Annotated in this window: 47 protein-coding genes and 1 riboswitch (1 of these 48 only partly in view); of the genes, 29 read left to right on the forward strand and 18 right to left on the reverse strand. The window is 34.5% G+C overall.

What is annotated here, in order from left to right:
- Window positions 1-49: 49 nt before the first annotated feature.
- The 4 genes from ACP7AT_RS11465 to ACP7AT_RS11480 all read right to left on the reverse strand — a co-directional run bounded on the left by ACP7AT_RS11465 (window position 50) and on the right by ACP7AT_RS11480 (window position 4,693).
- Entirely contained in the window at window positions 50-475 is a 426-nt protein-coding gene (locus ACP7AT_RS11465; RefSeq protein ID WP_426064454.1) for an OsmC family protein, read from the reverse strand.
- 194 nt (window positions 476-669) lie between these two features.
- Window positions 670-3,084, reverse strand: coding sequence for a bifunctional aspartate kinase/homoserine dehydrogenase I (gene thrA / locus ACP7AT_RS11470; protein ID WP_426064455.1), 2,415 nt, complete (start codon window positions 3,082-3,084; stop codon window positions 670-672).
- Window positions 3,085-3,102: 18 nt separating this feature from the next.
- Window positions 3,103-4,065: an alpha/beta fold hydrolase gene (locus ACP7AT_RS11475; protein ID WP_426064456.1), complete on the reverse strand. Its 963-nt coding sequence runs from the start codon at window positions 4,063-4,065 to the stop codon at window positions 3,103-3,105.
- A 78-nt stretch (window positions 4,066-4,143) separates the two neighbouring features.
- Window positions 4,144-4,251: riboswitch (SAM riboswitch) on the reverse strand.
- Window positions 4,252-4,483: 232 nt separating this feature from the next.
- Complete coding sequence (locus ACP7AT_RS11480) at window positions 4,484-4,693, reverse strand: hypothetical protein (RefSeq protein WP_426064457.1); 210 nt, start codon at window positions 4,691-4,693, stop codon at window positions 4,484-4,486.
- 750 nt (window positions 4,694-5,443) lie between these two features.
- On the opposite strand from ACP7AT_RS11480, the gene metK reads away from it, so the two are divergent.
- Complete coding sequence (gene metK, locus ACP7AT_RS11485; RefSeq protein WP_426064458.1) at window positions 5,444-6,694, forward strand: methionine adenosyltransferase; 1,251 nt, start codon at window positions 5,444-5,446, stop codon at window positions 6,692-6,694.
- Window positions 6,695-6,893: 199 nt separating this feature from the next.
- On the opposite strand, the gene ACP7AT_RS11490 is transcribed toward metK, so the two are convergent.
- Window positions 6,894-9,596 carry a carboxypeptidase-like regulatory domain-containing protein gene (locus ACP7AT_RS11490; RefSeq protein ID WP_426064459.1) on the reverse strand — a complete coding sequence of 901 codons (2,703 nt, stop codon included), beginning with the start codon at window positions 9,594-9,596 and terminating at the stop codon, window positions 6,894-6,896.
- A gap of 57 nt (window positions 9,597-9,653) precedes the next feature.
- Window positions 9,654-10,544 carry a GLPGLI family protein gene (locus tag ACP7AT_RS11495; protein WP_426064460.1) on the reverse strand — a complete coding sequence of 297 codons (891 nt, stop codon included), beginning with the start codon at window positions 10,542-10,544 and terminating at the stop codon, window positions 9,654-9,656.
- Window positions 10,545-10,658: 114 nt separating this feature from the next.
- Between ACP7AT_RS11495 and ACP7AT_RS11500 the strand changes: the two genes are divergently transcribed.
- The 4 genes from ACP7AT_RS11500 to ACP7AT_RS11515 all read left to right on the forward strand — a co-directional run bounded on the left by ACP7AT_RS11500 (window position 10,659) and on the right by ACP7AT_RS11515 (window position 12,948).
- Window positions 10,659-11,450, forward strand: coding sequence for a hypothetical protein (locus ACP7AT_RS11500; protein WP_426064461.1), 792 nt, complete (start codon window positions 10,659-10,661; stop codon window positions 11,448-11,450).
- Window positions 11,450-12,064, forward strand: coding sequence for a deoxynucleoside kinase (locus tag ACP7AT_RS11505; RefSeq protein ID WP_091204248.1), 615 nt, complete (start codon window positions 11,450-11,452; stop codon window positions 12,062-12,064). The genes ACP7AT_RS11500 and ACP7AT_RS11505 overlap by 1 nt, the downstream gene beginning before the upstream one ends.
- Window positions 12,065-12,280: 216 nt before the next feature.
- Complete coding sequence (locus ACP7AT_RS11510; RefSeq protein ID WP_426064462.1) at window positions 12,281-12,577, forward strand: type II toxin-antitoxin system HigB family toxin; 297 nt, start codon at window positions 12,281-12,283, stop codon at window positions 12,575-12,577.
- Between the two features lie 2 nt (window positions 12,578-12,579).
- Window positions 12,580-12,948, forward strand: a complete 369-nt coding sequence (locus tag ACP7AT_RS11515) for a helix-turn-helix domain-containing protein (protein WP_426064463.1) — start codon at window positions 12,580-12,582, stop codon at window positions 12,946-12,948.
- Window positions 12,949-13,011: 63 nt separating this feature from the next.
- Here the strand turns inward: ACP7AT_RS11515 and ACP7AT_RS11520 are convergent, their stop codons facing one another.
- The 5 genes from ACP7AT_RS11520 to ACP7AT_RS11540 all read right to left on the reverse strand — a co-directional run bounded on the left by ACP7AT_RS11520 (window position 13,012) and on the right by ACP7AT_RS11540 (window position 20,429).
- Window positions 13,012-15,378: a sodium-translocating pyrophosphatase gene (locus tag ACP7AT_RS11520; RefSeq protein ID WP_426064464.1), complete on the reverse strand. Its 2,367-nt coding sequence runs from the start codon at window positions 15,376-15,378 to the stop codon at window positions 13,012-13,014.
- Between the two features lie 111 nt (window positions 15,379-15,489).
- Entirely contained in the window at window positions 15,490-16,020 is a 531-nt protein-coding gene (locus ACP7AT_RS11525) for an inorganic diphosphatase (RefSeq protein ID WP_091173192.1), read from the reverse strand.
- Between the two features lie 106 nt (window positions 16,021-16,126).
- Window positions 16,127-16,729: a DNA-3-methyladenine glycosylase family protein gene (locus ACP7AT_RS11530; RefSeq protein WP_426064465.1), complete on the reverse strand. Its 603-nt coding sequence runs from the start codon at window positions 16,727-16,729 to the stop codon at window positions 16,127-16,129.
- A gap of 99 nt (window positions 16,730-16,828) precedes the next feature.
- Window positions 16,829-19,315, reverse strand: a complete 2,487-nt coding sequence (locus ACP7AT_RS11535; protein WP_426064466.1) for a DUF5686 family protein — start codon at window positions 19,313-19,315, stop codon at window positions 16,829-16,831.
- 133 nt (window positions 19,316-19,448) lie between these two features.
- Window positions 19,449-20,429, reverse strand: coding sequence for a pyruvate dehydrogenase complex E1 component subunit beta (locus ACP7AT_RS11540; RefSeq protein ID WP_066082989.1), 981 nt, complete (start codon window positions 20,427-20,429; stop codon window positions 19,449-19,451).
- Window positions 20,430-20,720: 291 nt separating this feature from the next.
- On the opposite strand from ACP7AT_RS11540, the gene ACP7AT_RS11545 reads away from it, so the two are divergent.
- From ACP7AT_RS11545 to ACP7AT_RS11585, 9 genes are all read left to right on the forward strand, one after another.
- The gene (locus ACP7AT_RS11545) at window positions 20,721-21,467 is read left to right on the forward strand and encodes an electron transfer flavoprotein subunit beta/FixA family protein (protein ID WP_426064467.1); all 747 of its coding nucleotides are present in this window, start codon (window positions 20,721-20,723) and stop codon (window positions 21,465-21,467) included.
- Between the two features lie 101 nt (window positions 21,468-21,568).
- Window positions 21,569-22,537, forward strand: a complete 969-nt coding sequence (locus ACP7AT_RS11550) for an electron transfer flavoprotein subunit alpha/FixB family protein (protein ID WP_426064468.1) — start codon at window positions 21,569-21,571, stop codon at window positions 22,535-22,537.
- A gap of 149 nt (window positions 22,538-22,686) precedes the next feature.
- A complete protein-coding gene (locus tag ACP7AT_RS11555; protein WP_426064469.1) occupies window positions 22,687-23,310 on the forward strand; it encodes a bifunctional nuclease domain-containing protein in 624 nt (207 codons plus the stop codon).
- A gap of 125 nt (window positions 23,311-23,435) precedes the next feature.
- Complete coding sequence (locus ACP7AT_RS11560; protein WP_426064470.1) at window positions 23,436-24,719, forward strand: amidohydrolase family protein; 1,284 nt, start codon at window positions 23,436-23,438, stop codon at window positions 24,717-24,719.
- 32 nt (window positions 24,720-24,751) lie between these two features.
- The gene (locus ACP7AT_RS11565) at window positions 24,752-25,576 is read left to right on the forward strand and encodes a thymidylate synthase (protein ID WP_426064471.1); all 825 of its coding nucleotides are present in this window, start codon (window positions 24,752-24,754) and stop codon (window positions 25,574-25,576) included.
- A 555-nt stretch (window positions 25,577-26,131) separates the two neighbouring features.
- On the forward strand, window positions 26,132-26,467 hold the full coding sequence (locus tag ACP7AT_RS11570) for a 2TM domain-containing protein (RefSeq protein ID WP_091204259.1): 336 nt from the start codon (window positions 26,132-26,134) through the stop codon (window positions 26,465-26,467).
- 10 nt (window positions 26,468-26,477) lie between these two features.
- Window positions 26,478-26,960: a dihydrofolate reductase gene (locus tag ACP7AT_RS11575; protein WP_426064472.1), complete on the forward strand. Its 483-nt coding sequence runs from the start codon at window positions 26,478-26,480 to the stop codon at window positions 26,958-26,960.
- Between the two features lie 593 nt (window positions 26,961-27,553).
- A complete protein-coding gene (ubiE, locus tag ACP7AT_RS11580) occupies window positions 27,554-28,285 on the forward strand; it encodes a bifunctional demethylmenaquinone methyltransferase/2-methoxy-6-polyprenyl-1,4-benzoquinol methylase UbiE (protein WP_426064473.1) in 732 nt (243 codons plus the stop codon).
- Window position 28,286: 1 nt separating this feature from the next.
- Window positions 28,287-28,991 carry a porin family protein gene (locus ACP7AT_RS11585; protein WP_426064474.1) on the forward strand — a complete coding sequence of 235 codons (705 nt, stop codon included), beginning with the start codon at window positions 28,287-28,289 and terminating at the stop codon, window positions 28,989-28,991.
- Between the two features lie 67 nt (window positions 28,992-29,058).
- On the opposite strand, the gene ACP7AT_RS11590 is transcribed toward ACP7AT_RS11585, so the two are convergent.
- Complete coding sequence (locus ACP7AT_RS11590) at window positions 29,059-29,784, reverse strand: TrmH family RNA methyltransferase (RefSeq protein WP_426064475.1); 726 nt, start codon at window positions 29,782-29,784, stop codon at window positions 29,059-29,061.
- A 37-nt stretch (window positions 29,785-29,821) separates the two neighbouring features.
- Here ACP7AT_RS11590 and ACP7AT_RS11595 point away from each other — a divergent pair, with 37 nt between their 5' ends.
- The 3 genes from ACP7AT_RS11595 (at window position 29,822) to accD (ending at window position 34,482) form a co-directional block, all read left to right on the forward strand.
- On the forward strand, window positions 29,822-32,389 hold the full coding sequence (locus ACP7AT_RS11595) for a BamA/TamA family outer membrane protein (protein WP_426064476.1): 2,568 nt from the start codon (window positions 29,822-29,824) through the stop codon (window positions 32,387-32,389).
- Between the two features lie 62 nt (window positions 32,390-32,451).
- Window positions 32,452-33,519: a class II fructose-bisphosphate aldolase gene (gene fbaA / locus ACP7AT_RS11600; protein ID WP_426064477.1), complete on the forward strand. Its 1,068-nt coding sequence runs from the start codon at window positions 32,452-32,454 to the stop codon at window positions 33,517-33,519.
- A gap of 108 nt (window positions 33,520-33,627) precedes the next feature.
- Window positions 33,628-34,482: an acetyl-CoA carboxylase, carboxyltransferase subunit beta gene (accD, locus tag ACP7AT_RS11605; protein ID WP_426064478.1), complete on the forward strand. Its 855-nt coding sequence runs from the start codon at window positions 33,628-33,630 to the stop codon at window positions 34,480-34,482.
- Window positions 34,483-34,645: 163 nt separating this feature from the next.
- Here the strand turns inward: accD and ACP7AT_RS11610 are convergent, their stop codons facing one another.
- Window positions 34,646-35,896, reverse strand: coding sequence for an ABC transporter permease (locus tag ACP7AT_RS11610; RefSeq protein WP_426064479.1), 1,251 nt, complete (start codon window positions 35,894-35,896; stop codon window positions 34,646-34,648).
- A gap of 197 nt (window positions 35,897-36,093) precedes the next feature.
- Between ACP7AT_RS11610 and purH the strand changes: the two genes are divergently transcribed.
- From purH to rodA, 6 genes are all read left to right on the forward strand, one after another.
- Window positions 36,094-37,620, forward strand: coding sequence for a bifunctional phosphoribosylaminoimidazolecarboxamide formyltransferase/IMP cyclohydrolase (gene purH / locus ACP7AT_RS11615; RefSeq protein ID WP_426064480.1), 1,527 nt, complete (start codon window positions 36,094-36,096; stop codon window positions 37,618-37,620).
- A gap of 54 nt (window positions 37,621-37,674) precedes the next feature.
- Complete coding sequence (locus ACP7AT_RS11620; RefSeq protein WP_091204281.1) at window positions 37,675-38,703, forward strand: rod shape-determining protein; 1,029 nt, start codon at window positions 37,675-37,677, stop codon at window positions 38,701-38,703.
- A gap of 100 nt (window positions 38,704-38,803) precedes the next feature.
- Entirely contained in the window at window positions 38,804-39,628 is an 825-nt protein-coding gene (mreC, locus tag ACP7AT_RS11625) for a rod shape-determining protein MreC (RefSeq protein ID WP_426064481.1), read from the forward strand.
- Entirely contained in the window at window positions 39,621-40,127 is a 507-nt protein-coding gene (gene mreD, locus ACP7AT_RS11630) for a rod shape-determining protein MreD (protein WP_426064482.1), read from the forward strand. Before mreC ends, mreD begins: the two co-directional genes overlap by 8 nt.
- Entirely contained in the window at window positions 40,124-42,079 is a 1,956-nt protein-coding gene (gene mrdA, locus ACP7AT_RS11635; protein WP_426064483.1) for a penicillin-binding protein 2, read from the forward strand. Before mreD ends, mrdA begins: the two co-directional genes overlap by 4 nt.
- A 5-nt stretch (window positions 42,080-42,084) precedes the next feature.
- Window positions 42,085-43,320 (forward strand): rod shape-determining protein RodA, encoded by a 1,236-nt coding sequence (gene rodA / locus ACP7AT_RS11640; protein WP_426064484.1) that lies wholly within the window; start codon window positions 42,085-42,087, stop codon window positions 43,318-43,320.
- Between the two features lie 361 nt (window positions 43,321-43,681).
- On the opposite strand, the gene ACP7AT_RS11645 is transcribed toward rodA, so the two are convergent.
- Window positions 43,682-45,859, reverse strand: coding sequence for a carboxy terminal-processing peptidase (locus tag ACP7AT_RS11645; protein ID WP_426064485.1), 2,178 nt, complete (start codon window positions 45,857-45,859; stop codon window positions 43,682-43,684).
- A 207-nt stretch (window positions 45,860-46,066) separates the two neighbouring features.
- Between ACP7AT_RS11645 and surE the strand changes: the two genes are divergently transcribed.
- From surE to ACP7AT_RS11670, 5 genes are all read left to right on the forward strand, one after another.
- The gene (surE, locus tag ACP7AT_RS11650) at window positions 46,067-46,846 is read left to right on the forward strand and encodes a 5'/3'-nucleotidase SurE (RefSeq protein WP_426064486.1); all 780 of its coding nucleotides are present in this window, start codon (window positions 46,067-46,069) and stop codon (window positions 46,844-46,846) included.
- Window positions 46,839-47,111: a hypothetical protein gene (locus ACP7AT_RS11655; RefSeq protein ID WP_426064487.1), complete on the forward strand. Its 273-nt coding sequence runs from the start codon at window positions 46,839-46,841 to the stop codon at window positions 47,109-47,111. Before surE ends, ACP7AT_RS11655 begins: the two co-directional genes overlap by 8 nt.
- Before the next feature lie 82 nt (window positions 47,112-47,193).
- Window positions 47,194-48,306: a lipid-A-disaccharide synthase gene (gene lpxB, locus ACP7AT_RS11660; RefSeq protein WP_426064488.1), complete on the forward strand. Its 1,113-nt coding sequence runs from the start codon at window positions 47,194-47,196 to the stop codon at window positions 48,304-48,306.
- A gap of 45 nt (window positions 48,307-48,351) precedes the next feature.
- Entirely contained in the window at window positions 48,352-48,870 is a 519-nt protein-coding gene (locus ACP7AT_RS11665; protein WP_426064489.1) for a C40 family peptidase, read from the forward strand.
- A gap of 95 nt (window positions 48,871-48,965) precedes the next feature.
- A complete protein-coding gene (locus ACP7AT_RS11670; protein WP_426064490.1) occupies window positions 48,966-51,002 on the forward strand; it encodes a ComEC/Rec2 family competence protein in 2,037 nt (678 codons plus the stop codon).
- 6 nt (window positions 51,003-51,008) lie between these two features.
- Here ACP7AT_RS11670 and ACP7AT_RS11675 read toward each other — a convergent pair whose 3' ends face one another.
- Genes ACP7AT_RS11675 through ACP7AT_RS11690 form a run of 4 tightly spaced genes read right to left on the reverse strand, consistent with a single transcriptional unit; the run spans window position 51,009 to window position 57,047 of the window.
- The gene (locus ACP7AT_RS11675; RefSeq protein ID WP_426064491.1) at window positions 51,009-51,467 is read right to left on the reverse strand and encodes a thioredoxin family protein; all 459 of its coding nucleotides are present in this window, start codon (window positions 51,465-51,467) and stop codon (window positions 51,009-51,011) included.
- Window positions 51,468-51,511: 44 nt separating this feature from the next.
- Window positions 51,512-53,317: a peptide MFS transporter gene (locus ACP7AT_RS11680; RefSeq protein ID WP_426064492.1), complete on the reverse strand. Its 1,806-nt coding sequence runs from the start codon at window positions 53,315-53,317 to the stop codon at window positions 51,512-51,514.
- A gap of 4 nt (window positions 53,318-53,321) precedes the next feature.
- Entirely contained in the window at window positions 53,322-54,866 is a 1,545-nt protein-coding gene (locus ACP7AT_RS11685) for a peptide MFS transporter (protein WP_426064493.1), read from the reverse strand.
- Between the two features lie 9 nt (window positions 54,867-54,875).
- Window positions 54,876-57,047 (reverse strand): S9 family peptidase, encoded by a 2,172-nt coding sequence (locus ACP7AT_RS11690; RefSeq protein WP_426064494.1) that lies wholly within the window; start codon window positions 57,045-57,047, stop codon window positions 54,876-54,878.
- A 179-nt stretch (window positions 57,048-57,226) separates the two neighbouring features.
- Between ACP7AT_RS11690 and ACP7AT_RS11695 the strand changes: the two genes are divergently transcribed.
- Window positions 57,227-57,671: the 5' portion of a hydroxymethylglutaryl-CoA reductase, degradative gene (locus tag ACP7AT_RS11695; protein ID WP_426064495.1), read on the forward strand. 872 nt of this gene lie beyond the right edge of the window; the window shows 445 of its 1,317 coding nt (coding positions 1-445); the start codon lies at window positions 57,227-57,229; its stop codon lies beyond the right edge, outside the window.

Here is a 57,671-nt window from a genome sequence, read left to right on the forward strand (position 1 = left end):
TTTAAGGTTTAAAGTTGTTGGAACATTAAATCCAATCACTTTGCTTAAACTACAATGGTTTATTATTCAAAACTACTTTATAATGTATGGTCGCTGTTGGCTCTAATGTTTTAGAGACCGAACAGTATTTTTCAAAAGAAAGTTGTGCGGCTCTAGCTGCTTTTTCTTCATTGATAGGTCCTTCCAAAAAGAATACTACTGTAATATCCTTAAATGGTTTCGCTTCTCCTACTTGTACACGCTCTCCTTCGACTTCAGCTTTGAAAGAAGTGATTTCCTGACGCTGCTTTTTCAAAATCGAAATCATATCAATGGCACTGCAACCAGCAACACCCATCAATACTAATTCCATTGGACTTGCGCCCATATCGTCACCCCCAAATTCTGGTCGACTATCTACGTTTACTATATGCCCACGGTCGTTTTTTAATTCAAAGTGGAAATTGTCGTTTACTCTGTTTAATGTTATTTTCATATTATTCCCCTCCCCAACCCTCCCCGAAGGGAAGGGAGCCAAGACTGGAGGCAGTCCCTTTTTAATTAATTGTATTTGTTTGGACGCGGATAAAACGGATTTTCAAACGCGAATTTTACTTTTAAATATCTTAAATCAAAATCGTTACCCGAGAGCTTGCTCGAACTGGCGAAACAATCTGCAATCTTAAATCTTTACCCTTTATCCGATAATCTCAAAATATCGCCAAAAACACCTCTGGCCGTTACTGCTGATCCGGCTCCTGCGCCTTGAATTACAATTGGTCTGTCGCCATACGATTCTGTGTAAATTTCGAAGAAAGAATCAGAACCTTTCAATCCGCCTAAAGCAGTATCTGATGGTACCGAAACTAGCTTTACTTCCAGATTTCCTTTGTCATTTTGCAAATCGCCTGACAATTCGCCTATGTATCGCAACACGTGATTGGGCTTTTGGTCGGCTTTTATTTTAGCATAAATTGGATCAAACTCCGTCAGTTTATTTAAAAAATCAGAAACATCTCCTTCGCGTAAATGTTCGGGAATTAAATTTTGAATATCAATTTCTTCAAATTCATTTTGCAAGTCTAATTCCCTTGCCAAAATCAATAATTTTCGACCTACATCATTCCCGCATAAATCTTCCCTTGGATCTGGCTCGGTATATCCGTTATCAATAGCTTCTTTCAATATTTCACTGAATGGAGCTTCTTTTGCAGAAAAATTATTGAACAAATAACTTAATGTTCCAGAGAAAACACCTTTAATCTTCGTGATATTTTCCCCCGAAAGGTGCAACAATTTAATCGTATCAATCAACGGTAATCCCGCTCCAACATTCGTTTCATAAAGATAACTTTTTTGATTATCCGCTAATACTTTTCGCAATTTTTTATAAAAACTATAACTTAATGTATTAGCTACCTTATTAGAAGAAATCAAATCAAAACTGCTTACTGCAAGTGGAATGTAATTTTCAACAAATGTGGCACTTGCCGTGTTATCAATCGCAATCAAATTCTCCAAATGATGCTCATTTGCGTAAGCAATTACATCATCGATAGTGTAAGAGAAACCATTATTTTGGATTTCATTTTTCCAATTTGGAGTAACACCATTTTTATTCAGTAACACATTTTTTGAATTGGCAATCGCAAAAACATTCAGTTTGATGTCTTTTCTTTTCTCAATAGTTGCAGCCGATTCCAATATTTGGTTAATCAGGGTTCCGCCAACTAATCCATGTCCGAAAATAGCGATATTGATTTTCTTAGCTACTCCAAAAATCTCTCCGTGAATCACGTTTAAAGCTTTGTTCAGTTGGGATTTTTTGACAACCAAACTCACGTTTTTACCAGTTACCGTATTATTGAAAAGTATTGGGACAATTTTATTTTTTATCAACGCTGTATAAGGCTTGTGAAATGTACTCAAATCCTGCCCAATGATAGAAATTACCGAAACATCATCCGTCACCGTGATTTTATTTACATCTTTTGAATAGAAATCATTCTCGAATTCTTTCTCTAATTCAATCATGGCCTTTGTGGCCTTATCCGCGGCTACAACTAAACCAATTCCTCTTTCTGAAGAACCTTGTGAAATGATGCTTACGCTAATATCATTGTCGCCCATTACTCTGAAAATACGGGCATCTACACCAGTTTTCCCTAGCAATCCTCTTCCTTCTAAGTTTACTAGTGACACATTCTCCAAGACTGAAAGCGTTTTAATTCCTTCCTTGTTAGAATTGGAAGTAATTAACGTTCCTTTATTTTCGTGATTAAATGTATTCAAAATACGAAGTGGAATGTTTTTCTCCAATAAAGGAATGATGGTTTTGGCATGAAGAATGGTCGCACCAAAATTGGCTATTTCATTAGCTTCATTAAACGATAAATGATCAATTTTCTTTGCATCAACTACTAAATCAGGATTAGCGGTATAAATTCCGTCTACGTGCGTATAATTTTGTAATTCTTCTGCATTCAAATAATTCGCAATCAACGAAGCGGTATAATTACTGCCGTTTCTTCCTAAAGTGGTTGTATCATTATTATTGTTAGAACCAATAAAACCTGTAATAATATTTACCGTTGTTCCGTTATTTTGCTTGAAATAATTGATGACATTTTTCTTAGAAATTTGTTCCAAAGGTTGCGCATTACCAAATTGAGAATCGGTTTTTATCAATTCTCTAGTATCAACAAAACGAGCATTTATTCCATTTTCAAACAGAATAGCGGTCAGTAATTTTGCAGAAAGCAACTCTCCTTTTGACAGAATCTGATCTTTAATTTTTTTGCTGTAATCGCCGATTAAACTTATGCCTTCGAATAATTTTTCCAAAACAGTGAATTCCTCAGACAAATCAACGCTTTCATATTCGTCTTGTTGGTATTTTTTGAAATCCTCAAAAAGCGGTTTATAATCCCCATTTTTAGATGCAATACTTAAAATTTCTTCTAATTCATCCGTAGCATTTCCTCTTGCCGAAACCACAATGGCAATTTCTTCACCCTGATTTACTTTATCGGTTATTATTGCGATCACCTTATTTATCCCGTCGCCATTCGATAATGATTTACCTCCAAATTTTAATATTTTCATTGTGTTCTGTTTTTTGGCTTAGAATATATCCTGAAGCAAATTGTGCAATTGTTTGTATTCTATCAAAAAAGCATCGTGTCCGTGAATGGAAACAATTTCCTGATAGGTTACATTATTTTTATATTTTTTTAATTCCTCGTAAGTTGCTATATTTTCATTTGCAGTAAAAAACAAGTCTGAATTGATTCCTATAATATGAATATCAGCTTCAATTTTTGAAGTTATTTCTTCGAATGAAGCGCGGTTTCTGGTAATATCGATCGTTTTCAACAGTTGATTCATCATTTTATATGACGAGATCTGAAAACGTTTCTGCAATTTTTCGCCGTGATGCAACAACCAGCTTTCTACATTAAAAATGGCTAATTCTTCATTGGTTGTTCTCTGAAATTTTGCCGCAAAAGATTCCGGAGTTCGATAACACAGCATGGCATGAATTCGAGCGTCTTCAATAGGTTTTGAAGAGTTTTTCAGGATTTGTTCCTGCAAAAAGCAATTGGCAATTAGCCAATCCGTCGATTTCCAATCGGTTGCAATAGGAATTAAGTGTTGTGTAATTTTTGGATTTAAAGCAACCATTTCCCACGCGATTCCTCCGCCAACAGAACCGCCAATAATAGCATAGGTTTTTTTAATTTCAAGAAAATTAATCCCTTCAATAAAAATTCTGGCAATATCTCTGGTAGTAAAGTCCGAATAATTTTCGATAATCAAATCATCAAAACCATTTCCGGGAACATTAAAAGCGAGTATCGTATATTTTGTGGTATCTATAGTTTTATTTGCACCAATTAAATCATTCCACCACCCCGTTGATCCAACAACTTGCGAATTTCCGGTCAATGCATGATTTACCAAAACGATCGGCGCGGAATGCAATTCTGGTCCAAAAACTTGAAAACTTAAGTTTAAGGCAGCATAAAAAGCGCCACTTTCAGTGGTGAAATTTTGTAATGTAATGGATGTTGGTTTGTTTTCCAATTGCAAATCTTTTATGATTTTTGACTTGTGTCTGGAAATATTAGAAAGAAAGCTAGGAGTTATCTAGACAAATTCTTAGTGTTATCTTTCCACGTTTGGCGTGGTAGAATGCAGCACCTTCTTCGATAAATCGAAGGGTTGCTAAGGCTTCATCGGGTCTAATCCCTCTGCCTTTCTTTATAACATTTCAATACGTTTGTGAACTTAAAGATGCAAAGTAACCACTATTTTTTGAAATAACCAAATTTTTGTACGCAATCGATTTTTTGTTTCGTTTAAATAAAAATCTGAAAGCAACAAACATACAAATGTTATTTTGACGAAGTATCATAAAGCTAATTAGATTTTTTACTTCGCCAAAACAACAATTTTAAATACCTTTTTGAAGATCTCAAAACCGAAAATAAATTCGGATTTCTTAAATAAAAAGCGCTTCATTCTCTTGGGAATACATTAGAAAAAGTAATGAATTTGGCACTGTTTTTTGTGCCAAAGCATCGTTTTTTGAAATTTCGAATCTAGGGTGAATCAGTTCATTTTTAGAACTGTTCTCTTTTTCCTTTTTGCTCTTAAAGTCAATACTTTTTAGTACTTGAAATGTCTTGGTAAAATACTTAGTTGCGCTCATAATTTTTAGGTGTTAAATTTTTAAACTCATTTTTGATTTCATTGTAATTATTATTTTAAAATTTAAAAAGCTTCAGAAAAACAAAAAACCCTTTTGGATACATATCCAAAAGGGTTTTAAGTTATCATACTAACTTATACTTTTGGAATCAACTGACGCAAATACGCATAATGGCATTTGCAGTTATCACATTGTTGACTGTTGAATTATTTGTATGCTGGAATTTTTGGTTGTTCATGTATGTTACTATTTCTGTAAAATTATTAGGTTGTATTCAAAAAAAAAGCTTCCCGTTATTTGGGAAGCTTTTGCTATATAATTTAATTTAAAATTATGCAATAAGCGACCCTGAGGAATTGTCCTGCGCGACTTTAAACATAGTGTAAATATTAAATTTCATTTTTACTTTTTTAGATAATCAAATTTGCAAATTATTTTTTATATATCCAAATAAGTTTCAAAAAAAATATTAGCCGTAATGCTCCAGAAGTTATTTTTTACTTTAATTAAACCAAAAAAAGATTTATCAGCAAAAAAAAGTTAAGATTAATTTGCAATTCAAAATGGTTTCATACATTTGCACCCGAATACAAGAGGAAAAATTTGAACTGATTGCAACCTCTTCATAATGAAACAAATTCATTATGAATACTGATAATTTTTCAGTAGAAAAAATGCTAAAGCAGGAACTCTCCTTTAGTCCTTTTCAGCAATTATTTTTTCTCGCTTAATTTAAAAATAATATTTATTATGGCCTATTTATTTACGTCAGAATCTGTAAGCGAAGGACATCCAGACAAAATTGCAGATCAAATTTCAGACGCATTAATTGATAATTTCTTGGCATTTGATGCTGACTCAAAAGTAGCGTGCGAAACTTTAGTAACAACTGGTCAAGTAATTTTGGCTGGTGAGGTAAAATCAAATACCTATTTAGACGTACAACAAATCGCTCGTGACGTAATCCGAAAAATTGGTTACACCAAAAGCGAATATATGTTTGAAGCCAATTCTTGTGGAATCCTTTCTGCTATTCACGAACAATCTGCTGACATAAATCAAGGTGTTGACAGAGCAAATCCTGAAGAGCAAGGCGCTGGTGATCAAGGAATGATGTTTGGTTACGCTACTAATGAAACCGAAAATTACATGCCTTTGGCACTTGATTTATCTCATAAATTATTGCAGGAATTAGCTATCTTAAGACGCGAAAACAACGAAATTACGTATTTACGTCCTGACGCTAAATCTCAAGTAACGTTAGAATACAGCGATGACAACAAGCCAACTCGTATTGAAGCTATTGTAATCTCGACACAACATGATGATTTTGATGAAGAAGCAACAATGCTTGCAAAAATCAAAAAAGATATTATCGAAATATTGATTCCAAGGATCATTGCAAAAAATCCTGCGCATGCGCATTTATTTAACGATGCAATTCAATACCATATCAACCCAACCGGGAAATTCGTAATTGGAGGGCCACACGGAGATACTGGACTTACAGGAAGGAAAATCATTGTGGATACTTACGGTGGAAAAGGGGCTCACGGTGGTGGTGCATTTTCTGGAAAAGATCCGAGTAAAGTAGATAGAAGTGCAGCTTATGCTACACGTCATATCGCTAAAAACTTAGTTGCAGCAGGTGTTGCTGACGAGATTTTAGTACAAGTTTCGTATGCCATTGGAGTTGCAAAACCAATGGGTATTTTTATCGATACGTATGGTACTTCAAAAGTGAATTTGACTAATGGAGAAATTGCCAAAAAAGTTGAAGCTATTTTTGATATGCGACCTTACTTTATTGAGCAACGTTTGAAATTAAGAAACCCTATTTACAGCGAAACTGCTGCTTACGGGCACATGGGACGTACTCCAGAAACGGTTACCAAAACTTTCTCTGCTCCAGGTGGAAACGAAAAAACGGTTACTGTTGAATTGTTTACTTGGGAAAAATTAGATTTTGTTGACCAAGTTAAAACCGCTTTTGGATTGTAATCATCTAAAAATATTTATATCTAAAACCCGAAATCCAATTGAATTTCGGGTTTTTTTTAGCCCTGATGGAAATGGAAATCCTTTGCTGAAAAAGATTCATTTTTTCATATAAAAAAAGAGCGACCAACGGAAGCTCCTTTATTTATTTAGAAAAATAATCTTTTTCAGCAAAGATTGAAATGTACAGCAGGATTAGCTCCTACAAATTATACTTTAAAGAGAAAATCACATAGCGTGGCTGAACAGTATATTGTGAAGTTCTGGTGGCAAATTGGGTAAAACTATCATCATTTAATGAGGTTGTATTCAATAAATTTGTTCCGCTTACTTTGTATTCTAGCTTGCTGCCTTTCTTTTGATAAATTAAACTGGCACTCAAGAAATCATATTCATTATTGACTGTTTTAGCATTGTTGTAGTAATGATAAAACTCATATTCCGCTACAAAAGAAAAACTGCTCAAGAAGAAATAATCCAATTTAGCAAAGGGTCTTTCTGTATAAAAAGTAGCGTTATTGTAATCATTCGTAACCACATTATATCCTAATTCCAGATTAGGCATATTCTTGTAATTCGTTGATGCTTTAAAAGTATAGTTTTGGGTTAAACTCTCGTTTGTTGACAACACATTATTCTGAATGTTATTGAACTTAGACCAATTTAGAGAAGCTGCCAAAGAGGCTTTGTAATTCTTCAGAAAAGAACGTCCGTACGAGCCAGTTCCTGAAAGTGTTTCATCAGCAAAATCAGAGTTGAACGGCGATGAAGTTTGATTTACTCCATTGAATACGGCACTAGTTTTTATCGCGTCCACTCTTTTAGAATAGGAAGCTACCGCAGTAATATTCTCAAAATTAAACATGTTGTATTTAAAGTAACGCAACGAATGTTCTTGTACAGTCGCGTTCTCTAAAAATCGGTTTCCTTTGGTCAGGCTATTGTAATTAGAGAAAACAAAACCCTCTGCTAATCTATTTATATCAGTAAAATTATTGGTATACGAAAAATTATAAGTTAATGTTTCCGATTTTTTGATTTGATAAATCGCCAACAAATCTGGCAACGCTCTGAAGAAATTTTGACTGTTACTGGTTCTTAATTGCTCATTTATCATGTTGTAGCTGTGCAGACTTACTCCGGGAGTAAACGTGAATTTCCCGCTCAAAATCTTATAATGCAACCCCAAAAACGTGTCGTTGAAATTGTAAGTCACATCATTTGTGTTGGCATTATTAGTCAGATTATTGACTGTTTCATTATCCAGAATTTGAAAAATACCAGAATTAAAATTTTGATAGGAATACGTATTTCCTAACGTCACATTGATGTTGCTTTTTGGGGTGACCATGTAATAATAATCCAATTTAGCGTCAATTTTATTAGTTTTTACAAAGCGACTCTGGTTGATCTTATTTCTGTTTTGTCCAGCCACATACCCCGCCAAACTGAATGGCTGCGATTGCAAATTAGCATTATAAAAAGGATCTTCTTCTTGAAACAAATGTTGCATTTCGAAAGCAAAAATATTTTTGTCGCTTTGTGTGAAATACAAACTTAAGTTTTGATTTACCGAAATTGGATTTTGATTTTTTATCGTATTAATGTTTTCTATTTTGGAATTATTGTTGACAATAGATTCTCTTAACAGTGAATTATTCTCGTCTTGTTTGGATAATTTGGTTAAAACATCATAATCAAATTGAAACCTCGCACTAGGTTTATAGCTGGAGCTCAATTTGAATAATCCTAAATTACTTTTTTGGTTTGTAATTTCCTGACGGTTCTCCGTAGAAAAAATCTCCGAAGAATTAGGTTGTAAAATATTTGTTTGTGACGATGTTTCTAAATCTGTTAACGAAGAGGAAAGAATCCCAAAACCGCTTAAAGTCCATGCTTTATTTACATTATAGGCAAAATTTGTAGCTCCAAATTCAGTCTCAATTTCCTTGGCTCGGTTATTCCTAAGCAGTGAAATTCCTAAATCATTCGAAGATACATTAAAACTAGAACCTCCTTTTTGCATCATCCCGCGAAAACCGCCGGTGAATTTAAAATAATCCTGAACCGTCAACGGCAATTCTCCAATATTATTGAAATTCGTGATTACATTGATGCTGTATTTTGGGCTGTAATAAAACAATTTTGGATTAATCAAATAGCGACTTTCCTCGTGCGCCACTCCAATTCCAGCGGTCATATCTCCAAACCAGAAATTTTTCTTTCCTGATTTAAGTTTGATATTCATTGCAATATTATCCTGATTGTTCTCTACTCCTTTTAGCGCTCCAATTTCGCTGTAGTTGCGCAACACTTGGATTTTATCAATGGCATCTGCCGGAATATTTTTGACTCCTAATTTAGTATCGCCATCAAAAAAATCTTTTCCTTCCACCATTAATTTAGTTACTCGTTTCCCTTCAACTTCAATTTCACCATCAGCATTTACCTCAACTCCTGGTAATTTTTTTAAGATATCTTCCAGTTTCCGTTCCGTTCCTGATTTAAAAGAATCCGCGTTATAGACAATAGTATCTCCTTTTATCGAAACCGGCATTTCACGAACAATTTCGACTCCATCCAATTCAATTCCACCTTCTTCAAGTGCAATGTTTTTTATGCTATTTTCTGAAGTTGTGGTGATTTCCAGCTCTTTATTTTGCATTCCTAAATAGCTTACTTTTAAAACATACGAAGTATTTGGTTTTAAATTAAGAATAAATTTCCCCTTGTCATTTGTAATGGCGTAAGAATCCATTGCTTTTGTGGCTTTATTTACCGCCATTACATTGGCCATTTCGAGACCCGCAGCTTTTGAATCGGTAATTAGACCTTCTAATTTAACGGATTGTGCAAAGGAAAGTGAGGTAATAAAAAACAGGGCAACTACTATTGTATTTTTCATTTATAAATTATGGATGAAATATAGAGAACTTATTTAACACACAAATTTGATTTGAGTTTACCCTCCAATTCTCATTCTCATTCCGCCATTTCCGCCACGTCCTTGGTTCATCTCTCTAAACTCTTCCATTTTTTTCAAAACGGTTTCGTCAAATTCTTTCTGAGTGGTTATTTTTCCTTTTGTTGACGCTCTAATTTCGGTTTTAACTTTAGGATTCAAAACCACTTTTGAACATAAAATAACCGTTTTACCGTCATTTACTTCCAATATCAAACCAGGTAATCCCCAGTAATTTTCCGGCCCTTGACTCACTGGAATTTCCGGCGTATACCAAGCCGTAATTATAGTTTCTTTTGGCATATCCAATTCATCCAGAAGACTTGTTTTCTTGGCTGCATCAGCTGGTTTAGTTGCTGCGGCATCTTCTTTTTTTGGTCTGAAGTTTCTAAAATCTGTTTTGCTCGCAACACGTACAGCGGTGGCTTTAAAACAATTGTAGCCCCCAATAACCCGGGTTTCCCCTTCCATTTTCCATTGTAAATTAGGTAAAGAGTCCTTTATCAGAAACTCTTTCCCCATAAACTCTTTATCAACGGTATAGGACTTCTCTTTTACATTTTTATAATATGTTCCGCCGCCGCCAGTCATAGACATCATCATTCGCATTCCACCACCACCTTGACCTGGAGCTTCCAGTTTTTCTTCTTCTTTGTATATTGATGCCGATTTATCAAAATTAAGAATGAATGTTTTTTCAAACATTTTTTTCATACTTTCCTCGATCCTCTTTTGCATATCCGGAGTCATGTCCCTATTGCCTTCCATTCGTGTTTTAAAATCGGAGGTGCTGGTTTTCGATTCGTACACCGCCATTCCTTGAAATTCCTGAGCTTGAAGTCCCATAAACGATGCGACTGCTATTACTAACGTGAAAATTACTTTGTACATACTTTTGGATTTTAGTGAATAAGACTGGAAAATACTGTTTTTGTTACAATCATTCTGTTAAAATAATAGTAAGACACTCATAATTGTAGAAGGTTTAATTGTAATTTCGCTTTTATGAAGAAAGTAATGCTAATGCTATTTATCGCCTCGTTTTCGGTTGTTTTTAGTCAAAACCAAAAATTAACAGCTGTTAAAATAGATTCTATTCGTTTTGATGGAGATCAATTTTTGGGATATGATCCATTTGGTTTTTATTACACTGTCAAAAACAATGTCTTTTCTAAAATTAACACTCAAGATTCTTTAGAATATAAAAACATTTCCTTGGGCAAAATCACCAAAGTTGACCTACAAAACCCGCTTAAAATTGTTTTGTTTTACGAAAATTTCAATACTGTTATCGTATTGGATAATCAACTGAATGAATTTCAAAAAATAAATTTTTCAGAAAACATCGTTCCAATCGTAGCAACTGCAATTGGAATTGCAGCAATGAATCAGTTGTGGATTTACAACAGCATGAATCAGCAACTGGGACTATATGATTATTTAAACAAGGAATACAAGACCATTTCAGTTCCTTTTACCGAAAGCATCAAAAATTATTCTTCAGATTTCAATGTCTTTCATTGGATTGACTTAAAAAACAATTGGTACACTTGTGATATTTTTGGAAGAATAACAATTAAAGGAAAAATTCCTGATTTTGAATCGATTGCAATCATAAATGAAAATCAGTTGATTTATTCGAAAGACTCCCGTTTGTTTCTGCAGGATTTAGAAAAAGATAAAAAAACTGAAATTGAAATTTCGGAAAAAACGTTTAAAAAATTCTATTACAAGGACCAAATTTTATCTATTTTTACATCCACAGGAATTACAAATTATAAAATCACAATACCATAATGCACATAGCAATAGCAGGAAACATCGGCTCTGGAAAGACAACTTTAACACGTTTGTTAGCAAAACATTTTAAGTGGGAACCGCATTATGAAGACGTTGTCGATAATCCATACTTAGATGATTTTTACCATCAAATGGAACGTTGGTCATTTAATTTACAGATTTATTTCTTGAATAGCCGTTTCCGTCAGGTAATGCAAATCCGTGAAAGCGGTAAAAAAATCATTCAGGACCGAACTATCTATGAAGATGCCCATATTTTTGCCCCTAACCTGTATGCGATGGGTTTGATGACCAATCGTGATTTTCAAAATTATTCTTCGCTTTTTGAATTAATGGAATCTACGGTTAAAGCACCTGATTTATTGATCTATTTAAGAAGTTCAATTCCTAATTTAGTCGGACAAATACATAAAAGAGGACGTGAATACGAAAACTCAATATCCATTGATTATTTAAGCCGATTGAACGAACGTTACGAAGGTTGGATTCAGACCTATGACAAAGGAAAACTATTAATCATTGATGTTGACAACATTAATTTTGTTGACAATCCCGAAGATTTAGGAACTATTTTTAATAGAATCGATGCGGAGCTGAATGGGTTGTTTTAGAATCCTCTCCCCAACCCTCTCCGAAGGAGAGGGAGTAGAAACTGGAGATAAAAAAACACATAAACAAAAATGCCTCGCAATCGCGAGGCATTTTTGTTTACAAACATTTCCATGAATCTACAATTGTTTTACAACTCAATGAGTATAAATTAAAACATAAAAATTATTTTTCCCAAATTGGGAATTTTCGACTATCTTTGGCAGAGAAAATAATGTATGAGAATAATTGCTAAAAGAACGTTACAAAATTTTTGGGAGCAATACCCTAGTTCAAAACAGCAATTATTGTCTTGGTATCAGGTTATTGATAAAAATAGTTTCACCAATTCTAATACTATAAAAGCAATTTTTGGTTCAGCTGATTTTATTGGAAATAACAAAGTAGTATTTAATATTTGTGGTAACCATTATCGATTAATCGTAAAAATTAATTACGTAACACAAATCGTCTATATTTTATTTATTGGAACTCATCCTGAATATGATAATTTGGAAGACATTAAAAACTTATAAAAATGGAAATAAATCCTATAAAAACAGAAATAGATTATGATTTAGCTTTAAACAGAATAAACATTCTTTTTGATGCTAAACCAAATACAAATGAAGGTGATGAATTAGATATCCTTGTCACTCTTGTAGAAAAATATGAACAAATTCATTATTCTATTCCTGAGCCAGACCCAATTGAAGCAATTAAGTTCATGATGGAACAAAACGGACTTACAGATGCTGATTTAGGAGTCATTTTGAATAGTCGTTCTAGAGTAACTGAAATTTTTAAACGCAAAAGAGCTCTAACTATTAAACAAATTAGAGTTTTAACAGAAACCCTTCATATTCCGGCTGCAACTTTAATCAAAGAATATGCATTAAAACAATAGTTTCATGATTTCAAACAAAAAATGCCTCGCAATTGCGAGGCATTTTATTTATATAACGTTTGATTACTTCAAAAAATCAATTTTTGCCTGAACTTCTTCATCTGTTCCTTCAAAATTTTGAATGTCTTCTTTGCCGTTGATATTTGTTTTAATAGTAGCTTTTACTTTTCCATCAACATTGGTTTTTTCGATCATCACTTCTTTAGAAACCATTTCAGTGGTTGCTCGAAAAGGTGCTTTATCCGAAATAGTATGACTTCCATTTCCTAAAATCGGGGCAATTACAAGTCCTATTAAACAGGTCAATTTAATTAAAATATTCATCGATGGTCCAGAAGTATCTTTGAACGGATCACCTACAGTGTCACCAGTGATGGCAGCTTTATGCGCATCAGAACCTTTATAGGTCATTTCGCCATTGATTAAAACGCCTGCTTCAAAAGATTTTTTAGCGTTGTCCCAAGCACCACCGGCATTGTTCTGAAAAACAGCCCAAAGTACTCCGGAAACTGTAACTCCGGCCATGTAACCGCCTAACATTTCAGCGATTAATTGGTTGTTATCTGAATAAACCAACTTCCCTAATAAAACAATAGCAATTGGAAAACCAATAGTCAAAATGCCCGGTAACATCATTTCACGTAAAGCGGCTTTAGTAGAAATATCGACACATTTAGCATATTCCGGTTTTCCGGTTCCTTCCATAATTCCAGGAATCTCCCTGAACTGGCGGCGTACTTCATACACCATGTCCATCGCGGCTTTTCCAACAGAATTCATGGCCAAAGCCGAGAAAACGACAGGAATCATTCCGCCCACAAATAACATTGCTAAAACAGGCGCTTTAAAAATATTGATTCCGTCTATTCCTGTAAAGGTAACATACGCAGCAAATAAAGCCAGTGACGTTAATGCTGCAGAGGCAATAGCAAAGCCTTTCCCGGTTGCAGCAGTCGTATTTCCTACAGAATCCAAGATATCTGTTCTGGTGCGTACTTCTTTTGGCAATTCGCTCATTTCAGCAATACCTCCAGCGTTATCTGATATGGGTCCGAAAGCATCAATTGCTAATTGCATAGCCGTCGTTGCCATCATCGCCGAAGCCGCCAAAGCTACCCCATAAAATCCAGCAAAGGCATACGATGTCCAAATCGCTGCTGCAAATAAAAGAACGGTTGGGAACGTGGAAATCATTCCTGTCGCTAATCCTGCAATTACGTTTGTCCCAGCGCCGGTTGACGATTTTTGTACTATTGCCATAACGGGTTTTGTTCCCAATCCAGTGTAATATTCCGTTACCGATGAAATAATTGCACCTACTGCTAAACCGACAATTGTAGCATAGAAAACGCGCATAGACGAAATTTCTTTAGTGCCTTCGCCAAAGAAATCCATTTTCATCGTTTCTGGTAACATATAATCAACTAAAAAATAACATGCAATTAGGGTTAATCCTATTGAAAGCCAGTTTCCCATGTTTAAAGCGCTTTGAACTTGTGCTTCTTTTGCATTTTCATCTGAAATTTTCACAACCATTGTTCCAATAATCGAAAATAAAATTCCAAAACCAGCGATTGCCATCGGTAATAAAATAGGCCCTATTCCGCCAAAAGCATCTTGAATATTTCCGCCCATGTCTTTGATCACATAATTCCCTAAAACCATGGCCGCTAAAACCGTCGCAACATAAGAACCAAATAAATCAGCACCCATTCCGGCAACATCGCCTACATTATCTCCTACGTTATCCGCAATTGTAGCCGGATTACGAGGATCATCTTCTGGAATTCCAGCTTCTATTTTACCCACTAAATCAGCACCAACATCGGCCGCTTTGGTATAAATTCCACCACCTACTCTTGCAAATAAAGCGATAGATTCTGCTCCAAGAGAAAATCCCGCTAGTGTTTCCAATACAATGGTCATGTCTTCCGTAGAAGTCCAAACTCCATTCATAAAAAAGTGAAAGAAGAAAATAAAGAAAGTGGTCAATCCTAAAACAGCTAAACCTGCAACTCCTAATCCCATTACAGTACCGCCGCCAAAAGAAACTTTCAGTGCTTGCGGCAAACTCGTACGTGCAGCCTGTGTGGTTCTAACATTAGTTTTGGTTGCGATTTTCATACCCATATTTCCCGCTAAAGCCGAGAAAAAAGCACCAAAAACAAAAGCAACAACTATTAATACATGTGTAGTAGGAACGATAAATGAAATTCCGGCTAAAACGATACTTGCACCAATTACAAAGAAAGTCAATAACCTATATTCTGCTTTTAGGAAAGCCAAGGCTCCTTCGTAAATGTAATCCGAAATCTCTTTCATCTTACCGTCACCCGGATCTTGTTTTAAAACCCATGCTCTCTTGGTAAACATAAATGCCAGTCCAATAAATGCCATGGCTATTGGCAAATAAATCATTATTGTATTCATAATTTTGGTTTGGTTTTTGGTTAAAATTAATAGTGTAACAAAACGAATTTAAACAAAAAAGCAATACTCTTTACAGAATATTGCTCTTTTTGTATAAATTATGATGTTAAATTATTTAATACTAAATAATCCTTCTGGTTTGTTTTCGATTTGATTAAAACGCTCCGTACATTTTCTGATTATCTCGTATGCTTCATTTACATCGCCCCATCCGCCTACATCAACTTTCTTGTTTTCAAGATCTTTGTACACTTGGAAAAAGTGTTCAATCTCTTTCAACAAGTGTGGATTCATATCGGATAAATCATTTAGTGAATTCCAGATTGGATCTGAAACAGGTACACAAATTACTTTTTCATCCGGTCCTTTATCATCTGCCATGTGAAAAACACCGATAGGTTTTACCTCCATTACGCATCCAGGAAAAGTTGGTTCGTTTACCAAAACCAAAACATCTAATGGATCTCCGTCTAAAGCTAATGTTTCAGGAATAAATCCGTAATCAGCCGGATACATCATGGACGAGAATAACATTCTGTCAAAACGCATTCTTTTTATTTCGAAATCATATTCATATTTATTTCTACTTCCTCTCGGTATTTCGATTAAAACATCGAAAGTTGTTAATTTGTCTGCAGTCATTTTAGTTTTTCTTATCTATAATTATGGTTGCAAAAGTAAGGAAACTATACGATTACACAATACGAAATTTATGTTATCTCTTCATTAAATTTTAACACACCGTACTTTAATAAACGACCGTTCTATTTCGTTTTTTCAAATAATGGTGCCACAAAATATAGGTAGCAAATGAACGATACGGACTCCATTTTATTGCGTGCGCTTCCATGGCACCTTTATCATGAATATCCAGCAATTCCTTGATGGTATTTATTACCGCAATGTCTCCTAACGGCAATAAATCCGGGGCTTGCAGACAAAACATCAAATAAATATCAATAGTCCAGTTTCCTATTCCTTTAATTTTGATGAGTTCTTCCCGCACTTGCTGAGCGGTTTTAGTTGGCAAACTTTCTAAATCAAGATCTTTATTTAATATAGCTGTAGCCAAAGCTTTTATGTATGACGTTTTTTGACGGCTTACACCAAGATTCCTAAATTCGGCATCGGAGAGATAAAGTAGTATTTCCGGCGTTACTGTTTTTTGACTGGCTTTTATTTTTAAAAAAGTCGCTTTCGCCGAATCGATAGATACTTGCTGCTCTAAAATCAACAATACCAAAGTCTCAAAACCTTGCGGCCTTTTGGGAATGACCGGCATTCCGTATTGCTCAATAATAGCTTTAAAAACGGTGTCTTTTTCTATAAGATAATCGATGGCTTCTTGCATAATCTGATATTTTTTAGCCCAGATGGAAACGGCATCCTTTTTATAAGGCGATTTTTTTTTCGCCTTATAAAAAGATATAGTGTACAGCTGGAATAGCTCCTAGAAATTAAACCCAAACGATCCTTTTACAGTAAAACGATTCGTATCCGGCGTATTGAGATAATTGCCTCGCCAAGCGAAATCGATTCGAAATACTTTGAAGATATTCCCAATTCCGGCACTGTATTCCCAATACACTTTTTCTGGTGCATTGTAAACTAAACCTGAAGCATTAATGGCTCTGTTCTCATCAGAAATGGTTCCATAAACTCCTTTTACCGAAACAATTTCTCTCCAGTTGAGTTTTCGCATAAACGGAATTCTGGAAAAAAGTTTGCCATTAAAATTATGATTCCACTGCAAAGTCGCATATTGATCGGCTACAAATTCATAGAAATTAAGGTTGCTAAAGGTGTTTTCAAGCAGGAAAAAAGTTTGATTACCCGGAATCACACTCATCAATCCTAAGGGAACTGTTCCAAAGGTTTTCCCTGCTTCAATAATAATATTGGTTCTTCCTAAAGGCCCAATGATGATGGGTTGCTTGTAATACAATTGTATTTTGTCGTATTTAAAATCGCTGTTCAATAATCCTTTAAAACCATGGCTGTAATTGATAAAAAAGCGACTGTAAGGACTGTCTACATTTTCTCTTTCTACAGCAAATCCAATTGTTTTTCTCTTCGGAGTATATTCAACCTGTAAGTTAACTTCGGATTGTTTCACATCACTTTTTATCACATCATTGGCTATATCCGTATAATAATCCAGACTAAAAGTTGGCGATGCAGATTGAAGGGTACGATATGAAATTCCGGTTTGGAAAATCAAATTTTTTACGGGCTCTATTTCCACCGCAATATTACTTAGGTTGATGTTCGTTAATTTTCCATTATTTCCTGATGAAAACACAGAAGACGAAGCAAAACTTCGGCCCAAAATATCGTATGTTGTTGTCAGACTCGCACCAATTTGTTCAATATCACGCCTATTACCCCCGGACAAAATGATTCTTTTTTTCTTATCGACCATCCATTTTCCGGAAAACCCATATTTAAATTTATCATCTTTAAAACCATACGCAGTGTAACCTTGAATACGCCAAGTGTCGTTGGTTCCAAAATACGTTCGTCCGCCTGCCCGCAATCTCACCCCTTCAACTTCGTTATAACCGAAAGTTGAAAAAAGAGGACCATAATCAAAATTCCCAAACTGTAAAAAACCGCTCGCCAAAACCTGCACTGTACTGTAAATTTGCTTGAATTTTTTGACCGTCTGCAACGTATCCAGCATTTTATAAACCCCCAGTTCGTCCTTGGTTAAGTTCTCAAATCGGTTATTGTCCCAATACTCATCTGATTTATTGAAAACATCCGGGTCCATGTAATTGACCTCATCTTTATAAAAAGCAACCGGTTTTTCGTTATTGAACTGATGATTTCTATAATAAGTGGTTCGTTTTCCATAAACACCTTTTGATTTTTCTTTTTTGTTTAAAGCAAAGTCGGACATCAAATAATCCTTCGTTAATAAGAAAACGGAATCGCTGACCACTTCAAATTCCTGCTCAAGATAAATGTCTTTTACCCAGTTGATGTTAGCGCTTTTAGTCACCGCCATATTAATTTTCTTGATGGCAAATGTGGAATCATTGACCCAAAAATCTCCTTTAAAAGTCAATTCGTTTTTACGTCTTGGATAAAAAACAATATTGAAACACCATTTTTTATCAATATACGCACTGTCTTTCAATACATAATTGTAAACATCAATCCCTGTTTTAGATAACGGACTGGTGAAACTTTTGTCAAAAAAAGTTAAGTAATTATTGTAAATATCATAATTGGAATATAAATCTTTAACAAAAGTCAAAATTTGTTGGTTCCCATTAAAACCGGACGTTTTACTGGCTTTCAGTTTCTCTTTTAGTTTTTTCAGTTTATTATCTCCGTAAACGTCATTCAACGATTCGTTTACAAAAATGGGTAAATACGTTTTACCGGTAATTTTGGAAGTATCCATTTGGTTAAAGATAAACTCCATCCCTTTAAAAAGTTTACTTTTCATAAAAGCACTATCAATAGAATTCATGTCAAATTCTATTTTCTCATACTTCTCCATTTGGTATTGATCAAACAAATACAAGCCATTTTGACGTTTTCTTTCCCAAATTTTTCGAAGAATATCCAGCGCAGGATTATTCTTTTTCGAGGTTTTACCGGCAAAAATCACTACCTCATTTAAACTCTCGGCTTCGTTTAGCTGAATTTTTAAATTGTAGTTAACTAATTTCTCTAACGTAATTTCTTTTTCGGAAAACCCCACTGCAGTTATCAATAATACCAAATATTCTTTAGCAGATTCCAAATAAAACTTACCGTCTTCATTGGCAACAATTCCTTCGCTCGAGTTCTTAAAAACCACATTAGCAAAAGGAATCGGCTGATTCAATTTGTCTAGCACCACGCCACTTACCTTTGTTTGTGCAAAAACTGCGTTAGCCGTAACAAACAAAAAAAACAAGAGAAACAAAATATTCTTTTTCATAATCATTCAAAAAAAAACCTCATCAAATAGAAAATTGATGAAGTTTCAAATATAGTTAATTAGAACGTTTGATTATTCGATATTTAGAATCAGGATTGTTAATTTTTATCTAAAGTCAAATTCATCAAAACCACTATTTTTTATACATTACTTTTTTAACCGCTTTCACAACATCACCTGCATTTGGCAACCATTCTTTCAGTAAAACCGGAGAGTAAGGCGCAGGCGTATCCGCTGTCGTGATACGTTGAATAGGTGCATCCAAGAAATCAAAAGCGCGTTCCTGAACAATATAGGTAATTTCAGAAGCGACACTTGCAAAAGGCCAAGCTTCCTCAAGAACTACTAATCTATTTGTTTTTTTAACCGATGTTAAAATCGTCTCATAATCCATAGGACGTACTGTTCTCAAGTCAATAATTTCACAAGAAATGCCTTCTTTGGCTAATTCGTCAGCAGCAATGTGCGCTTCTTTAATAATTTTTCCAAAAGAAACTATTGTTACATCGGTACCTTCCCGTTTAATATCTGCAACTCCTAATGGAATTACATATTCACCATCCGGCACTTCCCCTTTATCACCATACATTTGTTCTGATTCCATGAAAATCACAGGATCATTATCGCGAATAGCTGCTTTCAACAATCCTTTTGCATCATAAACCGTAGAAGGAACCACCACTTTAAGACCCGGAGTATTCGCAAACCAGTTTTCTAATGCTTGGGAGTGTGTCGCTCCTAATTGTCCTGCTGAAGCTGTTGGACCACGAAAAACGATTGGTACATTAAATTGTCCACCAGTCATCTGACGCATTTTGGCAGCGTTGTTTATGATTTGGTCAATCCCCACTAAGCAGAAATTGAAAGTCATATATTCAACAATCGGTCTGCATCCATTCATTGCTGATCCTACTGCAATACCAGTAAAACCAAGCTCAGCGATAGGAGTATCAATAACTCTTTTTTCGCCAAATTCAGCAAGCATTCCTTTAGATGCTTTGTAGGCACCATTATATTCTGCAACTTCTTCACCCATTAAGTATATGGACTCATCGTGACGCATTTCTTCACTCATCGCTTCGCAAATGGCCTCTCTAAATTGTATCGTTCTCATATTATATGTTGTATGTGTCTAATTTCCGAACAGCAAAAATAAATATTTTATATCACTTAAAAGCATAAAGTATCCAAAATTTATCCAGGATTTACTACGTTAATTTTCAGGAGCTATTTCCGGCTCTCCGCTGTATCTTCCTGTGGCTAAAGGAGCCACAGGAAGGATGCCGCTGCTATCCGGGCTACGAAAACGTAGTAGTTAAGTAAAAATATTATGCGTGCATAGTATATTATTCAAATTAATATTTTAAATTTGTAAAAGAAATTACGAATAATTAAATATATAAGTATGAAAATATTAGTTTGCATCAGTCACGTTCCTGATACTACTTCAAAAATTAACTTTGTTAACGGAGATTCTGAATTTGACACTAATGGAGTTCAATATGTAATCAATCCTAACGATGAATTTGGTTTGACACGTGCCATTTGGTTTCAAGAACAACAAGGCGCAACCGTTACTGTTGTAAATGTTGGAGGACCAGAAACCGAACCTACCTTAAGAAAAGCATTGGCGATAGGCGCTAACGAAGCCATTCGTGTCAACGCTACTCCTACTGACGGATTTTTTGTAGCCAAACAACTTGCTGAAGTAATCAAAAACGGCGGTTACGATGTGATCATTGCCGGAAAAGAATCTTTAGACTATAATGGCGGAATGGTTCCTGGAATGATAGCCGGAATTTTAGGATACAATTTCCTAAATTCTTGCACTAGCCTTACTGTTGATGGAACTAGCGTAAAAGCAGTTCGTGAAATTGATGGTGGAAAAGAAACCGTTGTTACAACTTTACCATTAATCATTGGTGGACAAAAAGGATTAGTGGAAGAAAAAGACTTGCGCATTCCTAACATGCGAGGAATTATGACTGCAAGAACTAAAGTATTGACAATTCTGGAACCAGTCGAAGCCACTGTAAATACAAAAGCAGTAAAATTTGAAAAACCAGCTCCTAAATCAGCCGTGAAATTAATTGCTGCTGACAATTTAGATGAATTAATCAATTTATTACACAACGAAGCGAAAGTAATCTAACTGTCATAAAGTCGAATGTTGAAAGTCAAAAAGATAGAAGTTTACACTAATTTCCCTTTATGACTTTGGACTTTAAAACTTTAAGACTAAAATAAAAAATTATGTCAATATTAATATACGCAGAATACGCAGAAGGAAAATTTAAGAAAGTAGCATTTGAATTAGCTTCTTACGCAAAAAAAGTGGCTGAAACGTTAGGAACTACCGTTACGGCGGTAACCGTTAATGCTGGAGATGTTTCGGAATTATCAAAATACGGAGTAGACAAAGTATTAAAAGTAAGCAACGATAAATTATCAGGATTTACGGCTAAAGCGTACGCCGATGTAATCAAACAAGCAGCTCAAAAAGAAAACGTAAAGTTAGTTTTACTTTCATCCACTACGGACAGTATTTACCTTTCGTCACTTGTTGCAGTAGCATTAGAAGCTGGTTATGCATCAAATGTGGTTGGACTACCGGTTTCAACTTCACCTTTTCAAGTAAAAAGAAATGCGTTTTCAAACAAAGCGTTTAACATTACTGAAATCGCCACAGACGTAAAAGTTCTTGGACTTGCTAAAAACTCGTATGGTATTTTTGAAAATGCATCAACATTGACAGAGGAAGATTTTAACCCAACGATTGGAGACAATGATTTTGGTGTAAAGGTAGAATCAGTTGAAAAAGTTTCTGGAAAAGTTTCTATTGCTGATGCTGACATCGTAGTTTCGGCTGGTCGTGGACTAAAAGGTCCAGAAAACTGGGCGATGATTGAGGAATTAGCTTCTGTTCTTGGCGCCGCAACGGCATGTTCTAAACCGGTTTCTGATTTAGGATGGAGACCTCATGGAGAACATGTAGGACAAACGGGAAAACCGGTTGCTACCAACCTTTATATTGCGATTGGAATTTCAGGAGCGATTCAGCACATTGCAGGTATCAACTCTTCTAAAGTTAAAGTTGTAATCAACAGTGACCCGGAAGCACCATTTTTCAAAGTGGCTGATTACGGAGTTGTAGGCGATGCTTTTGAAATTGTTCCACAATTAATCGAGAAATTTAAAGCTTTTAAAGCTCAGAATTCTTAATTCTAAAAATTCTCTTTAAAAATTATAGCTGCCAAAAAATAAGATATTCGTATCTTTGCTTTTGTGCAGTTTTTTTGTGTACTTTTTTTCATTAAGATCGCACCCTTTTTTTATTAAAAAAGTACCATGTACTTTCCCATAACAACATTATGAGCTTAGTTAAATTATCCATAAAAGGAATTTCATATAGTCAAACTCAAAACGGAGCTTACGCTTTGATCTTGAATGAGGTTGACGGCGAAAGAAAATTACCCATCGTAATTGGTGCTTTTGAAGCCCAATCCATTGCGATCGCATTAGAAAAAGAAATAAAACCACCGCGTCCTCTGACCCATGATTTATTCAAAAATTTCGCCGAACGTTTTGACATCGTAGTCAAACAAGTCATTATTCACAAATTAGTCGATGGTGTTTTTTATTCAAGTATTATTTGCGAAAGAGATAAAATTGAAGAAATTATTGATGCCAGAACTTCAGATGCAATTGCATTAGCATTACGTTTTAACGCTCCAATTTTTACTTATAAAAACATCTTGGACAAAGCCGGAATTTACTTAAAGTCAAATCCTTTAGATTCTGATAAAGACTCTCAAGAAATTGACGATGTGCTTTCTAATCCAGATACTTTTGGACGCGCAGAAGAAAGCAATCAATCTGGAGAAACCTATGCTAAACATAGTTTACAGGAATTAAATGAATTACTAGATCAAGCAGTTTCACATGAAGATTATGAAAAAGCAGCTAAAATTAGAGACGAAATCTCTAAAAGATAACTTTAATTATGATTTTCATTATTGCTTTAATTGATAAATAAACGGTTAACCACATAAAAAATGCACTTGCAATTAATGCTGCGCTCCAATATATATTTTTATTGACATCTGTTATAAACTAATCTATGAAAACAAAATTTGTCCTTATTGCCGTAACCTTATTCATTTCTACAGTCGTATTTTCTCAAGATTATTATTTACACTGCGGAAAAATTCTAAACACTCAATCTGGCAAAGAGCTATCCAACCAAACCATAGTTGTTTCTAAAAACAAAATCACGAAAATACAAGATGGGTTTGTATCTAAATCCAACCCAGAGGATATTATAATAGACCTAAAAAACAAATATGTATTACCAGGTCTTATAGATTTACATGTACATATTGAAGGAGAACACGACACTAAAAGTTACATGTCGAAATATTTAGACAACGAGGCTGACATCGCATTTCAAGCTGTACGTTGTGCAGAAATCACCCTACTGGCCGGATTTACCACCGTACGTGATTTAGGAGGAACAGGCGTTAACATCTCCATTAGAAATGCTATTAATAAAGGAATTGTAAAAGGTCCAAGAATATATACCGCAGGAAAATCGATTGCCACAACAGGTGGTCATGCTGATCCGACAAACGGAAGCAATCGAAAACTTGTAGGCGATCCAGGTCCACATGAAGGCGTAATTAATTCTCCTGAAGAGGCAGTAAAAGCAGTAAGAGAACGTTATAAAGAAGGTGCCGATGTTATTAAAATCACAGCTACTGGCGGTGTTTTAAGTGTTGCCAAAAGCGGTAAAAATCCTCAGTTTTCTTTAGAAGAAATCAAAGCTATCACAACAACTGCCAAAGATTACAATATGCTCACTGCCGCTCATGCCCATGGTGATGAAGGTATGCAACGAGCTATATTGGGTGGTATAAAAACCATTGAACACGGCACCTTTATGAGTGAAGAGACAATGGAATTAATGAAAAAATATGATGCTTATTTAGTTCCCACCTTAACGGCTGGAAAAGAAGTAGAAAAAAATGCAGAAATTGCTGGTTTTTATCCTGACATCGTAGTTCCAAAGGCCAGAGAAGTTGGTCCACAACTGAAAGCTACTTTTGCAAAAGCATACAAAAAAGGAGTCAAAATTGCTTTTGGAACTGATGCGGGTGTATTTGCCCACGGTACAAATGCAAAAGAATTTGGCTATATGGTTGAAGCAGGAATGCCTCCATTAGCCGCTATTCAATCTGCAACAATAACGAATGCCATGTTATTAGGCATAGGAAATGAAGTAGGTCAAATAAAAGAAAACTTTTTTGCAGACATTATTGCAGTTGATGAAAGTCCTTTAAACACTATCAAGACGCTGGAAAAAGTTGTATTTGTAATGAAAGATGGAAAAATATACAAAAACTAAACCGGCTTACAGCAAAATAGAATAGAGACACAATGAAGCAATATTTAGATTTAGTGCGACACGTGATGGAAAACGGTTGTCAAAAAGGAGACCGAACAGGAACAGGAACAAAAAGTGTCTTTGGATACCAAATGCGTTTCGACTTGAATGAAGGTTTCCCAATGGTTACCACCAAAAAACTGCATTTAAAATCTATTATTTATGAATTGCTTTGGTTTTTAAAAGGCGATACCAATATCAAATACCTTCAAGAAAACGGCGTTAAAATTTGGGATGCTTGGGCTGACGCCAATGGCGATTTAGGACCTGTTTACGGGCATCAATGGCGCAACTGGAATAGTGAAGAAATTGATCAAATCTCGGAATTGATAAAAGAACTAAAAACCAATCCTAACAGTCGCAGAATGTTGGTTTCAGCATGGAATCCTTCAGTTTTACCAGACACTACAAAATCATTTAACGAAAATGTAGCCGACAATAAAGCCGCTTTGCCTCCTTGTCACGCCTTCTTTCAGTTTTATGTTTCTGATGGCAAGTTATCGTGTCAATTGTACCAGCGAAGCGCAGATATTTTCTTAGGTGTTCCTTTTAACATTGCTTCTTACGCATTACTCACGATGATGATAGCTCAAGTTTGCGACTTACAGCCAGGAGAATTTATTCACACTTTTGGAGATGCACACATTTATAATAATCATTTTGAACAACTCGAATTGCAATTGTCCCGTGAACCAAAACCATTGCCTAAAATGATTTTGAATCCCGAAATAAAAGACATCTTCGCATTTGATTTTAACGATTTTACCCTTGAAGGTTACGAACCGCATCCACTGATAAAAGGAAGTGTTGCGGTTTAATGAAATACAAAACGGATTTTTCGTCTGCCCGCTAAAACATTGTTTTCAATTCGTACAAACTCGTTCCATTCGAGAAAAGTAGTTTCCGGTTCATTGACAGATAAACCGTCAATCACGTATTAAAATACTAAGTCGCATCTTTATTGACAACGAACGCAACTTTGAAAGTACTATTTTTCAATTTACTAAAAGCACATTCAGCAACATTCCGATTTTTGAAATCGCCAACAACATAAGCTTGACTTGCTTTTTTTGCAGCTTCAGAAAAAGTAATCTTACAAACTGGTTTTGTTTCGCAAATCGCTGTTTCATTTCCATAACTTGTTTATTTACAAACTAATGTTATAATGCAACTTAAATATTTCAGACTTTTAATAAGGCTTTAAAAGATTTAATTAAAAACCACAAAATATGTTAATCGATAAATAATTTAACAATTTAAACAAAGCTAAATTTACTATAAAAAAAAAGAAAACGTATTCTCAGGGAATAATTCTGAACCACAATACTGACTTTCCAAAATAAATTTTATCTTTATAAGCTAAAACCGGATCGATGGAAAAAGAATTGCACGAACAATATGAGTATGCGAGAAGAAGAATAAAGCAAAAGAAGGGGTTGTATTTTCATTTTGTTCTTTTCGTTTTAGGGAGTTTACTGCTATTTATGGCACATAATTTTCTTGATAGCACCGTAGTGTCCAATTGGTACCTTTGGATTATTATCATTTGGTTGTTCCTCTTTATATTGCATTTTATAAAAATTTTTATTACAGATCGTTTTATGAATAAAGATTGGGAAAGAGAGCAAATAGATCGCCTTGTGGCTTTGCAAAAAAAGAAATTAGACCAATTGCAAACACAAGTATCGAACGACGAACTTAAACAATAGCTAAAAAATTATGATAATAATAATCGCGGCTGCTGCCGAAAACAATACGCTTGGTAAAAATAACGAGATGGTTTGGCATTTACCAAATGATTTCCAACGATTTAAGTCCCTTACATCAGGACATCATATTATAATGGGAAGAAAGACATTTGAAAGTTTAGTAAAACCGTTACCAAATAGAACTCACGTTATTATCACTCGACAAAAAGAATATCATGCTGAAGGCTGCATCGTTGTGGACAGTATAGAAAAAGCACTTGAAATTTGCCCAAAAGATGAGGATTCCTATATAATTGGCGGTGGTGAAATTTATGCATTAGGACTTCCTTACACAGATAAGTTAGAAATCACGCGAGTACATCACAACTTTGAAGGCGATGCGCATTTCCCTAAGATCAATGAAGATGAATGGGAAATGACAGCCTCAGAGTTTAATGAAAAAGATGAAAAGCATCGCTACGACTATTCGTATCAGACATACATTAGAAGATAAAACAAAAAAACATCCTTTTCAGGATGTTTTTTTTTAACCATTGATTAAGAGAAATGAACTACTCTTGAAAGAGTATTTGATAACATAAAATAAAAATTACAAACACTAATAATACTCCAGATACGGAGATTATAATATTTGAAGTTTTTTGAGAATACATCTCAAAAAAGCCTTTAATACCAAATACCACGAAGGTACTAAAGACGAAAAAAATTAAAATTTCCAAAAACAAATCTAATCCTAAGAACGTATGTTGCGTTTTAACTAAGGTACTGCTTTGTGAAACAGCACTTTCAAAACAGCTAACAAGAACAAATGAGATAACTAACGCAAAAAATATCCATTTGATTTGGTTCACTGACTCTCTTTTAATCATTTAATATGGTTCTTTCTTAAAGAACAAATTTGTACAATAAAATTTAGAGATGCAATACCCACTTTTAGTGATATTTCAAAAAAAATGATTTTTTTTTATTTTCTTTTTTTAAGTCCATTTAGTAAAAGACATTTGGGTTACAATAAAACTTAATTCAAATTCCTCAAACTCATTTTAAGTTCATCAAGTTTGTCATATATTTGTAAAAATTAAAAAAATGTCAGAAAAGATAACCCCTTATAAAGATTCTGCCTTAGGCAAAAAAGAACAAGTTGCGCAAATGTTTGACACTATTTCAGGAAATTATGACAATCTAAATCGTGTCATTTCTTTCGGTATAGATATAAAATGGCGAAAAAAAGTATTGCAAATGGTTGCCAAATCCAATCCGAAACTCATATTGGATATTGCAACAGGAACAGGAGATTTAGCCATATTGATGGCGCAAACTAATGCTGAAAAAATTATTGGTTTAGATATTTCTGCTGGAATGCTAAAAGTTGGAGAAAAAAAAATTGCCGATAAAAATCTTTCTTCTACCATTGAAATGATTTTAGGAGACTCTGAAAACATGCCTTTTGAAGACAATTACTTTGACGCAATTACCGTAGCTTTTGGCGTACGTAATTTTGAAACATTAGAAAAGGGATTAGCTGAAATCTTGAGAGTCTTGAAGCCAAATGGCATTTTTGTGATTTTAGAAACCTCCGTTCCTGATAAAACACCTTATAAACAAGGATATAATTTTTACAGCAAAAACATATTGCCTTTGATAGGAAAAATATTCTCTAAGGATAACGTGGCTTATGGTTATTTATCGGAATCAGCTGCCGCATTTCCGTATGGCGAAGCGTTAAACAATATTTTGAGAAAAACTGGGTTTATAGATGTTGTAGCTTTACCGCAAACTTTTGGAGTAGCTACCATTTATTCAGCTTCTAAAAAATAATATGAAAAAAATAATTGTCTTGCTGTTTTTTGCTTTTATTCTAAATGGATATGCTCAAAGATCTAAAAACATATTTAGCAGAGACCCTATTATTAATTTAGAAAATTTTCAGAAAAAAAGAGTTTATTATGGCTTTTACTTAGGTTTTAATTCCTACGATTTTAAAATAGATTACAAAACGGAAACACCAGACATTCTCGTAAATAAAACCACAGGTTTTAATGTGGGAATTATTGGTGATTTAAAACTTCAGGAATACATCAACTTGCGTTTTGAACCGGGACTTTATTACACAAAAAGGGATTTATATTATCCGAATTTCAGCAATAGCGGCGATGCGTTGAGAGAAGTAAACAGTACTTACATTCATTTCCCGCTAATACTAAAGTTATCTTCGCTAAGAACCGGGAATATTCGCCCATATGCTTTGGGAGGATTGTCGGCTACTTTAAACTTATCCAGTAATTCAAAACTGATAGATGATAATTTACAGCAACGTTTCCGTGTAAAATCGTGGACTACTAATTACGAATTGGGTTTTGGGATTGATCTATTTTCAGAATATTTTATATTTTCACCATCAATAAGAGGTGTTTTTGGAATTAACGATGAATTAATTAGAGACAACGACCCAAACAGCCCTTGGACAGGAAATATTGAATCTCTGAAAACTAGAGCTGTATTTATCAACTTTTCTTTCCACTAAAGAATAGTTTTCAGTTTTCATTCGCAATATTCAGTTCTCATTGTAATTTATGACTAAAAACCGAATATTAACCTCGACGAAACTCACTTAAAAAAATAGCAGTTGCCGTCGCTACATTCAAGCTTTCTGTTTTTTGAAGATTTCCAAAACGAGGAATTGTGAGTCGGCTGGTTACCAACTTTTCGAGTTCGGTTGAAATTCCGTTCGCTTCGTTCCCCATTATAATAATTCCTTCTTTGGGCAACACCGATTTATAAATATTCGTTCCATCCATAAAAGTACCAAAAACTGGTAATTTAGTCGTTGCCACAAAAGCGTTTAAATCTATATAATTGATATTGACTCTCGCTACAGAACCCATTGTAGCCTGCACCACTTTCGGATTATACACATCAACCGTTTCCTTTGAACACAAAACTTGTTGTATTCCAAACCAGTCACACAACCGCAATATAGTCCCTAAATTTCCCGGATCCCGTATAGAATCGAGCACGACAATCAAACCGGTCTCTATGATTGGTTTTTCTGTTGGCATTTTAAAAACAGCTAAACAAGAATTCGGTGTCGCCAATGCCGTTAATTTTTTTAAATCACTTTCCGCAATAATGATTTTTTTTTCCATGGAAACCGCGTCAAAATCATTTTGGGTGGTATACAAATGCTCCAGTACCAAATTAGAATCCAAGAGTTCCTGAATCCCTTTAACACCTTCGGCAAAAAATAATTTATTAGCTATTCTATATTTTTTTTGCTGCAAACTCGTTATAAGCTTTATTTGGTTTTTACTAACCATAAAATAATGTACTTTTGAATTAAATATTTTAGGACACTTGAAAAAAATTTCCACAAAAATAACTGCATTTATTGTAATTGCAATACTAATTTCCGCATGTAACGCTGTAAAAAGAGTTCCAGACGGAAAACTGCTGCTTACGAAAAACGAAATTACTGTCAATGACAAGACAATTAAGGATGAAAATGTTTTTAATCAACTGTATCAAAAACCTAACAGCACTTTACTGGGATACCGATTGCGATTGAATCTTTACAATTTAGCAAACCTAAATCCAGATTCAACATACCAAGCCAAATTTACCAACAATCCGGAAAAATTCAGAAGAAAATCAAAATGGTTGTCAGAAAAACAAGTGAACCGTCTGGGAAAATCTTTCTGGTATCACGGAATTCACGATTTCTTGAAAAGAACCGGTGAACCTCCAGTAATTATTGATGAAGACAGAGCCGACAAATCGTTATTGCGTTTGAAATATTACTATTTCAACAATGGATTTTTTAATGTAAATGCCGCTTACAAAATAGATACGTTGGCTCTAAAAAAAGCCAAGATAAAATATGCTGTAACTTCCGGAAACGCTTACTTTCTGGATTCTTTGAGGACTACAATTGCAACACCAGCTTTGGATTCGTTGTACCAAACCAACAAATTAAACACGTACATTAAATCCGGGAATCAATACAAAACTGATGATTTTGAAAATGAAAAAAACCGCATTACCACTCATTTCAGAAACAATGGAGTGTATTATTTTCAGCCCAATTATGTGACTTTCGACATTGACACCATTAAAAAAGTGAATCTGGCAAACATTAATTTGATCGTCAATAATTATTCCTATCAAGAAGGGGATTCAACTAGAATTGAACCTTTCAAAATTTATAAAATAAGCGATGTAAATATCTACACTGATTATTCTCCAAGTAATAACGCGCTAAACATTACAGATAGTACCACGTATAAAAACTTTAATCTTTATAGTCAGGAAAAATTAAAATACAAACCAAAAGCAATTACCAACGCTATTTTTATTACAAAAGGAGGCCTGTATGCTGATAATAAAACCGTTTTGACCACTCGATATCTGAACAATCTTAAGATTTTCAATTATCCTTCGATACAATATGAAGTTGATAAAAGAGATACAACTGCGCAGTCATTGATTGCGAAAGTATATTTGACTCCAAGAAAAAAATATAGTTTTGGAACTACATTGGATGTGACCCATTCTAACATTCAGGATTTTGGTATTGGTTTAAGTGTTTCTGAAACAATCAGAAACGTATTCAATGGCGCAGAAACACTTGAAATTGCAGCTCGTGGAAACATAGGCGCGTCAAAAGATTTAGCGAATCCAAAAAATAATTTTTTCAATGTTTCAGAATATGGATTGGATTTAAAACTAAATATTCCACGAATTTTCATGCCGTTTAATACCGATAAAATCATTGCCAAAAGCATGATTCCATCTACTCTAATTACCGTAGGTTTTGCAAAACAAAGAAACATAGGATTAGACAAAGAGAATTTTACCGGCGCGCTTTCTTATAATTGGACTCCAAAAATAAATCACACGGCTAAATTTGATCTTTTCAGCACTCAGTTTGTTCGAAATTTAAATCCTAAAAACTATTTTAATGTTTACGGTTCTTCTTACAATGCTTTAAATGACCTCAGCAAAGAATATAACACAAATTCTTCCTATTATAATAATTACATAGACAAAGATTTGCTGATTGAACAAGGAACAGCCGGTTTTACAAATGATGTTCTTACAGGTAACGCCAACTTTTTAAAACCATTAAAACCTGCCGATATTGAGGCGGTAAGAAGTATTGAAGAGCGACGATTGAGACTTACGGAAAACGACTTTATTTTAGCAACCAGTTTTACTTTTTCAAAAACAACTAAAAACGATTTAGCCGACAATAATTTTTACCTTTTCAAAACGAAAATAGAATCTGCGGGAACGATTTTATCCGCTTTTGCTAAGACTACCAATCAGAAAAAAAATATCAATGGGAATTATGAAATATTCAATCTGGAATATTCTGAATATATAAAAACAGAATTCGATTACATCAAACATTGGGATTTATCCAAAGAAAAAATCGTTGCCTTCCGTACCTTTTTTGGAATCGCCATTCCGTTTGGAAATTCAAATTACATTCCTTTTTCCCGAAGTTACTTTTCAGGCGGATCGAATGACAACAGAGCTTGGCAACCATATGGTTTAGGACCAGGGAGCAGCGGAGCTTTAGACGATTTTAATGAAGCTAACATGAAAATTGCCATCAGTGGAGAATTTCGATTTAAACTTTTGGGTAGTTTGAAAGGAGCTGTTTTTGCTGATGCTGGGAATATTTGGAACGTACTGGATAATGTCGTGGATGAGAAATCTACCTTTACCAACATCAGCGATCTAAAAGACATCGCATTGGGCACAGGATTTGGAATCAGGTACGACTTGAATTTTTTTGTAATTCGTTTTGATCTAGGATTTAAAACCTACAATCCCGCCAATGAAACCAACAAAAGATGGTTTAGAGAATACAACTTTGCGAACTCCGTTTTAAATTTTGGAATAAATTATCCATTCTAATGCTAATTAATTCTTATTTTTGCAAAACTAAAAACTAAAAAAAAACAACTAAAAAAAGTACAATGACACACAACATAAAACCAGGCGTAGCTACAGGAGATCAGGTTCAGGAAATTTTTAATTATGCTAAAGAAAAAGGATTTGCACTTCCGGCAGTAAATGTTACGGGGTCAAATACGATCAATGGTGTTCTTGAAACTGCAGCAAAACTGAATGCTCCTGTTATTATTCAATTTTCTAACGGAGGAGCACAATTTAACGCTGGAAAAGGACTTTCGAATGTAGGAGAAAAAGCTGCAATCGCCGGTGGCATAGCTGGTGCATTACATATTCACACTTTGGCGGAAGCTTATGGAGCTACTGTAATTTTACATACTGACCACTGTGCAAAAAAATTATTGCCTTGGATTGACGGTTTGTTAGATGCTTCGGAAGCACATTTTGCTAAAACTGGAAAACCTTTATATTCGTCTCACATGATTGATTTATCTGAGGAGCCAATCGAAGAAAACATCGAAATTTGCAAAGGCTATTTAGAACGAATGAGCAAAATGGGAATGACATTGGAAATCGAACTTGGAATTACTGGTGGTGAAGAAGATGGTGTGGACAACTCAGATGTGGATAGTTCTAAATTATACACACAACCTGAAGAAGTTGCGTATGCATATGAAGAACTTTCTAAAATAAGTCCAAGATTTACCATTGCTGCTGCTTTTGGAAATGTTCATGGCGTTTACAAACCTGGAAATGTCAAATTGACTCCAAAAATCTTAAAAAACTCTCAGGATTTTGTTCAAAACAAATTCAATACAGGACACAACCCAGTAGATTTTGTTTTTCATGGTGGTTCCGGTTCTACATTGGAAGAAATAAGAGAAGGTATTAGCTACGGCGTAATAAAAATGAATATCGATACTGATTTACAATTTGCATTTACCGAAGGTATTCGTGATTACATGGTAAAAAATATTGACTATTTGAAAACTCAAATTGGCAACCCAGAAGGTGCTGATGCTCCAAACAAAAAATATTACGATCCAAGAAAATGGTTACGTGAAAGCGAAGTTACTTTCAACACAAGACTTGAACAAGCATTTGCTGACTTGAACAACGTGAATACATTATAAAAATAATGGTCAGTTTTTAGTGTTCAGTTCTCAAATGCTGATAATGGAACACTAAAACTGGTTACAAAACACTGAATACCTGATTACTGAACACTGAATACTAAAGAAATGGCTTGGTTTAAAAGAAAAGAAAAAGGGATTACTACTGCTACCGAAGACAAAATGGACATTCCAAAAGGACTTTGGTACAAATCTCCAACTGGAAAAATTATTGATGCCGATGAACTCGCTCGTAACTTATTCGTAAGTCCCGAGGATGGTTTTCACGTTCGAATTGGAAGTACAGAATATTTTCACATCTTATTTGACAACAATGAATTTATTGAATTAGATAAAAATATGACTTCCAAAGATCCTTTAAATTTTGTTGACACCAAAAAATATGCAGATCGTTTGAAAGATGTAATGGAAAAAACCAAACTCAAGGATGCAGTGCGCACGGGAGTTGGAAAATCAAAAGGTAAAGATTTAGTTATTTGCTGTATGGATTTTGCCTTCATTGGTGGTTCTATGGGTGCAGTTGTAGGTGAAAAAATTGCGAGAGGAATTGATCACGCAATCAAAAACAACATGCCATTTGTAATGATTTCTAAATCCGGTGGAGCAAGAATGATGGAAGCCGCTTATTCATTAATGCAATTAGCTAAAACATCTGTAAAACTGGCTCAGCTTGCTGAAGCAAAATTGCCTTATATTTCGTTATGTACAGACCCAACAACTGGAGGAACAACTGCTTCATACGCGATGTTGGGTGACATTAATATATCTGAACCCGGCGCATTAATTGGATTTGCAGGACCAAGAGTTGTAAGAGACACAACAGGTAAAGATTTACCAGAAGGTTTCCAAACTGCTGAGTTTCTTCTTGAACATGGTTTCTTAGACTTTATCACGCCAAGAAAAGAATTGAAAGACAAGATTAACTTGTATATCGATTTGATCCAAAATAATCCTATCCGATAAATAAAAACCCGTGCAATTGGTTTTTTTGATTTATAATTTTTTTTAGATTAAACACAAAAAAAGCAGCTTCCAAAAATATCGGAAGCTGCTTTTTTTGCATTTTGATATAATTAATTTCCCAAAAAGGAATTCAAGTTCGTTCCAGAAACTGAACTGCATTTATTTACATTCCGGTTCTAATTGCCTCAACAGGATCTAATTTAGAAGCAGAAATAGCTGGAAGAATTCCAGAAATCACACCTACAATAATGGACAATCCTGAACCAATCAATATATTCCAAAAACTCAAAACGAATTCAAAATCCAACACACTGGTTAAAAGTACGGATAACAACCAAACTATCAATAAACCAATTGCTCCTCCGATAACACACAGAATAATGGCTTCAAATAAAAATTGAAAAAGTATAAATCTATTTTTTGCTCCTAACGATTTTTGAATCCCAATTAAATTGGTACGCTCTTTTACAGAAACGAACATTATGTTAGCCACTCCAAATCCACCAACTAAAAACGAAAAAACACTAATCAAAATTCCGCCTCCACGCATGGCACTAATAATTCCATCCAACAAATCTGTAAATCCGGAAAGAACATTGATGAAAAAATTATCAATTTCATCTATTTTCATACCGCGATAATTTCGTAGTTTCTGAGCCAGTTCTGCTTTGAACGCATCCATATCAACCCCTTTTTCAGGCTTGACCAGAATTACCGGCGTCAACGCATCATTATTGTCCCCGTACAACTTCCTTAAAAAATTAACCGGAATGAAAGCTGACGTATCATTACTATCGCCAAACATTCCTGCACCTTGTTTTTTCAACATCCCTATAACGGTGAAACGCTGCCCATATAGACGCAGATTTTTCCCGATTGGTTCGCTTTCGCCAAAAAGACTCTTAGCAATATCATATCCTAAAACGATTACAGGAGCTCCAGAATTAGATTCAGATTCATTATAAAATCTTCCCTTTTCAAACTCAAGCCCTTGAATTTCTATAAATTCGTGAGAAACTGGAACAACGTTCACATCACTTACGGATTCCGATTCGAATTTAAGACTTTCTCTACCCACAAAAAACTGATACGCCATTTGATCTAAATTGTTCATTGAGCTTTTTAGATATTCATATTCATCATATTTGACATCCGGAAACTGTTCCCTTTTCCACTGCGGAATTTCGGAAGGACCAAAAGAAAATCGCATTAAATAAATAGTATTTTTATCCAAACTGCTCAAATCTTTTTTTATTTTTTTATCCAAAGAATCTACAGCAGCCAGTACAGCAATGATAGAAAAAATACCGATCGTCACTCCTAGCAAAGAAAGCAAAGTCCGTAACTTATTGTTGCGCAACGCATTCATTGCAAACCCTAAACTCTCTTTTAATAATCGAAGATAAACTAACATACAATCTGTTTTGTGTTAAAGTAAAATTCTATAAATATTATTCAAAAACCTAACGAAAAATCATTTCGTTGCCGCGCTACTCCATTATTTTATGTCCGCCAATGGAACAGCATTAAAAATTACAATTATCTCAATTTCAAATGGCTTTATTTTAACATTAAAAAACTATTTTTGCATTTTATAACTATAACTACACAATGAGTACAACTAAAACAATTCAATCTGCTTTAATCTCTGTCTTTTCAAAAGAAGGATTGGAACCGATAGTAAGACAACTAAATAGTCAAAATGTTACACTTTATTCTACTGGTGGTACAGAGGATTTCATAAAAAACTTAGGGATTCCCGTAATACCCGTAGAAGATGTGACCTCCTACCCTTCTATTTTGGGCGGAAGAGTTAAAACACTTCACCCAAAAGTTTTTGGAGGAATATTAAATCGCCAAGACAACGAGAGCGATGTGCAACAGATGCAAGAATTCAATATCCCTCAAATTGATTTGGTAATCGTGGACTTGTACCCTTTTGAAAAAACAGTTGCATCAGGGGCAGATGAGGCTGACATCATTGAAAAAATAGATATTGGCGGTATTTCTTTAATTCGTGCTGCCGCAAAAAACTTTAAGGATACTGTAATCGTTGCTTCGGTTGAGCAATATAGTTTTCTTCTGGACATGATTACAGAACAAAATGGTGGAACAACACTGGAAGACAGAAAATTATTGGCTACAAAAGCATTTCATGTTTCTTCCCATTATGACACTGCAATTTTCAACTATTTCAATACTGATGAAACAATATATAAACAAAGTATTGCAAATGGCCAAGCCTTAAGATACGGCGAAAACCCACATCAAAAAGGATTTTTCTTTGGTGATTTTGACGCTATGTTCGACAAAGTTCACGGAAAAGAATTATCATACAACAATTTATTAGATGTAGATGCTGCTGTAAATTTGATTAATGAATTCAAAAATGACGGACCTACATTTGCCATATTAAAACATAATAATGCTTGTGGTTTAGCCACTAGAACAACAGTAAACGAAGCATATTTAACCGCATTGGCCTGCGACCCAACATCAGCTTTTGGAGGCGTTTTGATTTCCAATACTAAAATTGATGTTGCAACTGCTGTCGAAATCAATAAATTGTTTTGCGAAGTTGTTATTGCTCCGGAATTTGATAAAGAAGCTTCAGCCATTTTACAAGAAAAGAAAAACCGAATTATATTAGTTCAAAATGAGGTTGAATTACCACAAAAACTCGTACGAACATGCTTAAACGGAATTTTAGTTCAGGAAAGAAATAACATCACAGATACTAAAGAAGCATTAAGAACCGTTACTATAAACACGCCATCAGAACAAGAAATTCAAGATTTGATATTTGCTTCTAAAATTTGCAAAAACACAAAATCAAACACGATTGTTTTTGCAAAAAACGGCACACTTCTTGCTTCCGGGACAGGACAAACATCACGCGTTGATGCCTTGCTTCAAGCCATTGAAAAAGCTAAAAATTTCGGTTTTGATTTGCACGGAGCCTCAATGGCAAGTGATGCTTTTTTCCCTTTTCCGGATTGTGTGGAAATAGCTAAAAAAGCAGGAATTACGGCCGTAATCCAGCCTGGTGGATCTATTAAAGACGAATTAAGTATCAATTATTGCAATGAAAATAAAGTTGCAATGGTATTTACGGGAACGCGTCATTTTAAACATTAATTTGTTTAACTTTGTTCGTTTCAAATTTATAACATTTTAACCCTTAAAAAACTTATGGGATTTTTTGATTTCATGACCGAGGATATTGCGATAGACCTTGGTACCGCTAACACTTTAATCATACATAATGATAAAGTAGTAATTGACAGCCCATCAATAGTTGCCCGCGATAGAATATCTGGTAAAATAATTGCTGTAGGTAAAGAAGCCAGCATGATGCAGGGTAAGACACATGAAAACATTAAAACAATTAGGCCTTTGAAGGATGGTGTAATTGCTGATTTTGATGCTTCCGAAAAAATGATAAGCTTGTTTATAAAAAGCATTCCAGCATTAAAGAAAAGAATGTTTACACCAGCATTAAGAATGGTTGTTTGCATTCCTTCCGGCATTACTGAAGTGGAAATGAGGGCGGTAAAAGAATCATGCGAAAGAGTTAATGGTAAAGAAGTTTATTTAATACACGAACCTATGGCCGCTGCAATAGGTATTGGAATAGACATTATGCAACCTAAAGGAAACATGATTGTTGATATAGGTGGTGGAACAACTGAAATTGCAGTGATTGCATTAGGTGGAATCGTATGTGACAAATCAGTGAAAATTGCTGGTGATGTATTTACGAATGATATTGTTTATTATATGCGTACCCAACATAATCTTTTTGTTGGAGAAACTACCGCTGAAAAAATAAAAATTCAAATAGGTGCCGCTATCGAAGATTTAGAAACTCCTCCAGAAGACATGTCTGTTCAAGGTAGAGATTTACTAACAGGTAAGCCAAAACAAGTTGAAGTTTCTTACAGAGAAATTGCAAAAGCATTAGACAAATCCATACAACGTATCGAAGATGCGGTAATGGAAACTTTATCTCAAACACCTCCAGAATTAGCTGCTGATATATACAATACCGGTATTTACCTTGCAGGTGGAGGATCAATGTTAAGAGGTCTTGACAAAAGAATTTCGCAAAAAACAGATTTACCTGTTTACATTGCTGAAGATCCTTTAAGAGCAGTTGTTAGGGGAACAGGTATGGCGCTTAAAAATATCGTTAAATTTAAAAGTATCCTTATAAAATAACAAAAAAATGAATTCTAAATTCTAATTTTCATTACAAGTTGTCAGTGAAATGGAATTTAGAATTTGATTTTTGATTTATTTAAATATTCAATTTTAAACAATGCAGCAAATATTTAATTTTATTTTTAAAAACAGTAACAGAATACTGTTTTTGCTGCTTTTGGGTATATCGTTAACACTTACGATTCAATCCCATTCCTTCCACAGAAGCAAAATAATTAGTTCTGCAAACTTTTTGAGTGGTGGTGTTTACGAAAAGGTAAACAATCTAAATGAGTATTTAAACTTAAAAACTCACAACGACGCACTTGCACTTGAAAATGCTAAATTAAAAAGCCTTTTATTTAATCGTGAAGATACAACTGCTGTTAAAAAACTAGACAGTCTGAAAGGGGTTAAACCTGATGATATACTTGTTTCAAAAGTCATTAAAAACTCTTATAACATGTATGAAAATTACCTGACTTTAAATTCAGGTGAAATAGACGGCGTAAAACCCGACATGGGAGTAATCAACAGTTTAGGTATTGTAGGAATCATTGAGAATACTTCCAAAAACTATTCAACTGTAATCAGTATTCTGAACAAAAGATCGCAAATTAACGCTAAAATCAAAAAATCAAATCATTTCGGTTCGCTAAATTGGAACGGAAAAAGTACTGGTTTTGTGCAATTGACAGATCTTCCACGATTAGCATTAATAAAAATTGGTGATACTATTGTTACAGGCGGACAGTCGGTTATTTTCCCTGAAAACATCAACATTGGAACAATCGCTAAAATTTACAGAGATAAGCTAACGAACTATTACACCCTTGATGTCAAACTTTTTAACGATATGACTAATTTAGGCCATGTTTATATCATAAAAAGTAAAGATCGTGAAGAAATTATAAATTTAGAAAAAAGAGAAAAAGATGAATAGCGCCTTGTTAGTCAATATTTTCCGATTTATTCTGTTGTTGGCCATTCAAATTATAATATTTAATAATATGAATTTTCTGGGCTACATCAGTCCATTTCCTTACATCTTATTTATAATATTGTACCCCGTAAATGGAAACAAATCAGCACTTGTGGTTACCAGTTTTTTACTTGGAATTATAATGGACTTGTTTAGCAACTCTGGCGGGACACACGCTACGGCTTGTTTAGTTTTAGCATATTTCAGACCTTCTATTTTTAAATTTGCATTTGGTTTAAGTTATGAATATCAAACCATAAAAATTAATGATGTTTTAACGCCACAACGATTTTCTTTTATATTATTGTCCGTTGTGATTCATCACTTTACGTTATTTTTATTGGAGGCATTTCAGTTAAGTTTTATTTTGGACACGTTGATTACAATAGTATTAAGTACCATATTTACAATCATTATTTGCATTATCATAATCTATCTTATTAAGCCAAACAAAAGATGAGAAAAGTCTTGTTGCCTTCCTTAATTATTCTTGCTACTTTTTTACTCGTGATGCGAATATTTTATTTGCAGGTTGTTGATGATACATTAAAGTTGAAATCTGAAAATAATGCGATTAAAAAAAAATACGAATATCCTGAAAGAGGCTACATCTACGATCGAAAAGGAAAGTTATTAGTGGCCAATCAGGCATCCTATGACATCATGGTAATACCTCGTGAAGTAAAAAAAACCGATACCTTAGAATTTTGTCAATTACTGAATATCACCAAAGAAGATTTTATTAAAAAAATTGAAAAGGCTAAAATATACAGTCCTAGATTACCCTCTGTTTTTTTATCGCAACTGAATAAAAGTGAATTTGCCGCTTTCCAAGAGAAAATACGAAAATACGAAGGTTTTTATTTTCAAAAGCGTTCTCTTCGTGATTATGAAGTGGCTTTTGGCGCTAACGTTTTCGGGTCTATCACTCAGGTAAATGAGAAGCTAGTAGAAAAAAATCCATATTACAATAGTGGCGATTTGATAGGCCGACAGGGAGTTGAAGAAAGCTACGAAGATCTTTTGCGAGGAGTAAAAGGCGTAAAATATTTTCAGAAAGACAAATACAACCGTGAAATTGGTTCGTATAAAGATGGAAAATATGACACTATTGCTGTTCAGGGAGAAGACATAAATCTTACCATAGATGCTGAAATCCAAAAATATGGAGAAGAATTAATGATCAACAAAAGAGGTGGAATTGTTGCAATTGAACCCAGCACGGGAGAAATTTTAGCATTGGTAACAGCACCTTCCTATGACCCTTCAATATTAGTTGGAAGGCAACGATCAAAAAATTACACTAAACTTTATCGCGATTCAATCGCCAAACCGCTTTACGATCGAGGTTTATTGGCAGAATATCCTCCTGGATCTCCTTTCAAAATTTTGACTGGTCTTGTCGCACTTCAAGAAGGTGTTATTGATGAAAACACGACTGTTTTTTGTAATCGAGGATTTAGTTATGCAAGAGGTCGTTTTATGGGGTGTCACTGTCATGGAGGTGCACTTCAGTTACATAGAGGTATCTTTGAGTCTTGTAATTCCTATTTTGCGACGGCGTATATGAAAACGATAAATAAATATGCCAAACCAGCTCAAGCGGTTGATGTTTGGAGTAATCACGTAAAAAGCTTTGGCCTTGGACAATTCATGGGTTACGATTTACCCATTGGTAAAAAAGGTAAAGTTCCAGATTCAAAAACGTATAAACGCATTTATCCGAACGGCGGTTGGAGAAGTACCACTATTGTGTCTAATTCGATTGGTCAAGGAGAAGTTTTAATGACACCAATACAACTGGCTAATATGATGGCAACAGTGGCAAATGAAGGTTATTATTACACACCTCATATCATCAAAAGAATTAAAGGTCACACTATTGACAAAAAGTTTACTACCAAACATGTAACCACAATTGACAAAAGACACTTCAAACCGATGATCAGTGGCTTATTTGACGTGTATAACCTGGGGACAGCGAGTGCTTTAAAGGTTGAAGGAATTGATATTTGCGGTAAGACGGGTACTGCAGAAAATTTTGCGAAAATTGGTGGGGTACGAGTAAAACTAGAAGATCATTCCATATTTGTTGCTTTTGCACCAAAAGACAATCCTAAAATTGCAATTGCAGTTATGGTGGAAAATGGTGGCTATGGCTCAACAATAGCGGGGCCGATTGCCAGCTTGATGATCGAAAAATACCTTCGACAAAAAATCACAAGACTTGATTTAGAGAAAAGGATACTTGCAACCAGCTTACAAAGTAGATACGCTAAATTAGGCGGCCTCTCTGAAGAAGTAAAATTACAATTACGAATTAGTGATTCTCTTCTGAAAAAGAAAACAATGAAGACTTCAACTGTAAAAGCAAAAGTTGACACTATCAAAGAGACCAAACAAGCTATTTAATTCCGATGAAAAACCAAAGCGTAACAAATAATATTGACTGGATAAGCATAATCATCTATGCGTTATTAGTTATTTTGGGCTGGCTTAACATCTATTCCTCCTCGTTATCTTCTATGGAAGATACTTACGAGAAGCAGTTGATATTTATAGTATTAACTATTCCTTTAATTTTCGTAATACTCTCCGTTGATGGGAAATTTTATGAAAAATACGCTAGTATTATTTTTGGAATTTCACTATTATCGTTGGCAGGATTGTTTTTATTTGGAAAAACAATAGCGGGTCAACGTTGTTGGTATGCCGTAGGAAGTTTTACCATTCAACCTTCTGAGTTTGCAAAAGCAGCAACAGCTTTAGCTTTGGCAAAATATCTGAGCGACACTCAAATTAATCTAAAAGATGTGACCCGCCAATGGCAGGCACTTGCGATAATAATTTTACCCGTGCTGCTCATTTTACCACAGCCCGATCCTGGAAGTGCTTTGATTTACAGCATATTCATCATTGTCTTGTACCGCGAAGGACTTCCGGCTTGGTATGTATGGACCGGTTTTATAACCATTCTTCTGTTTGTATTAACGCTGGTATTAGAACCTCAATATGTAATCCTTATCGGATTGTTGGTGCTATTAATCATACACTTTAAATCTAGATTAGCCGATAGGAATATCATTTTGAGTAGTATTCTTTTTGTGTTGCTATCAGGATTTGTTTTATCTGTGGACTATGTTTTTGACAATGTATTTAAACAACACCACAGGGATCGTTTTAATATCCTTTTAGGGAAAACAGTGGACTTGAAAGGCATTGGATATAATACCAATCAATCCGAAATTGCTATAGGATCTGGAGGTTGGTTAGGAAAAGGATTTCTTGAAGGCACTCAAACAAAAGGTGGCTTTGTTCCAGAACAACATACGGATTACATTTTCACTACTGTAGGCGAAGAATGGGGATTTGCCGGTTCTTTGGTCGTAATAGCCCTTTTTACAGGTCTATTCCTAAGAATAATTTACTTAGCCGAAAGACAAAAAACAAAATTCAGCAGAGTTTATGGATATTGTGTTGCAGGAATCTTATTCACACACTTCTTTGTAAATATTGCGATGGTGGTAGGTATTTTTCCAACAATTGGGGTTCCGCTTCCATTCTTTTCATACGGAGGTTCTGGGCTTTGGGGATTCACTATCTTATTGTTTATATTCATAAAAATGGATGCGAATAAAGTGAACGAATGGTAATTTGACAGCTTTAAGCCAAGGAAATTCGTTACAACCAAAGTGTTAATATAACTATGAGCTTTTGATCAAAGAGCAAGATTTTAAAGGTATTCACCCTATTGACTGTTCAACTAAATCCTATAGCTCTGAATTATTAACCAAAAGTTCGGCCACTATTTTGACACAAATCCGTTCATTAATTGCTTGTATTTCGGCAATTTAAATTACTCTGAATGATACACAAAGAACATTGATTAAAATTTACTTAATTATCTCCAAAAGTTATATTTAAACGAAAACGATGGTTATCAAAATAAAAACGCCCTGTAAATCTTTTGAATTTATAGGGCGTTTTAGTTATTATTGTTCGAAAACCTTATTCTTACGATTTAGCTAATTTAGCTTTTTTAATTTTTACTGGTATATTCTTTCTAGAAACTACTTTAGATTGTAAATCATCTAATACATTAAGTGCTTCTTCAACATAAATATCTTTGGATAACTCATCATGCCATCTCTCTCTTTTATCTTTTAAAGTAACATCTTTACTCATGGCATCCGTTTCATAAGGCAACGAAGTAAATATGAATGAATTTTTATAATCTACAATTGGTTTGTATTTTTTAGCTTTCTCCTCTATCTCTGATTGAGCAATTTTAAATTTTTCAATATTTAAACTGTACACATTCTCTTCGCTTCTGCTGTCAATCCATTTCGCATTCTCTTCAATTAATTGAAATTGTGCGTTTTGAGCGATTCTATTTTTACTATTTGTAATTGCTTGATTAAAGTTGGAATTATTATTCCATATTTGATAATCAGCTTTATCTATTTTATCCCAAGGCATCGCATTATCAACATCACGCTCTCCCATTTTTAGATAAGCATATCGGTCCGGCATCACAACATCGCTGCTTACTCCTTCTAACTGAGTAGAACCTCCATTTATTCTGTAAAACTTCTGCGTTGTTGTTTTGATTGCTCCTAAATCCCCAACAGAACTACTGCGCACGAATTGGTTCAAATCAATCACATTTTGGACAGTTCCTTTTCCATAGGTTTGTTTACTTCCAATAATAATTCCTCTTTTATAATCTTGTATTGCTGCCGCTAAAATTTCAGAAGCAGATGCGGAGAAACTATTCACCATAATTACCAACGGTCCGTCCCATTCAATTTTTGCATCTCTGTCGTACAACACTTCTTTTTTTCTACCCGCAGATTTAATCTGAACGATTGGCCCTTGTTCTATAAATAATCCTGCAATGTCAACAACCGTTGACAAAGATCCTCCACCGTCATCACGAACATCCAAAACAATTCCGTTTACTCCTGCTTTCTTCAATCGATCCACTTCTAAAGCAATATCTTTTCCGGCATCTCTACCATCTGCGTTTTCGAAATCAATATAAAATTTTGGCAAATAGATTACTCCATATTTCAGCCCGTTTTTGTTTACGATACTGGACTTCGCATAGGTTTCTTCTATTTCAACAATATCTCTCACAATCGAAATAATCTTAATTGTCCCATCTACTTTTTTTACAGTAAGGCGCACTTCCGAACCTTTAGGACCTTTTATTTTCTTCACTACATCATCAAGACGCATTCCAACTACATCAACCGCTTCGCCATTTCCTTGCGCAACTTTCATTATTAAATCCCCTGCTTCTAATTGTTTTCCTCTCCAAGCAGGACCGCCAGAAATAAGCTCTGAAATTTCCGTTAAATCATTTTTCTTTTGAAGGCGTGCCCCAATTCCTTCTAACTTCCCGCTTATGCTTACATCAAAACGCTCTTTTTCTTCAGCTGCAAAATAATTTGTATGTGGATCAAAACGTGCTGTAATGGAATTGATGTATACAGAAAACCAATCGTTTCTGTCCAAATCTTTTATAAATCCAAAATACTCATCAAGCGATTTTACCGAATTTTCTCTAGTTTCTTTTTCTAAAACATTAAAAGATTTAACAACATAATTTGCATCATTTTTCTTTTTATCCTCCTCTAATTTTTGTTTGTCAATTAAAGACGAAAGTGCAGACAATTTAATTTGTTTGCGCCATTTATCATTAAGTTCAGCATCGTTTTTAGGGTATGGCGCTTTTTCGTAATCAATATTGAAACTTTCATCAATAGTATAATCAAAAGGTTTGCTCAAAACATCTTTGTAGATTTTAGTACTTTCGTTCATTCTTTTCATCAAACGCTCATAAGTCAAATTAAAGAAAGACAAATCTTTATTCAACAGCTGGTCATCTAGTTGCAATTCGAATTTTGAAAATTCATCAATATCAGATTTCAAAAAGAATCGTTTCGATGGATCCAAAGCTTCAATATAATCTTTGTAAATCCCCTTCGAAAAAGTATCGTCGATTTTCGCTGGACTATAATGGCCTTTTTCAATTACAAAAGTTAATAACTCCAAGAGCAGCTTGTCCTTTTCAGGATCATCTGCTTTAGACGCATTCATTTTAAAGGCAAATAATGTTAGCGAAAGAAATACGACAACAAGGATAATTTTATAATTTCTTTTCATAAAGTTAAGAGTAGTATTCATCAATTTTTATTCTAAGTTACGGTAAAAACTATGCCAACGTCAGCAGGGCTCCCATAAATTTTTGTTAAAGATATAAAAATGTTTTTTTTTATTAACTTAAATGAATCAAGATAACATATTTTTATCTTTTGTTTACTTAATCCCATTTTGTGTAATTACATTTGCCATTAAAATCATAAAAACAAACCTTTTTTTGCCGAAATAATAATGAAAAAAACTAGACCTTTAATTTTAATAACGAATGACGATGGCATTACAGCGCCAGGCATCAGAGCCCTAATTTCGGTTATGGCAGAATTGGGAGAAATCGTTGTGGTCGCTCCAGATACACCACAAAGCGCCACGGGTCATTCCATTACCATCAACAGCACGTTATATTTGAATAAAATTTCAAAAGACACAGATCCTTTTTTAGAATACAGTTGCTCTGGAACACCAGTTGATTGTGTCAAACTGGCTGTAAACGAAATTTTGAAACGAAAACCTGACTTGTGCGTTTCTGGCGTTAATCACGGTTCAAATTCTTCGATAAATGTGATTTATTCCGGCACAATGAGCGCCGCCGTTGAAGCGGGAATAGAAGGAATTCCCGCTATTGGATTCTCATTATTGGATTACGACTGGAACGCCAATTTTGAGAATATAAAATCATTTATCCGCAAAATATCTGTAGAAGTTCTTGAAAATGGACTTCCGGAAGGCGTAGTTTTGAATGTTAATTTTCCTAAATTAGAACAAAAAGACATCAAAGGAATTAGGGTTTGTCGTCAAGCGAAAGCAATTTGGGTAGAGAAATTCGATAAAAGAAAAACGCCGCAGGGAAGAGACTATTACTGGCTGGCAGGCGAATTTGTAAACCAAGATAAAGGAGAAGACACGGATGAATGGGCCTTGGAAAATGGGTTTGTGTCAGTCGTTCCTGTACAATTTGACTTGACCGCACACCACGCCATACAACAACTTAATACTTGGAAATGGAATGAATAAAAAAGACTTATTATTTGGATTTTTATTAGGGTTTGCAACTACGCTGCTTGGATCTTATATTTTTATCACCATTTTTACGGAATTCAAATTCATCGCAGGAATTCAAATCATGAAATCACAGGGAAACCTAGGTAAAATAATCACTTTGGGATCAATTATGACGCTGATAGCATTTGGAATTTTACTCAAAATGAATAAAGAAATGATGGCGCGTGGTGTTGTTTTGGCAGTCATTGCCTTGGCGATTCTCACTTTATTTATTTAAGTTTATCTTTGCAGCAGAATAAAATGATTGCAGCAAAAATGATTTTGTCTGTTTGATTTTAAAAATTCCAAATCGAAAAAACATGAAATATTATATAATTGCAGGAGAAGCCTCAGGTGATTTGCATGGTTCTAATTTGATGAAAGAGCTATACAAAAAAGATCCTAATGCTGACATTCGGTTTTGGGGCGGTGATTTAATGAAAAATGTTGGCGGTATATTAGTGAAACACTATCGTGAATTAGCGTTTATGGGATTTATCGAAGTGATTTTTAATCTAAAAACAATTCTGAACAACATAAATATCTGTAAAAAAGACATTCTTAAATTTCAGCCTGACGTACTTATATTCATCGATTATCCCGGATTTAATTTGCGAATTGCCAAATGGGCAAAAGCATTGGGATTGAAAACCCATTACTATATCTCTCCGCAAATCTGGGCATGGAAAGAAAGCAGAATTACAGATATCAAGCGCGATATTGATAAAATGTATGTGATTTTACCTTTTGAAAAAAAGTTTTATGAGGACAAACATCATTTTCCAGTCGAATTTGTTGGTCATCCACTAATTGATGCCATTCACAATCAACCAATAGTTGATCCCGTTCTTTTCAGAAAAGAACACCAATTAAACGACAAACCAATTATCGCCATTTTACCCGGCAGCAGAAAGCAGGAAATTACTAAAATGCTATCTGTAATGCTTAGTGTAGTTAAAGATTTTCCGGACTATCAATTTGTAATTGCGGGTGCTCCAAGTCAGGAATTTTCTTTTTACCAAAATTTTATCACGCAGGAAAACATAAAATTCATCTCAAACAAAACCTATGATTTATTGCGAAATGCAACTGCAGCCATAGTCACATCAGGAACTGCAACACTGGAAACGGCACTGTTTAAAGTTCCCGAAGTAGTTTGTTATAAAGGCAGTTGGGCTTCGTACCAAATTGCGAAAAGAATTATTACACTCAAATACATTTCATTAGTGAATTTGATTATGGATGAAGAAGTGGTAATCGAATTAATTCAAGACGAATGCACTACAAAACGCATTCGGGAAGAACTCGAAAAAATATTAAAAACGGACCATCGCGATACGCTTTTAAAAAAATATGCGTTACTAGAAGAGCAATTAGGCGGAATTGGAGCAAGTGAAAAAACGGCTGCATTGATTGTAAATGATTTAAAATAATCTGTAATTTATTTCCAAATTTTAAAATCATCTAAAAAAACTCTTTTGAAAAGATTACTATACCTTCTGTGCCTTGGCATCTTTTTTACCGCTTGTAAATCGACATCCTCCATTGTAACTTCAAAAGAAAGAGAGTCAAAAGAGAAATTAACTCGATCCGAAAAGAGAAAAGCAAATCAACTAGCCGAACAATTAATCGATGCAGCTATTGAAAATTTGGGTGTAAAATACAAATATGCTGGCACAACAAAAGCTGGTTTTGACTGTTCGGGTTTAATGTACACCATTTTTAATTCGGAAAATATTAGTCTTCCACGGAATTCCTTTCAACAATCAAAAATTGGCATTGTTTTAAATCCAAAAAAAGAACAAGCCCAAAAAGGCGATTTAATTTTTTTTAAAACGAATAAAAACAAAGAAATTAATCATGTTGGAATCGTGATTGAAGCAACCGATGAAGAAATAAAATTCATTCACTCCTCCACTTCAAAAGGAGTAATTATTTCCTCGACCAAAGAACCTTACTACAAAAAAACCTTCGTCCAAATCAACCGTGTTCTTTAATTAATTCTCTTTTGGGAAAAAATTTAGTTTTCAAATTATAAAAAATCTAGAAATAATTATATCTGTTTCTTACTAAAAATGTGTACTTTAGAGTTATGAAAGTACTACAATTCCCACTAGCGAGAATTACATTCGGGTTTGTTATCGGTTTGCTTTTTGGACATTATTTCCAGCTCTCAATCAAGGCACTGTTTGTTATACTTTTCATATTCATCTGTGTTTTTGTAATGCTGTATTTTTTATCCAAAAAAAACAGTAAATTATCGACCTATTTTGGAATCGGAACTTATTTACTTTCCGTTATTATCTCCCTTTCAACGCAAATCATTCATACCGATCTTTTCAAAAAAAACAACTACACTCACAACAAGGAAATTTTTGAACAACCGCATATCATTTCATTAACGATCAGAGAAAAGCTGAAAAGTTCAACTTTTAGCGATCGTTATTTAGCCATTATTAATCATATCGACCAGAAAGAACAAACAGGAAGAATCATATTAAACATTCAAAATGACAGTTTGCATCACGTTCTTGAAGTTGGGAATTCTTTGTTGATAAAAGGCACTTTAACAAAAAACAAACCGTCAAATAACCCAAACCAATTTGATTACAGCAAATATCTTGAAAACAAACAAATCTATGCGCAGCTGTATGCTGATGTTGACGAAATAAAAATTGGAACTGAAATAGAAAAAAACATTTGGTATTATTCTTCTAAATTGAGAACCCGAATTATTCGCAATTTAGAAAAAAACGACTTCAACAAAACAGAATTAAACGTTGCTATTGCATTAATAATGGGACAACAACAAGATATTTCTCCTGAAATTCTTCGGGATTATCAATATGCCGGAGCAGTACATATTTTATCCGTTTCCGGATTGCATATTGGATTCATTCTGCTTTTTGTAACCTTTATTCTAAAACCAATTCCCAATACCAAGCGAGGTTCTTTTATAAAGTTAATCACTATTCTTATCTCATTATCCATGTTCGGGATCATTGCCGGTTTAGCACCTTCAGTGGTTCGTTCCGTAACTATGTTTTCGTTTGTAGCGATTGGAAATCATCTTCGGAGAAGTGTGAATATTTATCACACATTATTAGTTTCTATATTGTTGATTCTACTTTTCGAACCTTCTTTCCTGTTTGATGTTGGTTTTCAATTAAGTTATATCGCTCTGTTTTTTATCATTTGGCTGCAGCCACTTTTATCTTCCATTTGGAAACCAAAATACAAAGTTTCTAAATATATTTGGGATATCCTTACCGTTTCTTTTGCGGCACAAATAGGCACTTTACCTCTGAGCATTTATTATTTCCATCAATTTCCCGGTTTGTTCTTTGTCACTAATCTGATTATTATTCCGATACTAAGCATCATTATGATTTTAGGTGTTTTGGTAATGCTTTTAGCAGCGTTCAACATAATTCCCGTATTCCTGTCTCAACTGCTGGAATGGAGTATTTATTATTTAAATAAAATCATCAACGCAATTGCCTCCTTGGAACAGTTCATTATTGAGGATATTCCACTTCACTTTTATCTTTTGCTTAGCGCTTATTTACTATTGTTTGCGTTAATCATTTGGTTCAAAAAACCAAGTTTTAATAAATTGGCCATGGTCTTGATTTCCATCCTCATTGTACAATTTTCATATTTTACAATAGCGTATAAAATTCAAACCGAAGAGGAATTTATCGTTTTCAACAGCAGAAAAAGCACCCTGATTGCGGAGAGAAATGGTGAAAACATTTTAATTTATGCCAATGACAGTATTTTGAAAACCGCCCAGCGAAACAATCTATTAAAATCCTATCGCATTGAAAACTTAAGCACTTTACAACAGAAAAAGCGACTTCAAAATTTCATCTTCTTTAATGGGAAAAAGATTTTTGTGTTAGACAGCTCGGGAATTTATCCAAAAAACATCAATCCGGATATTGTCGTATTGACACAATCGGCAAAAATAAACGCAGACCGTTTGATTCAAATAATGAAACCCAAATTAGTTATAGCTGATGCGTCAAACTTTAAAAACATTCAAAAACTATGGAAAGCCAGTTGTAAAAAACAGAAAATCCCTTTTCACGCAACTGCCGAAAAGGGATTTTATAAATTGAATTAAAAATTTTTATTTTTTCAGAAAACCATTTGCTACAGCTAACCAAGCTGAAGGTCCGCCGGCTACATAACCTGTACTTCCTATACCTTCAAAATTAACTTTACCGTCTTTTGTGATGGCATTTGCAAGTACAATGGTTGGGAACCCTTGAATTCCAAAAGCCATTTGTAATTCACTATTTTGTTTTTTAATGTCAGGTGTCTGCGGCGCTTTCCTTGGATAATCCAATTCGACTAAAACTACATTTTCCTTGGCCCAAACCGCGAATTCAGGTGTTTTCAAAACTTCTTTTTGCAAACGAATACACCATCCGCACCAATCACTTCCGGTGAAAAACAACAATAATGGTTTCTTGGTTTCCTTCGAAATTTCCATCGCCTTGGTGACATTGGTTTCCCAAACTAGTTCTTGAGCATCGGCTGCAAATGAGCCGGCAAACAGTAATAAAGCAACTATAATTTTCTTCATGTTTATAATTTTATTGGTTTAAAATCAAAAATGATGCCTAAAGTTTAACGAACACCGTGCATTAGTTTTTTAATAACCGGAGTCATCGCTACAGAGAATAAAGCAACCACGATGGAAATGCTAGTCAACATCCAAAAGAAGTAACTCAATCCGTGTTCATTGGCGATTTTATCAATGTTTTCTCCAAACATACCCGCACCCTTCATACCAATTGCTACCGCCAAGTACCAAACACCAAACATGAAAGCAATCATACGAGCCGGAACTAATTTACTCACATAAGACAATCCAACAGGAGAGATACACAATTCAGCCATGGTATGGAAAAGATAGACTAAAATCAACCAAATCATACTTACTGAAGCTGTTTTGGCACCTGCTTCAATTCCGCTTGCGCCAAAAGCTACACAAGCCATTCCAAGCGCTAATAATCCCATTCCGATTCCGTATTTTAAATTCGCAGAAGGATTGTATTTACTTTCCCACCATTTAGAAAACAACGGTGCTAATGAAATAATAAACAAGGAGTTTAAAGTAGAAAACCATGTAGCAGGAACTTCCGTTAATGCCGTGGTTACTTTGTCAATTTTCAATGCTTGCAAGGTTGAATCTGATAAGGATAAATATCCTGCGGTGTAATAATCTTTAGTCAACATCCAGATTGCTATTGCCCAGATAATGATAAAACTGATGCTTAGAATAATATTTGCAACAGCATACAACTTAAATGTTTGTTTGAATAATAAGAATAAAACCCAAGTAATAATTACTAAAGGTAAAATAGTAATCAATGAATTCATTACTAAAAACACGACGCTCCAATTGCCTGTTAAAACACGATCCGTATAATCACTGGCGAAAATAGTTAAACTGTTTGGTGATTGTTCAAAAATTGCCCAGAAGAAAATAGTCAGAAACGCAAAAAATGTAACTGCAATTAATTTCTCTTTGGTAATTTTAGAATATTGAGTAAATCTGTAAACCAATAATATGATAAATACAACTAATGCTGAGACAATTGCAATAGCATTTCCACTCGGTCCAAGGAAAGAAAAAACGTTTACTTTACCACCTGATATTTTAGAAGCAGGGTCATTTACGAGCCATAATAATGCTAAAATAGAAGAGAAAGCAATTGCTGCTAATTGTATTGGAGTAAAAGGATTTCTTTTATCAGTGTCCAATGCTTCCGCTTTTGCTTTGCTTTCTTTACTTGGTTTCAAACCAATATCCCCAAAGATATCTTGAGACAACCAAAACTGTAACATTCCGAAGAACATGAAGATTCCGGCTAAACCAAATCCGTAGGTCCAACCTACTTTTTCACCTAAATAACCACAGAGTAAAATCCCGAAGAACGCTCCGGCATTTACACCCATGTAAAACAATGTATACGCACCATCTTTCTTTTCAGGACGGTCTTTGTACATTTCAGATACGATGGAAGTCATGTTTGGTTTAAAGAAACCATTTCCAAAAACCAACAATACCAATCCTAAATAAATTGAAAATTCAGTTTCAACAGCCATAGAAGCATGTCCTAAAGTCATTAAAGAGGCTCCAACAACAACAGCCCATCTGAAACCAATTACTTTATCGGCAAAATAACCTCCCAACATGGTTGATAAATAAACTAAACCTACGTACGAACCAAATAATGCAGAAGCATTTTCACGAGTCCATTCCCAACCGCCATCTGTAAAGGACGCAGTTAAAAATAATATTAATAAAGAACGCATTCCGTAGAATGAGAAACGCTCCCACATCTCTGTGAAAAACAAAACGAATAGTCCCGCAGGATGTCCTAAAACGGTGCTTTTAAAAAATTGATCTGTAGTATTTTGACTCATATTATTAATTGTTTAATTCGTTATCTACTCCGTGCATTAATTTTTTTATTAGTGGCGAAAGTACTAATAGTAGTAATCCAAAACCAAGTCCTGTGTAAAATAAGTATTCAAAAAGTACTAAATAACTCTGTTTAGCCAAATTTAAATCCGGTGCTGTACCATTTGAAGTGTCAACAGAAGCGATATTCGCTAAAATAGAAGCTATAAATTCAGAACTGGCTGTTGCCAAGAACCAAACGCCCATCATGAACCCGACGATTTTTGCCGGAGATAACTTTGTCACTGCAGAAAGTCCTACTGGTGACAAACTCAATTCCCCACAAGTATGTAAAAAATAAGCTAATACTAGCCAGATCGCCGCTACTTTTCCTGCGCCAGAAAGATTTATCCCCATTACTAATGCTCCAAAACCTAAACCAACGAAAGCTAATGCTAAAGCAAATTTCACGGCTGTATTAGGATTGTATTTTCCTAAATTTGGCCATATCCATGCAAAAACCGGAGCTAACAAAATTATAAATAAGGCATTAAAACTTAAGAATTGTCCAGCAGATACTTCATAACCAAATATAGTTCGGTCTAAAATTCTATCGGCAAATAAATTCATGGAGGTATACGCTTGCTCAAACAATGCCCAGAAGACAATCGTAAATACAATCAGAATAGTTAAAGCGATCAATTGGTGACGTGCTTTACCATCAAGTTGCGTGGCAGCATAATAAACGATATAAACAAAAGAAATTCCACCCGCAATTTTTAAAGCCCATGAAACTGCATCGTGATTTTGAACCATTTGCCAAAACAATAAAGTTGACAAAACACTTCCAATATAAATCAACCATTCATTTTTAAGTCCAAACGATTTTTTCTCTAAGAAAGATGGGTTGTTCGATTCTCCTTTTCCCATCAATAATTTTCTTCCGGAAATAAAAGTTAATAATCCAAAAAACATTCCGACTCCAGCTGCACCGAAACCATAACTCCAACCGTATTTTTCGCCAAGCCAAACACATATCAGCGTAGCCATAAAAGACCCTAAGTTGATTCCCATATAAAACAATGTAAAACCAGAATCTCTTCTTTTATCTCCTTTTTCATACAATTCTCCCACTAATGAAGAGATATTGGCTTTCAAAAAACCAACTCCGACAATAATTAACGATAATGAAAAGTAAAATATTTGTAAGGCGGTTTCGTCCCGAGTAATTTCTCCAGTAATGGATTCTGTTGCGGCATTCCCTTCATAAGCCATTCCTATATGACCCATCACCAACATAATACCTCCAAAAACAATCGCTTTTCTAAATCCCAGATAGCGATCCGCAATAAAGCCTCCCAAAACGGGTACTGCATAAACCAATGCTGCATAACTCCCAATTAGTAAGTTTCCAGAAGTATCCGAAAACAAATGGTACTTTGTCAGATAAAAAATCAGTAAAGCTTTCATTCCATAAAACGAAAACCGTTCCCACATTTCGGTAAAAAACAATATAAAAAGCGCTTTTGGATGTCCAAAAAACTCTTCTTTTTTCAATGCGTCGTTTGTCATAAAGCGCTGTTATAAATTTTCTTTGATAAAATTAGTCATTTTTGTATACAATTGAATTCTGGTTTTTCCACCGTAAATCCCGTGATTATTGTCCGGGTAAATTTGGGAATCAAATTGTTTATTAGCCTGAATCAAAGCTTCCATCATTTGCATGGAGTTCTGAACATGAACATTATCATCTCCTGAACCATGAATCAAAAGGAATTTTCCTTTTAATTTGTCCACGTGATTTATTGGTGAATTATCATCGTATCCACTTGTATTTTCCTGTGGTGTCTGCATGTAACGTTCCGTGTACACGCTGTCATAAAAACGCCAGTTCGTTACTGGAGCTACCGCAATTGCCATCTTGAAAACATCATTCCCTTTCAAAATACAATTAGAAGACATAAATCCCCCATAAGACCAGCCAAATATACCAATTCTAGCTTTATCCACAAATGCGTAATTTCCTATCACTTTAGCAGCGTCAATTTGGTCTTCCACTTCGTATTTTCCTAATTGCAATTGAGTCACTTTTTTGAAATCAGCTCCTTTAAAACCAGTTCCGCGTCCGTCAATACAAGCAACAATGTACCCTTGTTGTGACAACATCATGAACCAGTAATCATCGGTGCTGTTCCACTCATTGTTTACTTGTTGTGAACCCGGACCAGAATATTGGTACATAAAAACAGGATATTTTTTTGCCGGATCAAAATCTTTCGGTTTAATCATCCAAGCATTTAACTCATTCCCTTTTGCCGTTTTCAAAACAAAAAACTCTTTCGCCGGTAAATTATAGCTTTTTAGTTTTGAAGCCAATGATTCATTATTTTCAATAACTTGTATTTGTTTGCCAAATTTAGCATCGTTCAACGTATATGTCGTTGGTTGAGCCGCACTTGAAAACGTGTTGATATAGTATTGAAAATTTGGGCTGAATGTTGCCGAATTCGTTCCTGTATATTGAGATAAACGCACTTTGTTTTTTCCGTCAAGACCTATTTTGTAAACGTCTCTGTTGATAGATCCATTCTCCACCGACTGATAAAAAACAGTATTCGTCTTTTCGTCTAAACCATAATAATTCGTCACTTCCCATTTTCCTTTGGTCAGTTGATTTTTCAATTTTCCGTTTTTATCATATAAATAAATATGATTGAACCCATCTTTTTCGCTTGTCCAAATAAAACTGTTGTCTTTCAAAAAAGTCAAGTTATCCGTAACATCAACATATGCTTTATCTTTTTCGTTCAAAACTACTTTTGCAGCTCCTGAATTACCGTCGATAAACAACAAATCCAAATTATTTTGATGGCGATTCAATACCTGCGCAGATAATGTGTTCGCATCATTCGTCCATTTTAATCTGGCAATATAAAAGTCGTTGTAATTACCCAGATTTATATTTTTTACCGCATTCGAATTTACATCATAAATATGTAAAGAAACCAAAGCATTCTTCTCACCGGCTTTTGGATATTTAAACGTTTGCATTGTTGGATATAACTCTTTTCCAAACATTGACATCGAAAATTCAGGAACTTGACTTTCGTCAAAACGAATGTATGCCACCTTTTTGCTGTCTGCGCTCCAATCGAAAGCTTTCACAAAAGCAAATTCTTCTTCGTAAACCCAATCCGTAATACCGTTTATAATGCTGTTTTTCTTTCCATCTGTAGTAATTGGAGTTGATTTATTAGAAGCTAAATCATATACATACAGATTATTTTCTTTGGCGTACGCCATCTTTTTTCCATCGGGTGAAAAAGTAGGTTCCTGAACCTGAAAATCAAACAACTTTTTTAGTTTTTTTCTGGCAATATCATACAAGTAATAATCAGCAGTAAACGAGTGACGGAAGATTTGATTGGTGTTGCAAGCCAATAGAATCATTTTCTCCGCAGCGTCAAAAGTGTAACTGTCAATCCCGTTTGATAGATCCTTGTGGGATTTTGTATCTATAAGTGTAGCTACTTTTTTTAATGTCGCAAAATCATACAAATCAATCTGCATGCTTCTGGACTGTCTGTCAGCATTCAAAACCGTATACTGATTTGTGTTTTTCAACGATTGCAATTCATCCATTCCCTGAGCGCGAAATGTGCCGTTATAAATTTCATCAATTGTGATTTTTTGTTGGCCAACAACCGTAAAACACAAGAATAAAAATAATGCTATAATTTTTTTTGAATACATACTATTTATTTAAAGATAAAAACCGTCAATTTTAGTGAAAAAATTACAATTAATGGTCATTTTATATGTTAAATGTAAAAAACAATATTAAAAATAACCTTTCACTGAATATAATTTGATTGTAAATAAAACGGCTAAAACCGTATCTTTGCAACTATCTACACCATAATCAATTGAGAATGAACAAGGCTATTAGCGGATTTTCTAAATTATCCAAAGAAGAAAAAATTAAATGGATTGCCAATCAATATTTTTCAACACCTACAGAAGCCGTCGCCTTGTTGAAGAACTATTGGAATTCTGATCAAAAAATACAGAAATTACACGATGAATTCATCGAAAATACGATCACCAATTTTTACATTCCGCTGGGAGTTGCTCCTAATTTCCTGATTAATGGAAAATACAGCACTATTCCCATGGCAATTGAGGAAAGTTCTGTGGTTGCTGCTGCCGCAAAAGCTTCTAAATTTTGGTCCACCCGTGGCGGGTTTGAAGCAACTGTAATCAACACCGAAAAAATTGGCCAGGTTCATTTCATTTATAAAGGAGATGTTTCTAAACTAAACTTATTTTTTGCCCAAAACAAAAACAAATTTTTCTCAGAAACAGAATCGATTACAA

The sequence above is a fragment of the Flavobacterium sp. DSP2-3-1 genome, assembly GCF_049896865.1.
Classification (GTDB): domain Bacteria; phylum Bacteroidota; class Bacteroidia; order Flavobacteriales; family Flavobacteriaceae; genus Flavobacterium.

Coding starts and splice junctions, on each gene's coding strand:
- lpxB (WP_426064488.1), top strand. CDS start 47,194: ATGAAATATTATATAATTGCAGGAGAAGCCTCAGGTGATTTGCATGGT.
- ACP7AT_RS11540 (WP_066082989.1), bottom strand. CDS start 20,429: ATGAGAACGATACAATTTAGAGAGGCCATTTGCGAAGCGATGAGTGAA.
- ACP7AT_RS11515 (WP_426064463.1), top strand. CDS start 12,580: ATGGAAATAAATCCTATAAAAACAGAAATAGATTATGATTTAGCTTTA.
- ACP7AT_RS11480 (WP_426064457.1), bottom strand. CDS start 4,693: ATGAGCGCAACTAAGTATTTTACCAAGACATTTCAAGTACTAAAAAGT.
- mreC (WP_426064481.1), top strand. CDS start 38,804: ATGCAGCAAATATTTAATTTTATTTTTAAAAACAGTAACAGAATACTG.
- ACP7AT_RS11500 (WP_426064461.1), top strand. CDS start 10,659: ATGAAGAAAGTAATGCTAATGCTATTTATCGCCTCGTTTTCGGTTGTT.
- fbaA (WP_426064477.1), top strand. CDS start 32,452: ATGACACACAACATAAAACCAGGCGTAGCTACAGGAGATCAGGTTCAG.
- ACP7AT_RS11685 (WP_426064493.1), bottom strand. CDS start 54,866: ATGACAAACGACGCATTGAAAAAAGAAGAGTTTTTTGGACATCCAAAA.
- mrdA (WP_426064483.1), top strand. CDS start 40,124: ATGAGAAAAGTCTTGTTGCCTTCCTTAATTATTCTTGCTACTTTTTTA.
- ACP7AT_RS11620 (WP_091204281.1), top strand. CDS start 37,675: ATGGGATTTTTTGATTTCATGACCGAGGATATTGCGATAGACCTTGGT.
- ACP7AT_RS11490 (WP_426064459.1), bottom strand. CDS start 9,596: ATGAAAAATACAATAGTAGTTGCCCTGTTTTTTATTACCTCACTTTCC.
- surE (WP_426064486.1), top strand. CDS start 46,067: ATGAAAAAAACTAGACCTTTAATTTTAATAACGAATGACGATGGCATT.
- mreD (WP_426064482.1), top strand. CDS start 39,621: ATGAATAGCGCCTTGTTAGTCAATATTTTCCGATTTATTCTGTTGTTG.
- ACP7AT_RS11510 (WP_426064462.1), top strand. CDS start 12,281: ATGAGAATAATTGCTAAAAGAACGTTACAAAATTTTTGGGAGCAATAC.
- ACP7AT_RS11645 (WP_426064485.1), bottom strand. CDS start 45,859: ATGAATACTACTCTTAACTTTATGAAAAGAAATTATAAAATTATCCTT.
- rodA (WP_426064484.1), top strand. CDS start 42,085: ATGAAAAACCAAAGCGTAACAAATAATATTGACTGGATAAGCATAATC.
- ubiE (WP_426064473.1), top strand. CDS start 27,554: ATGTCAGAAAAGATAACCCCTTATAAAGATTCTGCCTTAGGCAAAAAA.
- ACP7AT_RS11465 (WP_426064454.1), bottom strand. CDS start 475: ATGAAAATAACATTAAACAGAGTAAACGACAATTTCCACTTTGAATTA.
- ACP7AT_RS11560 (WP_426064470.1), top strand. CDS start 23,436: ATGAAAACAAAATTTGTCCTTATTGCCGTAACCTTATTCATTTCTACA.
- ACP7AT_RS11570 (WP_091204259.1), top strand. CDS start 26,132: ATGGAAAAAGAATTGCACGAACAATATGAGTATGCGAGAAGAAGAATA.
- thrA (WP_426064455.1), bottom strand. CDS start 3,084: ATGAAAATATTAAAATTTGGAGGTAAATCATTATCGAATGGCGACGGG.
- metK (WP_426064458.1), top strand. CDS start 5,444: ATGGCCTATTTATTTACGTCAGAATCTGTAAGCGAAGGACATCCAGAC.
- ACP7AT_RS11610 (WP_426064479.1), bottom strand. CDS start 35,896: ATGTTAGTTTATCTTCGATTATTAAAAGAGAGTTTAGGGTTTGCAATG.
- ACP7AT_RS11520 (WP_426064464.1), bottom strand. CDS start 15,378: ATGAATACAATAATGATTTATTTGCCAATAGCCATGGCATTTATTGGA.
- ACP7AT_RS11680 (WP_426064492.1), bottom strand. CDS start 53,317: ATGAGTCAAAATACTACAGATCAATTTTTTAAAAGCACCGTTTTAGGA.
- ACP7AT_RS11655 (WP_426064487.1), top strand. CDS start 46,839: ATGAATAAAAAAGACTTATTATTTGGATTTTTATTAGGGTTTGCAACT.
- ACP7AT_RS11690 (WP_426064494.1), bottom strand. CDS start 57,047: ATGTATTCAAAAAAAATTATAGCATTATTTTTATTCTTGTGTTTTACG.
- ACP7AT_RS11565 (WP_426064471.1), top strand. CDS start 24,752: ATGAAGCAATATTTAGATTTAGTGCGACACGTGATGGAAAACGGTTGT.
- ACP7AT_RS11525 (WP_091173192.1), bottom strand. CDS start 16,020: ATGACTGCAGACAAATTAACAACTTTCGATGTTTTAATCGAAATACCG.
- ACP7AT_RS11495 (WP_426064460.1), bottom strand. CDS start 10,544: ATGTACAAAGTAATTTTCACGTTAGTAATAGCAGTCGCATCGTTTATG.
- ACP7AT_RS11535 (WP_426064466.1), bottom strand. CDS start 19,315: ATGAAAAAGAATATTTTGTTTCTCTTGTTTTTTTTGTTTGTTACGGCT.
- ACP7AT_RS11585 (WP_426064474.1), top strand. CDS start 28,287: ATGAAAAAAATAATTGTCTTGCTGTTTTTTGCTTTTATTCTAAATGGA.
- ACP7AT_RS11545 (WP_426064467.1), top strand. CDS start 20,721: ATGAAAATATTAGTTTGCATCAGTCACGTTCCTGATACTACTTCAAAA.
- ACP7AT_RS11675 (WP_426064491.1), bottom strand. CDS start 51,467: ATGAAGAAAATTATAGTTGCTTTATTACTGTTTGCCGGCTCATTTGCA.
- purH (WP_426064480.1), top strand. CDS start 36,094: ATGAGTACAACTAAAACAATTCAATCTGCTTTAATCTCTGTCTTTTCA.
- ACP7AT_RS11670 (WP_426064490.1), top strand. CDS start 48,966: ATGAAAGTACTACAATTCCCACTAGCGAGAATTACATTCGGGTTTGTT.
- ACP7AT_RS11555 (WP_426064469.1), top strand. CDS start 22,687: ATGAGCTTAGTTAAATTATCCATAAAAGGAATTTCATATAGTCAAACT.
- ACP7AT_RS11530 (WP_426064465.1), bottom strand. CDS start 16,729: ATGCAAGAAGCCATCGATTATCTTATAGAAAAAGACACCGTTTTTAAA.
- ACP7AT_RS11550 (WP_426064468.1), top strand. CDS start 21,569: ATGTCAATATTAATATACGCAGAATACGCAGAAGGAAAATTTAAGAAA.
- ACP7AT_RS11575 (WP_426064472.1), top strand. CDS start 26,478: ATGATAATAATAATCGCGGCTGCTGCCGAAAACAATACGCTTGGTAAA.
- accD (WP_426064478.1), top strand. CDS start 33,628: ATGGCTTGGTTTAAAAGAAAAGAAAAAGGGATTACTACTGCTACCGAA.
- ACP7AT_RS11590 (WP_426064475.1), bottom strand. CDS start 29,784: ATGGTTAGTAAAAACCAAATAAAGCTTATAACGAGTTTGCAGCAAAAA.
- ACP7AT_RS11505 (WP_091204248.1), top strand. CDS start 11,450: ATGCACATAGCAATAGCAGGAAACATCGGCTCTGGAAAGACAACTTTA.